The 54,860-nt window shown below is 66.6% G+C and carries 53 protein-coding genes, 1 tRNA gene and 2 pseudogenes (2 of these 56 cut by a window edge); 22 read left to right on the top strand and 34 right to left on the bottom strand.

All coding sequences use genetic code 11. The annotated features are described in order from the left end of the window. Both ACMVY4_RS20165 and ACMVY4_RS20160 read left to right on the top strand, forming a co-directional pair. Positions 1-454, top strand: the 3' portion of a protein-coding gene (locus ACMVY4_RS20165) for a TRAP transporter small permease (RefSeq protein ID WP_416897740.1). The gene continues 185 nt to the left of window position 1, outside the view; only the last 454 of its 639 coding nucleotides appear in the window; the start codon falls outside the window, past its left edge; the stop codon is at positions 452-454. 3 nt (positions 455-457) lie between these two features. Then, positions 458-1,819 carry a TRAP transporter large permease gene (locus ACMVY4_RS20160; protein ID WP_416897739.1) on the top strand — a complete coding sequence of 454 codons (1,362 nt, stop codon included), beginning with the start codon at positions 458-460 and terminating at the stop codon, positions 1,817-1,819. On the opposite strand, the gene ACMVY4_RS20155 is transcribed toward ACMVY4_RS20160, so the two are convergent. After that, the gene (locus ACMVY4_RS20155; protein WP_416897738.1) at positions 1,809-2,351 is read right to left on the bottom strand and encodes a PAS domain-containing protein; all 543 of its coding nucleotides are present in this window, start codon (positions 2,349-2,351) and stop codon (positions 1,809-1,811) included. The two genes, ACMVY4_RS20160 and ACMVY4_RS20155, sit on opposite strands and share 11 nt — an antisense overlap. A 180-nt stretch (positions 2,352-2,531) precedes the next feature. Here ACMVY4_RS20155 and xseA point away from each other — a divergent pair, with 180 nt between their 5' ends. From xseA to ACMVY4_RS20140, 3 genes are all read left to right on the top strand, one after another. Then, the gene (gene xseA, locus ACMVY4_RS20150) at positions 2,532-3,944 is read left to right on the top strand and encodes an exodeoxyribonuclease VII large subunit (protein ID WP_416897737.1); all 1,413 of its coding nucleotides are present in this window, start codon (positions 2,532-2,534) and stop codon (positions 3,942-3,944) included. Then, positions 3,944-4,747, top strand: coding sequence for a M23 family metallopeptidase (locus tag ACMVY4_RS20145; RefSeq protein ID WP_416897736.1), 804 nt, complete (start codon positions 3,944-3,946; stop codon positions 4,745-4,747). Before xseA ends, ACMVY4_RS20145 begins: the two co-directional genes overlap by 1 nt. Before the next feature lie 76 nt (positions 4,748-4,823). After that, positions 4,824-5,735, top strand: a complete 912-nt coding sequence (locus ACMVY4_RS20140; protein WP_416897735.1) for a putative metalloprotease CJM1_0395 family protein — start codon at positions 4,824-4,826, stop codon at positions 5,733-5,735. On the opposite strand, the gene ACMVY4_RS20135 is transcribed toward ACMVY4_RS20140, so the two are convergent. The 4 genes from ACMVY4_RS20135 to ACMVY4_RS20120 form a co-directional block, all read right to left on the bottom strand. Beyond that, the gene (locus ACMVY4_RS20135) at positions 5,732-6,967 is read right to left on the bottom strand and encodes an MFS transporter (RefSeq protein ID WP_416897734.1); all 1,236 of its coding nucleotides are present in this window, start codon (positions 6,965-6,967) and stop codon (positions 5,732-5,734) included. The genes ACMVY4_RS20140 and ACMVY4_RS20135 overlap by 4 nt on opposite strands. Further along, entirely contained in the window at positions 6,934-7,617 is a 684-nt protein-coding gene (locus ACMVY4_RS20130) for a hypothetical protein (protein WP_416897733.1), read from the bottom strand. The genes ACMVY4_RS20135 and ACMVY4_RS20130 overlap by 34 nt, the downstream gene beginning before the upstream one ends. A 74-nt stretch (positions 7,618-7,691) precedes the next feature. Then, positions 7,692-8,153 carry a (2Fe-2S)-binding protein gene (locus ACMVY4_RS20125; protein WP_416897732.1) on the bottom strand — a complete coding sequence of 154 codons (462 nt, stop codon included), beginning with the start codon at positions 8,151-8,153 and terminating at the stop codon, positions 7,692-7,694. Positions 8,154-8,165: 12 nt separating this feature from the next. Further along, positions 8,166-10,367 carry a molybdopterin cofactor-binding domain-containing protein gene (locus tag ACMVY4_RS20120; RefSeq protein WP_416897731.1) on the bottom strand — a complete coding sequence of 734 codons (2,202 nt, stop codon included), beginning with the start codon at positions 10,365-10,367 and terminating at the stop codon, positions 8,166-8,168. Positions 10,368-10,542: 175 nt separating this feature from the next. Here ACMVY4_RS20120 and ACMVY4_RS20115 point away from each other — a divergent pair, with 175 nt between their 5' ends. Beyond that, positions 10,543-11,715, top strand: a complete 1,173-nt coding sequence (locus ACMVY4_RS20115) for an acetyl-CoA C-acetyltransferase (protein ID WP_416897730.1) — start codon at positions 10,543-10,545, stop codon at positions 11,713-11,715. Positions 11,716-11,775: 60 nt separating this feature from the next. Here ACMVY4_RS20115 and ACMVY4_RS20110 read toward each other — a convergent pair whose 3' ends face one another. The 5 genes from ACMVY4_RS20110 to ACMVY4_RS20090 form a co-directional block, all read right to left on the bottom strand. Next, positions 11,776-11,985, bottom strand: a complete 210-nt coding sequence (locus tag ACMVY4_RS20110; protein WP_416897729.1) for a hypothetical protein — start codon at positions 11,983-11,985, stop codon at positions 11,776-11,778. Further along, a complete protein-coding gene (locus tag ACMVY4_RS20105) occupies positions 11,985-13,628 on the bottom strand; it encodes an FAD-dependent monooxygenase (RefSeq protein WP_416897728.1) in 1,644 nt (547 codons plus the stop codon). Before ACMVY4_RS20105 ends, ACMVY4_RS20110 begins: the two co-directional genes overlap by 1 nt. Positions 13,629-13,736: 108 nt before the next feature. Further along, positions 13,737-14,723 (bottom strand): D-Ala-D-Ala carboxypeptidase family metallohydrolase, encoded by a 987-nt coding sequence (locus ACMVY4_RS20100; protein WP_416897727.1) that lies wholly within the window; start codon positions 14,721-14,723, stop codon positions 13,737-13,739. A 6-nt stretch (positions 14,724-14,729) separates the two neighbouring features. Further along, entirely contained in the window at positions 14,730-16,529 is a 1,800-nt protein-coding gene (locus tag ACMVY4_RS20095; RefSeq protein WP_416897726.1) for a L,D-transpeptidase family protein, read from the bottom strand. A gap of 93 nt (positions 16,530-16,622) precedes the next feature. Then, positions 16,623-17,267: a hypothetical protein gene (locus ACMVY4_RS20090; RefSeq protein WP_416897725.1), complete on the bottom strand. Its 645-nt coding sequence runs from the start codon at positions 17,265-17,267 to the stop codon at positions 16,623-16,625. A 156-nt stretch (positions 17,268-17,423) separates the two neighbouring features. Here ACMVY4_RS20090 and ACMVY4_RS20085 point away from each other — a divergent pair. Further along, positions 17,424-17,500 (top strand) — tRNA-Ile (locus ACMVY4_RS20085). 21 nt (positions 17,501-17,521) lie between these two features. Here the strand turns inward: ACMVY4_RS20085 and ACMVY4_RS20080 are convergent. After that, complete coding sequence (locus tag ACMVY4_RS20080; protein ID WP_416897724.1) at positions 17,522-17,749, bottom strand: hypothetical protein; 228 nt, start codon at positions 17,747-17,749, stop codon at positions 17,522-17,524. Between the two features lie 52 nt (positions 17,750-17,801). After that, positions 17,802-18,047: pseudogene (locus ACMVY4_RS20075) on the bottom strand (PhnE/PtxC family ABC transporter permease); the annotation flags it as partial. Between the two features lie 261 nt (positions 18,048-18,308). Between ACMVY4_RS20075 and ACMVY4_RS20070 the strand changes: the two are divergent. Beyond that, complete coding sequence (locus ACMVY4_RS20070) at positions 18,309-18,902, top strand: hypothetical protein (RefSeq protein WP_416897723.1); 594 nt, start codon at positions 18,309-18,311, stop codon at positions 18,900-18,902. On the opposite strand, the gene phnE is transcribed toward ACMVY4_RS20070, so the two are convergent. The 4 genes from phnE to phnF form a co-directional block, all read right to left on the bottom strand. Beyond that, complete coding sequence (gene phnE, locus ACMVY4_RS20065; RefSeq protein WP_416897722.1) at positions 18,872-19,720, bottom strand: phosphonate ABC transporter, permease protein PhnE; 849 nt, start codon at positions 19,718-19,720, stop codon at positions 18,872-18,874. The two genes, ACMVY4_RS20070 and phnE, sit on opposite strands and share 31 nt — an antisense overlap. Before the next feature lie 89 nt (positions 19,721-19,809). Beyond that, positions 19,810-20,712: a phosphonate ABC transporter substrate-binding protein gene (gene phnD / locus ACMVY4_RS20060; protein WP_416900361.1), complete on the bottom strand. Its 903-nt coding sequence runs from the start codon at positions 20,710-20,712 to the stop codon at positions 19,810-19,812. A 52-nt stretch (positions 20,713-20,764) separates the two neighbouring features. Next, the gene (gene phnC, locus ACMVY4_RS20055) at positions 20,765-21,583 is read right to left on the bottom strand and encodes a phosphonate ABC transporter ATP-binding protein (protein WP_416897721.1); all 819 of its coding nucleotides are present in this window, start codon (positions 21,581-21,583) and stop codon (positions 20,765-20,767) included. Positions 21,584-21,671: 88 nt separating this feature from the next. Next, a complete protein-coding gene (phnF, locus tag ACMVY4_RS20050; protein ID WP_416897720.1) occupies positions 21,672-22,403 on the bottom strand; it encodes a phosphonate metabolism transcriptional regulator PhnF in 732 nt (243 codons plus the stop codon). Between the two features lie 136 nt (positions 22,404-22,539). On the opposite strand from phnF, the gene phnG reads away from it, so the two are divergent. The 9 genes from phnG to phnN are packed head-to-tail and all read left to right on the top strand — an operon-like array spanning position 22,540 to position 29,558. After that, positions 22,540-22,995, top strand: coding sequence for a phosphonate C-P lyase system protein PhnG (gene phnG / locus ACMVY4_RS20045; RefSeq protein ID WP_416897719.1), 456 nt, complete (start codon positions 22,540-22,542; stop codon positions 22,993-22,995). 2 nt (positions 22,996-22,997) lie between these two features. Further along, a complete protein-coding gene (gene phnH, locus ACMVY4_RS20040; protein ID WP_416897718.1) occupies positions 22,998-23,603 on the top strand; it encodes a phosphonate C-P lyase system protein PhnH in 606 nt (201 codons plus the stop codon). Between the two features lies 1 nt (position 23,604). Further along, positions 23,605-24,699, top strand: coding sequence for a carbon-phosphorus lyase complex subunit PhnI (locus ACMVY4_RS20035; RefSeq protein ID WP_416897717.1), 1,095 nt, complete (start codon positions 23,605-23,607; stop codon positions 24,697-24,699). A gap of 8 nt (positions 24,700-24,707) precedes the next feature. Continuing rightward, positions 24,708-25,577 (top strand): alpha-D-ribose 1-methylphosphonate 5-phosphate C-P-lyase PhnJ, encoded by an 870-nt coding sequence (locus ACMVY4_RS20030; RefSeq protein ID WP_416900360.1) that lies wholly within the window; start codon positions 24,708-24,710, stop codon positions 25,575-25,577. Continuing rightward, positions 25,574-26,383: a phosphonate C-P lyase system protein PhnK gene (gene phnK, locus ACMVY4_RS20025; RefSeq protein ID WP_416897716.1), complete on the top strand. Its 810-nt coding sequence runs from the start codon at positions 25,574-25,576 to the stop codon at positions 26,381-26,383. Before ACMVY4_RS20030 ends, phnK begins: the two co-directional genes overlap by 4 nt. A 3-nt stretch (positions 26,384-26,386) precedes the next feature. Next, on the top strand, positions 26,387-27,094 hold the full coding sequence (gene phnL / locus ACMVY4_RS20020) for a phosphonate C-P lyase system protein PhnL (protein ID WP_416897715.1): 708 nt from the start codon (positions 26,387-26,389) through the stop codon (positions 27,092-27,094). A gap of 58 nt (positions 27,095-27,152) precedes the next feature. Further along, complete coding sequence (locus ACMVY4_RS20015) at positions 27,153-27,860, top strand: DUF1045 domain-containing protein (protein WP_416897714.1); 708 nt, start codon at positions 27,153-27,155, stop codon at positions 27,858-27,860. Position 27,861: 1 nt separating this feature from the next. After that, entirely contained in the window at positions 27,862-29,004 is a 1,143-nt protein-coding gene (locus ACMVY4_RS20010; RefSeq protein WP_416897713.1) for an alpha-D-ribose 1-methylphosphonate 5-triphosphate diphosphatase, read from the top strand. 2 nt (positions 29,005-29,006) lie between these two features. Continuing rightward, complete coding sequence (gene phnN / locus ACMVY4_RS20005; protein ID WP_416897712.1) at positions 29,007-29,558, top strand: phosphonate metabolism protein/1,5-bisphosphokinase (PRPP-forming) PhnN; 552 nt, start codon at positions 29,007-29,009, stop codon at positions 29,556-29,558. Here phnN and ACMVY4_RS20000 read toward each other — a convergent pair. The 6 genes from ACMVY4_RS20000 to ACMVY4_RS19975 all read right to left on the bottom strand — a co-directional run bounded on the left by ACMVY4_RS20000 (position 29,555) and on the right by ACMVY4_RS19975 (position 36,836). Further along, positions 29,555-30,808 (bottom strand): dienelactone hydrolase family protein, encoded by a 1,254-nt coding sequence (locus ACMVY4_RS20000; protein WP_416897711.1) that lies wholly within the window; start codon positions 30,806-30,808, stop codon positions 29,555-29,557. The genes phnN and ACMVY4_RS20000 overlap by 4 nt on opposite strands. A gap of 28 nt (positions 30,809-30,836) precedes the next feature. Further along, positions 30,837-32,405, bottom strand: a complete 1,569-nt coding sequence (locus ACMVY4_RS19995) for an SDR family NAD(P)-dependent oxidoreductase (protein WP_416897710.1) — start codon at positions 32,403-32,405, stop codon at positions 30,837-30,839. Beyond that, the gene (locus ACMVY4_RS19990; RefSeq protein WP_416897709.1) at positions 32,402-33,259 is read right to left on the bottom strand and encodes an ABC transporter ATP-binding protein; all 858 of its coding nucleotides are present in this window, start codon (positions 33,257-33,259) and stop codon (positions 32,402-32,404) included. Before ACMVY4_RS19990 ends, ACMVY4_RS19995 begins: the two co-directional genes overlap by 4 nt. Further along, positions 33,256-34,119: an ABC transporter permease gene (locus tag ACMVY4_RS19985; protein WP_416897708.1), complete on the bottom strand. Its 864-nt coding sequence runs from the start codon at positions 34,117-34,119 to the stop codon at positions 33,256-33,258. Before ACMVY4_RS19985 ends, ACMVY4_RS19990 begins: the two co-directional genes overlap by 4 nt. Next, entirely contained in the window at positions 34,109-35,119 is a 1,011-nt protein-coding gene (locus ACMVY4_RS19980) for an ABC transporter permease (protein ID WP_416897707.1), read from the bottom strand. The genes ACMVY4_RS19985 and ACMVY4_RS19980 overlap by 11 nt, the downstream gene beginning before the upstream one ends. Positions 35,120-35,282: 163 nt before the next feature. Then, positions 35,283-36,836, bottom strand: coding sequence for an ABC transporter substrate-binding protein (locus ACMVY4_RS19975; RefSeq protein ID WP_416897706.1), 1,554 nt, complete (start codon positions 36,834-36,836; stop codon positions 35,283-35,285). A 118-nt stretch (positions 36,837-36,954) separates the two neighbouring features. Between ACMVY4_RS19975 and kynU the strand changes: the two genes are divergently transcribed. Continuing rightward, the gene (gene kynU / locus ACMVY4_RS19970) at positions 36,955-38,157 is read left to right on the top strand and encodes a kynureninase (RefSeq protein ID WP_416897705.1); all 1,203 of its coding nucleotides are present in this window, start codon (positions 36,955-36,957) and stop codon (positions 38,155-38,157) included. On the opposite strand, the gene ACMVY4_RS19965 is transcribed toward kynU, so the two are convergent. Genes ACMVY4_RS19965 through ACMVY4_RS19945 form a run of 5 tightly spaced genes read right to left on the bottom strand, consistent with a single transcriptional unit; the run spans position 38,150 to position 42,203 of the window. Further along, the gene (locus tag ACMVY4_RS19965) at positions 38,150-39,133 is read right to left on the bottom strand and encodes a P1 family peptidase (protein ID WP_416897704.1); all 984 of its coding nucleotides are present in this window, start codon (positions 39,131-39,133) and stop codon (positions 38,150-38,152) included. The genes kynU and ACMVY4_RS19965 overlap by 8 nt on opposite strands. Further along, a complete protein-coding gene (locus ACMVY4_RS19960) occupies positions 39,133-39,942 on the bottom strand; it encodes an ABC transporter permease (protein WP_416897703.1) in 810 nt (269 codons plus the stop codon). Before ACMVY4_RS19960 ends, ACMVY4_RS19965 begins: the two co-directional genes overlap by 1 nt. Next, entirely contained in the window at positions 39,939-40,700 is a 762-nt protein-coding gene (locus tag ACMVY4_RS19955; RefSeq protein WP_416897702.1) for an ATP-binding cassette domain-containing protein, read from the bottom strand. The genes ACMVY4_RS19960 and ACMVY4_RS19955 overlap by 4 nt, the downstream gene beginning before the upstream one ends. A 52-nt stretch (positions 40,701-40,752) precedes the next feature. Next, positions 40,753-41,439, bottom strand: coding sequence for a hypothetical protein (locus tag ACMVY4_RS19950; protein ID WP_416897701.1), 687 nt, complete (start codon positions 41,437-41,439; stop codon positions 40,753-40,755). Then, positions 41,436-42,203: an NAD kinase gene (locus ACMVY4_RS19945; protein ID WP_416897700.1), complete on the bottom strand. Its 768-nt coding sequence runs from the start codon at positions 42,201-42,203 to the stop codon at positions 41,436-41,438. The genes ACMVY4_RS19950 and ACMVY4_RS19945 overlap by 4 nt, the downstream gene beginning before the upstream one ends. 142 nt (positions 42,204-42,345) lie before the next feature. Here ACMVY4_RS19945 and ACMVY4_RS19940 point away from each other — a divergent pair, with 142 nt between their 5' ends. Next, on the top strand, positions 42,346-42,813 hold the full coding sequence (locus ACMVY4_RS19940) for a molybdopterin-guanine dinucleotide biosynthesis protein A (RefSeq protein WP_416897699.1): 468 nt from the start codon (positions 42,346-42,348) through the stop codon (positions 42,811-42,813). 45 nt (positions 42,814-42,858) lie between these two features. Beyond that, positions 42,859-45,147, top strand: a complete 2,289-nt coding sequence (locus ACMVY4_RS19935) for a CHASE2 domain-containing protein (RefSeq protein WP_416897698.1) — start codon at positions 42,859-42,861, stop codon at positions 45,145-45,147. A gap of 3 nt (positions 45,148-45,150) precedes the next feature. On the opposite strand, the gene ACMVY4_RS19930 is transcribed toward ACMVY4_RS19935, so the two are convergent. Genes ACMVY4_RS19930 through ACMVY4_RS19905 form a run of 6 tightly spaced genes read right to left on the bottom strand, consistent with a single transcriptional unit; the run spans position 45,151 to position 51,930 of the window. Beyond that, positions 45,151-45,987 (bottom strand): squalene/phytoene synthase family protein, encoded by an 837-nt coding sequence (locus ACMVY4_RS19930; RefSeq protein ID WP_416897697.1) that lies wholly within the window; start codon positions 45,985-45,987, stop codon positions 45,151-45,153. Then, positions 45,984-47,906 carry an alkyl/aryl-sulfatase gene (locus tag ACMVY4_RS19925; protein ID WP_416897696.1) on the bottom strand — a complete coding sequence of 641 codons (1,923 nt, stop codon included), beginning with the start codon at positions 47,904-47,906 and terminating at the stop codon, positions 45,984-45,986. The genes ACMVY4_RS19930 and ACMVY4_RS19925 overlap by 4 nt, the downstream gene beginning before the upstream one ends. Before the next feature lie 24 nt (positions 47,907-47,930). Further along, the gene (locus tag ACMVY4_RS19920) at positions 47,931-48,293 is read right to left on the bottom strand and encodes a nuclear transport factor 2 family protein (protein WP_416897695.1); all 363 of its coding nucleotides are present in this window, start codon (positions 48,291-48,293) and stop codon (positions 47,931-47,933) included. After that, a complete protein-coding gene (locus ACMVY4_RS19915; RefSeq protein ID WP_416897694.1) occupies positions 48,290-49,222 on the bottom strand; it encodes a DUF6537 domain-containing protein in 933 nt (310 codons plus the stop codon). The genes ACMVY4_RS19920 and ACMVY4_RS19915 overlap by 4 nt, the downstream gene beginning before the upstream one ends. Next, entirely contained in the window at positions 49,146-49,778 is a 633-nt protein-coding gene (locus tag ACMVY4_RS19910) for a 2-oxoacid:acceptor oxidoreductase family protein (protein WP_416897693.1), read from the bottom strand. Before ACMVY4_RS19910 ends, ACMVY4_RS19915 begins: the two co-directional genes overlap by 77 nt. A 1-nt stretch (position 49,779) precedes the next feature. Continuing rightward, positions 49,780-51,930, bottom strand: coding sequence for a thiamine pyrophosphate-dependent enzyme (locus tag ACMVY4_RS19905; protein WP_416897692.1), 2,151 nt, complete (start codon positions 51,928-51,930; stop codon positions 49,780-49,782). An 83-nt stretch (positions 51,931-52,013) separates the two neighbouring features. Here ACMVY4_RS19905 and ACMVY4_RS19900 point away from each other — a divergent pair. Next, positions 52,014-53,154: pseudogene (locus tag ACMVY4_RS19900) on the top strand (NADH:flavin oxidoreductase/NADH oxidase). 9 nt (positions 53,155-53,163) lie between these two features. On the opposite strand, the gene ACMVY4_RS19895 reads toward ACMVY4_RS19900, so the two are convergent. Continuing rightward, on the bottom strand, positions 53,164-54,003 hold the full coding sequence (locus ACMVY4_RS19895) for a universal stress protein (protein ID WP_416897691.1): 840 nt from the start codon (positions 54,001-54,003) through the stop codon (positions 53,164-53,166). Between the two features lie 274 nt (positions 54,004-54,277). On the opposite strand from ACMVY4_RS19895, the gene ACMVY4_RS19890 reads away from it, so the two are divergent. Further along, positions 54,278-54,860, top strand: the 5' portion of a protein-coding gene (locus ACMVY4_RS19890) for a Re/Si-specific NAD(P)(+) transhydrogenase subunit alpha (RefSeq protein WP_416900359.1). It continues 974 nt past the right edge of the window; the window shows 583 of its 1,557 coding nt (coding positions 1-583); it begins with the start codon at positions 54,278-54,280; its stop codon lies beyond the right edge, outside the window.

The raw sequence follows: 54,860 nt of genomic DNA, 5'->3' as shown, positions 1-54,860 counted from the left end.
CCTCGGCGCCAGCTATTGCGTCAAGACGACCGCCCATCTGGGCGTCGACGCCATCATCAACATGGTGTCGCCCGCCGCGCAGAGAGTGCTGGCGCTTCTTTCCGTCGCCTGCTGCCTTGTGTTCTCCGGCCTGCTGCTGGTCGGCGCCTGGGAGTACTGGGCCCCGTTCGCCGGCAAGCAGGTCTGGTACGAGGTCAACGACATCCCGATGCCGGGCTTCCTCAAGTTCCTCGAGGACACGCTGAACGAGGGCGAGCCCTATGAGAAACTGCCGCGGTTCATCCCCTATTTCGCCCTGCCGCTCGGCATGGCGCTGCTGACCTTCCGGTTTCTGCAGGCCGGCTGGCGGATACTCCGGGGCACTCAGAAAACCCTGATCGCCGCACACGAGGCCGAGATCGACGACGACGGCGAGTCGCCGGTCGACAAGATGGCCGCCAGGGACAGGAACTGATCGATGGAAGTCGTCCTTCTCTTCGCCCTTGTCATCGGCTTCCTGCTGATCGGCGTGCCGATCGCGGTGGGCCTGGGGCTATCGTCGATCATCTTCCTGCTGCTCTTTTCCGACAGCTCGCTCGGTTCGATCGCCCAGACGCTCTTCAACGCCTTCGCGGGCCACTACACCCTGCTGGCGATTCCCTTCTTCATCCTCGCCTCGGCTTTCATGTCCACCGGCGGCGTGGCCAACCGCATCATCCGCTTCGCCATCGCCTGCGTCGGCCATTTCCGGGGCGGTCTCGCCATCGCCGGCGTCTTCGCCTGCATGCTGTTTGCGGCGTTGTCGGGCTCTTCGCCGGCCACCGTGGTGGCCATCGGCACCATCGTCATCGCCGGCATGATCAAGGTCGGCTACAGCCGCGAATTCGCCGCTGGCGTCATCTGCAACGCCGGCACGCTCGGCATCCTGATTCCGCCCTCCATCGTGATGGTCGTCTACGCGTCCGCGGTGGATGTCTCGGTGGGCCGCATGTTCCTGGCCGGCGTCATTCCCGGGCTGATCGCCGGCATCATGCTGATGATCGGCATCTACATCGCCGCACGCTTCAAGGGGCTGCCGGCGCAGCCGTGGGCCGGCGTCATGGAGATCCTCAGGGCCGGCGCCGACGCGGGCTGGGGCCTGTTCCTGATCGTCATCATCCTGGGCGGCATTTATGGCGGCGTCTTCACGCCGACCGAGGCCGCGGCGGTCGCCGCCGTCTACGCCTTCTTCATCGCCAATTTCGTCTACAAGGACATGGGGCCGCTGAAGGGCGGCAAGAGCTTCTGGCGCAACCCGCTGAGCCTGCTGAGCGTGTTCGTCCACCCGGATACCAAGGCGGTGCTGCTGGAAGCCGGCAAGCTGACGATCATGCTGCTGTTCATCATCGCCAACGCGCTGATCCTGAAGCATGTCCTGACCGACGAGCAGATCCCGCAATCGATCGCCGAGGCGATGCTGGCCGCCGGCTTCGGGCCGGTCATGTTCCTGATCGTGGTCAACATCATACTGCTGATCGGCGGCCAGTTCATGGAGCCGTCCGGCCTGATCGTGATCGTCGCGCCGCTTGTCTTCCCGATCGCCATCGAACTGGGGATCGACCCGATCCATCTCGGCATCATCATGGTCGTGAACATGGAAATCGGCATGATCACGCCGCCCGTGGGTCTGAACCTGTTCGTCACGTCGGGCGTTGCCGGCATGCCGATGATGGATGTCGTGCGGGCGGCGCTGCCATGGCTCGGCATCCTGTTCATCTTCCTGATCATCGTGACCTATGTGCCGTGGATCTCGACCTTCCTGCCGACGGCCTTCATGGGACCTGAGATCATCACGAGATAGCGGCGGCGGCAGGCGTCTCCAGCCAGTCCTCGCACCAGGCCGGGCCGCCATTGGCCGGGATGAAGGTGCGGATCTGATGCGCCGGTGCCGTCGCCAGCGACCGGCCGCGTTCAAGCGCCCAGGAATGCAGTGTCGCGCCCAGGATGCGGCTGACCCGGCTGCCGTCATTGGACAAGAACGGCAGCAGCAGGCGTTCGCCCGAGGCCGGCCGTTCACTCTCCGCGAACAGGCGTCCCGTCATGTGCACCACGGCCGGGTCCGCGCAGACGGCGAAATACCCGACCACACGTTCGATGGCAGAAGGTACCGTCAGTTCCTCCAGCGTCCTGCCGACGATGTTCTCACCGTAGGCGACGCGGACATGGTCGCCGATCAGGCGGTATCGGAAACGGCGGCGGGGATCGTTGTCGACCACGTCGCACATCCAGATCGCCGGAAGCAGCCGGGCGAAGCGGGACGGATCGATGTCGGCGATACGCGGTGCGATCGCCTGTCCCCTGGCCTCGCGCCAGTATCCGGCAAGCTCGCGCATGCGCGGGTCCTGCAAGTCTTCGAATGGGGACGCAACTCGTGCCAGCACTGGAATACCCCGATGCAACATGGCCAATCTATCGTTTCTGTTTCGCATCCGAATATGAATCGGCTGTTAATTGACAGGTCAAATTTTTTTGCGCCGCATGACCGAGGGCGGCGAGTGCGCTAGCCTGCCGCCATGCCAAGCGATCGCCCTGATTCCCGTTCGAACGTAGCCGAATACACCGTCAGCGAACTGTCGCAGAAGCTGAAGCGGACGCTCGAAGACGCCTTCGGCCATGTGACCCTTCGGGGCGAGATTTCGGGCTTCAAGCGCGCGGCCTCCGGTCACCTCTATTTTGGTCTGAAGGACGACAAGTCGGTGATCGACGGCATTGTCTGGAAGGGGCAGGCGGCGCGCCTGACCTTCCGCCCGGAGGACGGGCTGGAGGTGCTCTGTACCGGCCGCGTCACCAGCTATCCGGCGCGCTCCAAGTACCAGATTGTCATCGACCGGATGGAACCGGCCGGGGAGGGCGCGCTGATGGCGCTGCTGGAGCAGCGCCGCAAGCAGCTTGCGGCCGAGGGGCTGTTCGCGCCGGAGCGGAAACGCCCGTTGCCTTTCCTGCCTGCCCGGATCGGCGTCGTCACCAGCCCGACCGGCGCTGTCATCCGCGACATCCTGCACCGGCTCGCGGACCGCTTTCCGAGGCATGTCCTGCTCTGGCCGGTGAAGGTCCAGGGCGACGGCGCCGCCGAGGAAGTGGCCGCCGCCATCCGCGGTTTCAACGCGATGACCGAGGGGCTGGCGGATCTGCTGATCGTCGCCCGCGGCGGCGGTTCGATCGAGGACCTCTGGGCCTTCAACGAGGAGATCGTCGTGCGCGCGGCCGCCGAGAGCGCCATCCCGCTGATTTCAGCTGTCGGACACGAGACAGACACCACGCTGATCGATCATGCTTCGGACAGGCGCGCGCCGACGCCGACCGCGGCGGCGGAGATCGCCGTGCCCGTGCGGAGCGAGATCGCGATGCAGGTGACGGACCTGCACCGGCGGAGCCTGTCGGCGCTGCGGCGGATGCGGGTGGAGCGGCGCAACGCGGTCGCCGGACTGGCCCGCGGGCTGGTCGATCCGCGGCGCCTGCTGCAGACCCATGGACAGCGGCTCGACGACCTCGGCGACGCGTTGGCGCGCGCCCTGAAGCTGAACGCCGGGCGGGGCCGCCAGCGGCTGACCCATGTCTCCGGCGGCCTGAGACCGACGATCCTGCGTCAGCCGATCCGCGATGGCCGCGACCGCACCGGACGCGCCGGTCAGACCCTGGGCCGGGAGATCCGGCGGACGCTCGACGACCGGCGCAAGGCGCTGGAGGGCGCTGCGCGGCTGCTTGAGGGGTTCTCCTATCGCGCGACGCTGAAACGGGGCTATGCGGTCGTCCGCGACGATGCAGGAGGCCTCGTGACCCGCGTGGCTTCGGTGAAGCCCGGCGCCGCGCTCGAGATCGAGTTCGACGACGGGCGCCAGCCGGTCGTCGCCGGCGGTGACGCGCCGCAGCCGCGCCGTCGCAGCAGACCGTCCGCACCGAAGCCGAAGCAGGGAGACCTTTTCTGATGCGGATTGGAGCCGGCATTCTCCTGGCGGCGCTGCTCCTGTTCGGCCTTCCCGCCGCAGCCTTCGAACTCGCCGGCAATGCCGTGCAGGGCGGCATGATGATCGGCCGCACCGCGCCCGGGACACCTGTGACGGTCGACGGCAAGCCGGTCCGTGTGTCGCCGGACGGGATGTTCGTCTTCGGCTTCGGCCGCGATCACGGCGAGAGCGTGATACTGACCGTGGGCAACAGGGTCGAGACAATCGACGTTGCCCGCCGCGACTACGAGATCCAGCGGATCGATGGACTGCCGCCGAAGATGGTGACGCCACCCGAAGATGTGCTCGCCCGCATCCGCCGGGAGAACGCCGAGATCGCGCGGGTCCGTGCGCTGGATACGGACGCGAGCCATTTTGGCCAGGACTGGATCTGGCCGTCCGTCGGCACCGTCACGGGCGTCTTCGGCAGTCAGCGCGTGCTGAACGGGGAACCGCGCCGGCCGCATTTCGGCATCGACATCGCCGCGCCGGCCGGCTCGGATGTCGTCGCGCCCACGGATGGCGTCGTCCGGATGGCCGAAGCCGATCTCTACTTCACGGGCGGGACGGTGATGCTGGATCACGGTCACGGCGTGACCAGCGTCTATTCGCATCTTTCGAAGGTGTCGGTCGAGGTCGGCCGGTCCGTCCGGCAGGGCGAGAAAATCGGCGAGGTCGGCTCGACCGGCCGCTCGACGGGCGCGCATCTGGACTGGCGGGTGAACTGGTTCACGGAACGGCTGGATCCGGGGCTGCTCGCCGGTCCGATGCCGGAGACGCGTTAACCGGATTTCCTGACGGTTCGTTAATCTTTCCGGCGCTCAATGGCACTATGAGCCGGAGTCTGCCAGAGATGCGCCCGTGATCGCGCCGCTGCAACCGATCGCCCCGCCGTCGCCCGTGAAGGCGCCGGTCCGGCCCGCAAGCGCGGAACCGGCTGCCTTCGAGCGGACCGACCGGAACGGTGCGGCTCCGGTTACCGTGCAGGGACAACGCGGCGCCTCGGTCTCGGGCAACAATCTCATTGCCGCCCAGGAAGAGGCCAGCAAGCCGCGCAAGCCGGCTGAGGAAGCGGCGGCGAAGCCTGCGGCCTCCGATCTGGAGCTATCCGAGGAAGACAAGAAGCAGGTGCGCGAGCTTCGCGCCCGTGATCTGGAGGTCCGCGCCCACGAGCAGGCACATCAGCGCGCCGGCGGCCGGTATGCCAGCGCGCCTTCCTACGAGTTCGAGCGCGGCCCGGACGGCAACAGCTATGCCGTTGGCGGCCATGTCTCCATCAGCACCTCGCCCATACCGGGCGATCCGCAGGCGACCATCGACAAGATGGACCAGGTCAAGCGCGCTGCACTGGCGCCATCGGAACCGTCGTCGCAGGATCGCAGTGTCGCCGCCGACGCGCAGGCGAAGCGGGCGGACGCGCAGGCTGAACTGAACGCGCAGAAACGCGAGGAACAGGAAGCGCGCTTCGGCGAGACCGGCGAGGATGGCCGTGTCGATGCCCCGAGCGAAAGTGACCGGGCTACTGCCGGTCCGGGCGAGACGACGTCGAAATCAGGCGCGGACGAGTTCGGCAACGGACAGGATGAGAGCGGCAACGCATTCGGTGCCGTCGAGCCCGGACAGCCTGCGCGCTTTGCCGACATGCTCGACCGTGCGGTTTCGGCGGTCTCGACCGTCGTGGCCGGCGGCATCGGCCGTCTGGAGATGCAGCCGGGTCAGGCCGCGGATGCTGTTCTGCCCACCCGCCGCACCGGTGTCGATATCCGCGTCTAGGCGGTCTGCGGTTTTCGGGGACGCCGGCTGAGCAGCAGCCAGAGCGCAAGAGACATGTTCAGCAGGTTGAAGATGACGCCGTTCATGAAGGCGGCGGCGTAGGACCCGGTGATGTCGTAGATCTCGCCCGACACCCAGCCGCCGATCGCCATCCCGACGATCGTTGCCATCAGAACCAGGCTCACCCGCCATCCGGCTTCCGACGCCTTGAAGTAGTCGCGCACGATCAGCGCATAGGACGGCACGATGCCGCCCTGGCTCAGCCCGAACATGGCCGAGACGACGTAGAGCGACGTCAGCCCGTCGAACGGCAGGTAGAACAGCAGCGCGATGCATTGCAGCGTCGAGCCGAGCAGCAGCGTTCCGACGCCGCCGATCCTGTCGGCGATGATGCCCGAGATCAGCCGGCTGATGACGCCGAAACCGAGCATCAGAGAGAGCATGGTGGCGCCCGCTTCCGAAGCGAAGCCAAGATCGGCGCAATAGGCGACGATGTGGACCTGCGGCATCGACATGGCGATGCAGCAACTCAGCCCGGCCAGCACCAGCAGGATCTGCAGGGTCCGGGGCGAAAGGCCGGCGGTCATGGATCCGAATGTGGCGGTCCCGGTTGCGGCAAGCGGGTCTTCCAGTGTCGCGCGGCGCTTCAGCAGCATTGCCAGGGGCAGCATGGTGACGACGCAGAAGATGCCGACGGTCATGTGAGCATCGCGCCAGCCATAGGTCTCGATCAGCCAGGTCAGCACGGGCGGCCAGACCGTCCCGGCCAGGTAGTTGCCGCTTGCGACGATGGCCACGGCGATGCCGCGGCGGCGGCGGAACCAGTGCGTCACGTCCGCGACCAGCGGTCCGAACGTGGCCGATGAGCCGAGCATTCCGATCAGCAGCGCCTGCGCGGCGATGAACTGCCAGAGCGACTGCGCCTGCGACGCCAGCACGTAGCCGGCGCAGAGGAAGACGCCGGCCAGCATCAGCGGCACGCGGATGCCGAAGCGGTCTGAAAGGCGGCCCATCGCGATGCCGCCGACCGCGAACCCGACCATCGTTGCTGTGTAGGGCAGGGAGGCGCCGCCGCGGTCCACGCCGAACGCGGTCTCGACGACCGGCAGGGCGATGATGACAGACCAGAGGCCGATGCCGCCGATTGTCGCGAGCAGCAGCGAGATCGCCAGCCGGCCCCAGGCGTAGGAGCTGTCCGTCAGGTCTTCGGTATGTTCCCCGTAGCTGGCCATGGGCCGTCAGCCTCCCCCTGCGCGAAGCGCAACGCGGCGCAGATAGCGCGGAAACGGCGGAAGGCGATAGCGCTATTTGCGCAGCCGTTCCCCGCACATGTTCCGTTCAGCAGCGGGAAACGCCGGGCGGACAGCCCTGAAAAAGCTAGACCCGTTCGCCCTCGATCTGGAAATGGAAGATGTTGCTGGCCGGACGGCATGGCGCATTCGCGCGGTGGCTGTTCGGCCGGAAACCGGCGGAACACGGCGTCGGCGCGGCGCCGTTCGGTCTGGAAACCGGACTCGAGCGAGCCGTCGAACTCAAGCTCGTACCAGAACGTCGTCTCAGGCAGTTTCGGATTGTCGGCGAGATAGGCGTCGTTCCATGCGAATCCCAGCGAGATGAAGCGGAAGCCGTCATCGGTCGGGGCCCCGATCTGCCGGTTGACCCAGTCGCCGCAGGATGTGCCGCTCGGCCGTTGCTGGCAGAGCCTCTCGCGGAACTCGATCGCCGATTTCAACTGGGAGGGGCTGAAGCCCACGACGCAGGCGAAGACGCCGGCGCCGGCGCGGGCGGTGCCTGTCGACGCCGCTATCGCCAGACAGACGAGGGCGAGGGACAACAGGATGAACCTGAGTGGCCTTGCAGGGAGAGCCGTTGCCAGCTTCATGGAGAACCTCTTGCTGCGCGCGATTGCGCGAAGAGGTTAGCGGTGGCCGCCTCGGCGGGTAAACAGGCCTGCGATCACGCTTTCCCGGCGCCGATCTCGGCGGCGCGGTGGATGCCCTTGCGCACGCGGTCATAGGTGCCGCAGCGGCAGATGTTGGTCATCGCCGCGTCGATGTCGCTGTCGGTCGGATCCGGTGTCTCCGCGAGCAGCGAGGCGGCGGCCATGATCTGGCCGGACTGGCAGTAGCCGCATTGCGGCACGTCGATTTCCCGCCATGCCTGTTGGACGGGATGCGATGCGTCCTCGGACAGCCCCTCGATCGTGGTGATCTCCGCATCGCCGACGGCCTCCACCGGCAGGATGCAGGTTCGGGTGGCCACGCCGTCCAGATGAACCGTGCAGGCGCCGCAGAGGCCCTGGCCGCAGCCGAAACGGGTGCCGCGCAGACCGACAGTGTCGCGCAGCGCCCACAGCAACGGGGTCTCGGGTTCGATGTCGAGGTCGTGGGTGCGGCCGTTGATCTTGAGTGAAATCATGGTCGTCGCTCCTCAGGCGTTCGTGGCCAGGCTGAAGCCCTGATTGACGATCGGCAGTTCGCGGATCCGCTTGCCCGTCGCGGCGAAGATGGCGTTGGTGAGCGCCGCGGCGAGCGGCGGCGTGCCCGGTTCGCCCAGTCCGGAAGGTGCTTCGCCACTCGGCACGAAATGCACTTCCACCGGCGGCGCTTCGGACATGTGCAGCACGCGGTAGTCGTGGAAGTTGCTCTGTTCGGTCCGGCCGCCGGCGATGGTGATCTCGCCGAACATGGCGCCCTCCAGACCCCACAGGACGGCGCCAGTCACCTGGGATTCGGCGATGGCCGGATTGATGACCATGCCGCAGTCGACGGCGCAGACGATACGGTGGATGCGGATCGCGCTGCCGTTCTCGACAGATATCTCGGCGACCTCGGCGACCCAGGTGCCGAAGGACTTGTGCACGGCCAGCCCCTGGAAGCGGCCGGGCGGCGGATTGCCCCAGCCCGCCTTCTCCGCGACCAGATCCATCACGCCCAGATACCGTGGTTCCTCTGTCAGCAGCTTGCGCCGGTAGGCCATCGGGTCCTGGCCGGCCGCGTTGGCGCATTCGTCCATCATCGCTTCCTTGCAATAGCCGGAAAGCGAATGCTGCACCGAGCGGTGGGAGCCGTTCGGTACGCCGAACGGCATGATCTCGGTGTCCACGTCCAGATCGTCGACGGCGTAGGGAAACGGGTTGCTCTCGACCATGGACCGGCTGAGGCCCGCGCCCATGTTGACGTCGCCGACGATGCTCTCGACCGGGATCCATTTCAGGTACGGCGCATTGCTGTCGATCGTTCGTTCGAAATGCGATGGCTCGGCCAGCTTCACGTGCCAGCCGACCGGGAGGCCGTCGGGGCCGAGACCGACCCTGAAGCGCACCCTCGACATGGGCCGGTAGAAGTCATGCTGCATGTCCTCTTCGCGGGTCCACAGCATCTTCACCGGCTTGCCGGCGGCCTGGGCGATGATCACCGCCTGATAGACATAGTCGTTCTCCAGACGTCGCCCGAAGCCGCCGCCCAGATGGGTGGTGTGGATCTCGATCTGATCGTCGTCGAGGCCGGTGACCTCGCGGGCGGCGACGGCGGCGGCGTGCTGGTTCTGGGTCGGCACCCAGACCCTGCAGAAATCGGCGGTGACATGCGCGGTGCAGTTCATCGGCTCCAGCGGCTGATGCGCCAGCAGGGCGGTCTGGTATTCCACATCCAGCGTTTCGACGGCGCCGTCGAAACGCGCCTGGTCCATCTCCGCAAGCGATGCCTTCATGGCGGCCGTGTAGCCTTCGCTGCTCTGGTTCGCGTTGGGTCCATCGTTCCAGCGGACGTCCAGCGCCTCGAGCCCGGTCTTCGCCCGCCAGAAGCTGTCGGCCACGACGGCGACACCGCCCGGAATCTTCACCACCTGCTTCACGCCCCGCGACGCCAGCGCCGCCTTCTCGTCCATGCCGGCCACATCTCCGCCGAAGACCGGCGACTGGGCGATGGTGGCGTAGAGCATGTCAGGCAGGACGGTATCGATGCCGTAGACGGGCTGGCCCGTGATCTTGGCCTCGGTGTCCAGCCGTTTGACGGGCTGTCCGATCAGGCGGAAGTCCGAAGCGGCCTTCAGCGGCGGATCGGACGGTGGATCGAGGCGGGCTGCCGCGGCGGCCATGTCGCCGAAGGAGGCGCTCTTGCCGCCGCTGTGGGTGAGCCGGGAGTTCTCGACCCTGATCTCGTCCGCCGGCACCTGCCATTCGTTTGCTGCGGCCTGCACCAGCATGGCCCGCGCGGTCGCGCCGAGCTTCCGAAGCTTCTCCCAGTAGGTCGCGACCGAGGCGCTGCCGCCCGTGACCTGGACGAAATAGGCCGGATTCTCGAAGGCCGAATGGCGGGGCGCGAAGACCGTCCGAATCGACGACCAGTCGGCGTCCATTTCCTCGGCGATGATCATGGTCAGCGCGGTCTGGACGCCCTGGCCCATTTCCGATGCCGGGACGAAGAACAGGACCCCGCCATCGGGATCGACATGCAGCCAGGCGTTGCGGAAGACGTCGTCGCCGGCTTCCGCGGGCAGTGTGGCGATCGTATCCAGTTCGGCGCTGCAGCCGATGAGCAGACCGGCCGAGGCGGCGGCGCTCAGTTTCAGGAAGTGGCGGCGGCTGAGGGCGGCTCTGGCCGGTGCGGCTGACACGGCGGCGCTGGACATGGTCGGGCTCCTGCGTGGTGGTGATGCGTCAAATGTACAAAATTAGTCACTTTGTCAAATCACGAATGCGCCTTTCGTCGGGTAACCCATGCGTCAACCGGACTGGTGATTTCATCTCCGTTCGGGTTTAAGACGGTCCCAGAGACAGACCTTCTTGCGACATGGGAGAGAAGACATGGCCGAAGCCTATATCGTTGACGCCGTACGTACCGCCGGCGGCCGCCGCGGCGGCAAGCTGGCCGGATGGCACCCCGCCGACATGGGCGGCGCCGTTCTGGACGCGCTGGTGGACCGTTCCGGCATCGATCCGGAAGCCATCGAGGACGTGATCATGGGCTGCGTCGGCATGGCCGGCGAGCAGAGCTTTCACATCGGCCGCAACTGCGTGCTGGCCTCGAAGCTGCCCGAGAGCGTGCCGGCCGTCTCCATCGACCGCCAGTGCGGTTCGTCGCAGCAGTCGCTGCACTTCGCGGCCCAGGCCGTCATGTCCGGCACCATGGATGTGGTCATCGCCGCCGGCGTCGAGAGCATGACCCGCGTGCCGATGGGCTCGCCGACCCGTCTGGCCGCCGAAGCCGGCCTCGGTTCGCCGAAGTCGCCGAAGATGGAAGAGCGCTATCCGGGCATCAACTTCAGCCAGTTCATGGGCGCGGAGATGATGGCGGAGAAGTATCAGTTCACCCGCGATCAGCTGGACGAGTTCGCGCTGGAAAGCCACAAGCGCGCCGCAAAGGCGACGCAGGCCGGCGTCTTCAGCAACGAGATCGTCCCGCTCGAGATCGAGGGTGAGAACGGCCGCGAGATGCACACTTCCGACGAGGGCATCCGCTATGACGCGACGATGGAAAGCATCGGCTCGGTCAAGCTGCTGAAGGAAGGCGGCCGGATCACTGCCGCGAACGCCAGCCAGATCTGCGACGGCGCCTCGGGCGCGCTCATCGTCTCGGAAGAGGCCCTGAAGCGCTACAACCTGACGCCGCTGGCCCGCATCCACAACCTGACCATCACCGGTGGCGATCCGGTCATCATGCTGGAAGAGCCGATCGGCGCGACCGAGCGGGCGCTGAAGAAGACCGGCATGAAGATCGACGACATCGACTTCTACGAGGTCAACGAGGCCTTCGCCCCCGTGCCGATGGCATGGATGAAGGTCACCGGTGCGGACCACGCCCGCCTGAACGTCAATGGCGGCGCGATCGCGCTGGGCCACCCGCTGGGCGCCTCGGGCACCAAGCTGATGGCGACCCTGCTGAACGTGCTGAAGAACAACAACGGCCGCTACGGCCTGCAGACCATGTGCGAGGGCGGCGGACTGGCGAACGTCACCATCGTCGAGCGTCTGAACTGACTGCCGCCACATCGGCGGAGGGGAAGGGGGCGCGGTTTCCGGACCGCGCCCTTTCTCGTTTCAGGGGTCCCGGCGGTCCAGATCCTTCAGCGCGAGGTCGACGAGTTCGGCCGCGCGTTCCGGATCGTCCAGTTCCCTGAGCGCCACGAAGGCCAGCTTGGCGAGGAGCATCGCTTCCATTTCCGCCGGCTCGCCGAGGGTCCGGGCGCGGTCGATGGCGTCGGCCAGCCGGTCGTAGAGCGCCTCGGTTCCGGCATGATCCAGCGCCATCACGCATCTCCCCAGATGCGGCCGGCGGCGCGGGCGATCTCTTCGGCATCCGGCGCGGTCCGCGCCCGCGCGGCGACGTGCCAGTCCGGCCGCAACAGGTAGAGCGTGCCGGGCACCGCGCCGTATCGGGCGGCGGCATCCGGTTCGCGACCCGGGTCCAGTGCGATCACGCGGAGCGGACGCGCGGATGTCGCCGCGCCGTCCAGCGCCGCCAGCACCCTCGTGTCCCCGGCCTGACCGGTGAAATAGAGGGCCGTGGCCTCGCCGGCCAGCCTGTCGGTCAGGTAGGCGCCGCCGGATAGCCGGACCGATGCCGCCACCGCCCCGGCGCGCGGTCCGGCCGCGAAGGCGGCATCCTCGTCCGGCCATGAATTGTGCGGGCTGCCGGCATAGTCATGCGGCGCGCTCTGGCGCGGATTGGCGAGATCGCCGGCCCAGGCCTGGCTGAGCGAGAGCGACAGGCTGGCGTCCCGCATCAGCCGGTAGCCCCGGCTTGGCGGTGTCATGTAGTTGGTCGACTTTCGCGCCTCGCGGAAGATCTCCAGCGTGGCCGCGCGGCGTTCGGGCGTGTAGCTCTCCAGGATCGCCGGGCCGGCGGCGCCGCGGACAAGGGCGCCCAGTTTCCAGGCGAGATTGTCGGCGTCAGCCAGCCCCGAATTCAGTCCGCGCACTCCGAAGATCGGCACCAGATGCGCCGCGTCGCCCACGAAGGCGACGCGTCCGTGATCGTAGCTGTCCAGACAGAGGCAGTGCGCCTTGTAGAGGGAATACCAGTCCAGTTCCCACGGCGCGGTCTCGCCCGCCATCTCCAGCACGTCGCTGATGCGCTGGCGGATACGGTCGGGCTGCAGTTCCGCCTCCTCGTCATCCTCGTCGCGCAGTTGATAGTCCACGCGCCACATGTTCTTCGGCTGTTTGTGCATCAGTATGGTCGAGCCGCGGTTCACCGGGCTGTCGAACCAGGCCCGGCGCTCGGTCGGCGAGTTCGTCCGCATCCGGATGTCGGCGATCAGATAGGCCGAGGAATAGGACATGCCGGCCAGCTTCAGGCCCATCAGGCTGCGCACCGTGGACCGTGCGCCGTCTGCCGCGACGAGCCAGCCGGCGTCGAGGCAATAGTCGCCCTCCGGCGTCGCGATATCGAGTTCGACCCCGTCATCGCCGGCACGCAGCCCCTTCAGTTCCGAACGCCAGCGGATTTCCACCAGGCCGGTTTCGGCGGCCTTTTCCAGCATCAGGCGCTCGATGAAGTTCTGCTGCAGGTTGTTCATCGGGTGATAGCGCTCATGGGCGGAATGCGGCATCTCGAGTTGATAGATGACCTCGCCGCGGTAGAAGCTCTGCCCCGATGTCCAGGGCAGGGCCATCGCCTCGAAGGCCTCGCCGACGCCCAGGTTCTGCAGGATCTCCATCGAGCGGCGTGAGATGCACAGCGCCCGGCTTCCGGCGCTCTCGGTGTCGCCGGCCTCGATGACGACGCTCCTGATGCCCTGCCGGGCCAGACCCAGCGCAACGGCAAGCCCGACCGGTCCAGCGCCGACAATCGCGACGGCATGCGACACCGTCGTCCCGGCCAGTTCAGGCGGCGGAACGAAAGGGTAGGGCCGGTAATCGAAATAGAGTGAGCGTGTCTTCTCCAGCATCCGGAAAGGCTAGATCAGAACCCTCGGCTTCGGAACTCCGGACCGGACAGAAAAAGACGGGGCGCGTTGCGCACCCCGCCAACAGTCCCGGCCGGAGCCGGAGACCGGTCAGCGGCCCCAGCGAGCGCGTTGACCGCGGCCGTCGATATGGACGAAAGGTCCGTGCACGGCGTTGGCGCCATAGGCGCCGATGCCGCCCTGGGGGATGTCGGCCTTCGCAATGAAGGTTTTCGACGCGAAGTCGTAGAGCCAGTTCGCGTCCGCGCGCGTGACCCTTTCGTCGCCCGACAGGTCGTCCATGACCCCGTCGCGGGGGCTATGGTCCACGTACACATCGGCGGCGTCGCCAAACATGTGGCGGGAACGCTTCGCGCCGCGAATGGCGGTGTTGTAGAACGGCGTGCGGTAGCCGCTCATCACGAAGAGCGTGTCGGCCTCCGTCGTGCCGGTGCCGTTCAGCTCGCGCATCACGGACTCCAGCCGCGTCAGCAGCGACGGCGTGACAAGGACGTATTTCGGCCAGTGATCCGGCTGCTGCTTGCACATGAATTGACCGATACGGAAATGCGGCGAGACCGGCAGTTCCATGTCTTCCGGGCCGTCGATTCGGATGAAGCCCTGCGGCGCGTCGGCTGCGTAGTTGCCGATGCGGTAGCCGTTCAGCCAGCCGTCCTTCATGTCTTCGGCAGGTTCCAGGGTGAAGACGCTCAGGCGGTTCACCATCTCGCCGTTCGGCTTCAGGATCATGATGTCGGTGGTGCCCGGGTTCTCGGGGGCCTGCCATTCATTGACGGCGCCGCGGCGGCTGCGGAACTTGCCGTCGATGCGCATCGCGTAGCCTGACGGCAGGGTGATCAGCAGTTTCTCGCCAGGCATCACGGTCGCGAACCAGATCCGCATGGGCAGCTTCTCGCCACCGATCCGGACTTCCTTCACGGCTTTCTCGGCGCTGACCGAGTAGTCGGGGCGGACCAGCTGCGCCACCTGGTTCTGGGCGATCGCCGCAAGTCCGGCGATCTCGATCTTGGCGGAGGCTGCGAGCGCAGCGAGGGCTGCGCCCGCGACCAGCGTCACGGTCAGTAGTGTCCAGCGCATGCCGCCTCAGCCCTTCTTCTTGGCGGCGTCGGCGCGGGTCAGGGTGCGGTCTCGCGGCGTGTACAGGGGGGCCTGCTGTTTCACCGAGGCGATGTACGGCTGGCGGTCGTAGACGTCGCGCCAGAAATTGACGCCGCCGTCGCCGTCAGCCGTGACCGTGAAATAGGTGATGTGGACCGGGATCCGTTCGCCGACGCCCATCCACTTGTGGTCCTTGCGGCTCAGCTTCTCGTCGACCTGTTCCGGCCGCAGCACGGGGTCGCGGCTGGCGATCCACTTCGCCATGTCCTCGGGGCGTTCCAGGCGGACGCAGCCGGAGCTGAAGGTCCGCTTCGCTTCCTCGAACAGGTGCACGGACGGCGTGCCGTGCATGTAGACCGAATACTGGTTGGGGAAGATGATCTTCAGTTGACCCAGGGCGTTGTTGTCGCCGGGTTCCTGCACCAGCTTGTAGCGCTTCGCCGACGACGGATCGTTCCAGTTGACGCTGTAGGCGCTCACCTCGGCCCCGGACGCACGTTCGAAGACGCGGAAATTGTTCTGGCGGGCGTAGCTCGCGTCCTCGCGCAGCTTCGGCATCTTGTCCCGGCGCAGGATGCTGACCGGTACGTTCCACTTCGGCGAGGTGACGACATACTCGACCTCGTCGCTGAAGATCGGCGTCTGCCGGTCGGGCCGGCCGACAATGGTCTTCATCGAGATCTCGCGGTGGCCGGCATTCCAGCCTTCGGCGGTGAAGGAGGGGATGTTGACCCAGACATGGCGTTCGCCGAAGTCACCCTGCTTGCGCAGCCGGTACATGGTGTCGACGATGCGGTCGATCTTGGATTCCACGCTTTCGTTCAGCGCCTCCAGGGTGTTGGGACCCAGAACCCCGTCATCTTCCAGCCCGTGTCTGCGCTGGAAGGCCTTCAGCGCCGTGACGGTCCCGGCATCGAAGCGGTCCGGCTGATCCATCAGCATCGGACGGCCATCGCCGAAGCCCTCGACGGCCAGACGTTCGCGAAGCGCCGGGATGCGGGCGTCGCGCTCGCCTTCGCGCACGATGCCGCCCGCCGGAATGGCGAGCCAGCCGCCACGGTCGGCGATGCCGCGGTATTGCTCGAGCGCGGATTTCAGCTTGCTGAACTGCGGATGTTCCGGTTCCAGACTGTCCAGCGCGGCCTCGATACTGCCGTTGCCCGCGTTCACGATGGCCCTGGTCAGCTTGGCCTGGTTCGGCCCGAAGCGGCGAGGTTCCGCGGCTTCGCCTTCGTCAGACAGGCCGTTGCTCACTTCGCCTGCAAGGCGCAGGAAGATGGTGCTGAGACCGATGTCGGCCTCGGCGGCGACCGCAGGATCGGCGCTGTTCCGGCGCTCGATCAGGTCGTCGATCTGCTGCAGCCCGCCGTCCTCGATGACGATCCCGCGCGAGAAGGAATCCGCGGCGGTGTCGTAGAGGTCATGGGCGGATTCGGCGGTCCAGATCGGCTCGAAGAGGTACTGGGCATAGGCGGCACGAAGCGCCGTCACGACGCCTTTGTCGGTCTGCCCGCCGAGCCGTTCCTCGATCTCGCCGCCGAGCACCTGAGCCTCGATCTCGCGGCGCAGCGGTTCGCTGGCGGGCCGCCCGGCGCGCGCCTTCGTCGCGTCCGAGCCGATTGCCAGCGGCCCCTGGTGCGGCGTTCCCATGTGCTGGGCCTCGACGGACATCGGCAGCAGGACGCCGGCAGCCGCCATCGCGGCGACGGCTGCCCTGGTGCCGGTGAGCCTGCGGCCGGGCGCCGGGCGTGTCGTGATGTTCTGATAGAGGATGTTCGCGCTCATTGGTCTCGCTCTTAATTATTGTGTTCTGGAGCGTGCCCCGGGGGAGGCGGATCCCCCGGGGTTACTGGTCCGGGCTGGTCGCCCGAGGCTGGATCAGCGAGCGGCGCTGATCATGCCGAGACCCGTCGCGACGTCGCCATTGCCGGCAACGATGGTCGAATGGGTCAGCAGTTCGCCGTTCGGGCGCTGGCCGGCGGTGGAAACCGGTTCGGCATTGCCGAGGCCGGCGTTCATCTGCCAGGCGGTCCGGATGTAGAGCGCGGTCAGCTCGATGTCGGCTTCAGCGGCCTCGACTTTGTCGAACTCGCGGCGGACCTCGACCAGCTGATCGACGTAGCCCAGCGTGACCGGCGCCAGATCCAGGCCTCGGGTCGAGTTGTCGATGATGACCTTGCGGAGCTTCTCGGCCGAGTCATCGGTCCAGACCGGCGCATAGCCGTTCGTCTCGTAGACCTCGCGCAGTGCCGCGATCAGATCCGAGCGGACGACGCCGCGCAGGTCGGCGCCGACATAGCGGTCGAGAACCTGGCGCTGAACGTCGGCGCGGGTCGGCTCGACGCCGAAACGCTCGGGGTCGATGGCGACGGCGGCCGGCGCCGCGGCTCCGGTGTCCTGCGCCTTGGCGGTCATGGGTATGAGGATTCCGGCAGCGGCGAGCGCTATGAGGGCTGCCTTGAGACGGGGGGCCGCCAGCATGTTCTGGGTGACGGCGGTATGCTTGGTATCGAAGGTGTTCATTGTACTACTCACTTTGTTTGTTATCGAACACGCCTTCGATGTGTGCATCCCCTTCGCCCCTGCCGACTGGCCGTATTGTCGCGCCGGATTTTCGGGGATAATCCCTTGGGAATCCGCCGGTTTCGCGATATTCAGCGACGTGCCGCGCCGCACGGCGGGCCCGTAGCTCAATTGGTTAGAGCCGGCCGCTCATAACGGTCTGGTTGCAGGTTCGAGTCCTGCCGGGCCCACCACTTTCCGCCTCGGTCGAAGCGTTACCGGTCGTCGCCCCGGATCAGGCGCCGTCTCAGCCAGGTCGAGGCGGCGTCCATCGCGATCACCAGGATCACGGTCAGGATGATTATGTAGAAGGTGTTCTCCCAGTCGCGGGAGGTTCGCATGGTCTCGACCAGCATCAGGCCGATGCCGCCGGCGCCCAGCGCGCCGATCACCGTCGCCGAACGGGTGTTCGATTCCAGATAGTAGAGAGTTCTGGGAGACAAGGATCGGCAGCACCTGCGGGATCACGCCGAAGCGGTAGGTCTGCGTGCGGGACGCGCCTGTGGCGGTCACGCCCTCGACCTGCCGGCGGTCGATATTCTCCAGCGCTTCGGAGAAGAGCTTGCCGAGCGAGCCGGTATCGGTGAAGGCGATGGCCAGAGCGCCGGTCAGCGGGCCGAGACCAAAGGCGCGGATGAAGATCAGCGACCAGATCAGCATGTCGATGCCGCGCACGAAGTCGAACAGGCGTCTGACAACAAAGCGCAACGTGCCCGAGGGCGTGAAGTTCCGTGCCGCCATGAAGGCCAGAGGCAGCGCCACGAAGGCGGCCGTGAAGGTGCCCAGCACCGCCATGAGCAGGGTCTCGAGCAGCGCGATGAAGACTTCGCCATGCTGCCAGTCCGGATTGTGCCAGAAGCTGTCGAAGATGAAGGCCGCGTTGGACTGCGCCGGGTCCAGCCGTTCGCCGCTGAAGGCGAGACCGGCCAGTTCGCCAAGCGAATAGGCGTTCAGCGTTGAATCGAAGGGGAAGAGGAAGTTCTCCCAGCCGCTGAAGTAGTTGTGGACTTCCATCTTCGCGCGGCTGACCTGAACACGGCGCGACAGGTCGGGCCGGGCATCGAACTTGGTCGATGTCGCCCGCAGCCAGTCCGGCGCCGGCTGGTCGTCGGGCAGTTCGGTGACGATGTCCCGGTCGACGACGGAGACCCGGATGTCGCCATATCCGGGCACCACGAACCGCAGGCTCTCGCCCTCGATCAGGACGCGGTAGCCCTCGCCGAGATCGACATCGACGCGGCCGCCGTCCAGCGTGACCCAGTCCGGCGGGTCCTTGTAGGTCGCCGTACGCTCACCCTCGACGGCGATTTCCACTTCGCCGGTCCGCATCGATTTCTCGACATGGGCCTTGTGCGCGACGGCATCGGTCGCCAGCAGCACGGCGCGCTCCGGGCGGGCGCTCGCGATCAGACCGGTCACGTCGAAGGCCAGCCATGCATAGGCGAGATAGGCGAGCACGCTGGTCAGGATGGCGAAGCCGAGGAGATAGCCGCGGCGGACCGAGCGGACGACCGCGTCGACCCTCATCTGCGGCGCGCCGGCGCCGTCGGTGGCGATCGTGCTCATCAGACCTTCTCCGCCTGGGTGATGCGCTGACGCATCCAGGACGATGCCTGGTCGATCAGGAAGATCGACAGCACCAGCAGCAGGAACAGTGCGGCGGTCTCGTCACCGGCGCCCTGACCCCAGCCGATCGTGCGGCGCAGCTCCGAACCGATGCCGCCGGCGCCGACGAAGCCCAGAATGGCCGAGGCGCGGACATTGATCTCGAAGCGCATCATGAAATAACTGAGATAGTTGGGCAGGACCTGGGGCAGCACTGCGAACTTCATGCGCTGGAACCAGGTCGCGCCGCAGGCCTGCAGCCCCTCCACCGCCTTGAGATCGATGTTCTCGTTCACTTCGGAGAACTGTTTGCCCAGTGCGCCGGTGGTGTGGAAGGCGACGGCGATCATGGCCGGAACCGGGCTGGTGCCGAGCACGAAGATCAGGAACAGCGCGATGATCAGCTCGGGGAAGGCGCGCATCACGTCCATCACGCGGCGCGCGACCGGCACCAGGGGCGGCCAGATGCTCAGGTTGCCGGCCCCCAGAAAGGCGAAGATCATGCCGAACAGGCCGCCCAGAATGGTCGCGACGGCGGCGATGTTGAGCGTCTCGATCAGGGCGGGCAGGAACTGCCACATCAGGCCGAAGAAGGCCGGGCCGGCCTCCCATGCCTCGACGACGATTTCGCCGGGATAGTCGAAGAACTTGGACAGTCCCGACAGGAAGCCGCCCGAATTCATGCTGTTCGCCTGGCCGTAGCCGGCAATCATGATGGCGGCGAAGACCGCGAGCGTGGCCATGGAATAGAGCTGGCGGCGCTTCCGCATGGTCAGCAGTTCGGCGCGCAGCAGGTCGGGCGAGGTCATTGGCGCATCCGGTCGGTGGAGGTGTCCGGTTCAACGGCAAGCGGGCGGCCCGGAGAACCGGACCGCCCGCGCCATGGTCTGATCGGTGATCAGTTGGACTTGGCCGCGCGGGCTGCGACGATGCTCTCGTAGTCGGCGTGGCTGATCGGGGCGATCGCCTTGATCTCGCCGGCCATGAAGCCGTAGGCGCATTCGGGATCCATCGAAGGCAGGCTGGCCAGCATGGCGACGACCTTGATCTTCACCTCTTCCGGCAGCGCCTTGCGCAGCACGATCGGGCCTTCGGGGATGACCTTGGAGCGCCAGATCTCCTTCAGCTGGGTCATGTCGACCAGGCCGGCGTCCACCGCCTTGCGGAAGGCGCCGGAGTTGTAGCCGTCTTCCCAGTTGCCCAGACCGTCGGCCCAGCTGACGCCGCCGTCGATGTCGCCGTTCTGCACGGCGATGATCGTCTGCTCATGACCGCCGGTGAAGACGACGTCACCAAAGTGATCGCCCGGCTTCATGGAGTAGCCGGCCTTGGGGATCTCGATCGACGGGATCAGGTAGCCCGAGGTCGAGTTCGGGTCGCCGAAGCCGAACTTCTTGCCCTTCATCTCATCCAGATTGTTGATGCCGCTGTCGATACGGGCGAAGCCGATCGAGTGGTAGCCGAAGGAGCCGTCGGCGTTGATCTTGGTCAGCACCGGCTCCACCGCGTTCGGGTCGGTCAGGAAGACCTTGGCGTAGCCGGAAGCGCCCAGCCAGGCCATGTCGAGGTTGCCGCCCAGCAGGCCCTCGATGACGCCGTTGTAGTCGGCCGGCGCGAACAGCTTCGTCGGGACGCCCAGCAGCTTCTCGGTCTTCTCCTCGAGGCAGGCATTGGAACGCAGGCGGTCGGAGGCGTTCTCGCCGCCCAGGATGCCGATGCGGAACTCGGAGATGCTGTCGGCGGCCATCGCCGTGGTGGAGAGCATGGCCGCGCCGGCGGCGAGGCCCAGTATCCTGGTCATCTTCATGGTCGTTTCCCTTCCGTTGATGTGGTGAGCGGGGTTCTGTCGGGACTTAGGCGACGGCGGGCCGCAGCGGCTCAAGCGGCCTGCGGCTGCCCGAAATCGAGGTCGAGGTGGTGGATTCGTCGATGTCCTGATCGGCGCCGTAGATGTCCCGTACAGCGCGCGCGGTCAGCTCCGAGGGCAGGCCGTCGAACACCAGTTCGCCGTCGCGCATGCCGATGACCCGGTCGCAATAGGTGCGCGCCGTGTCCAGCGTGTGCAGGTTGCAGAGCACCATCATCCCGTCGCGCTCGTGGATTTCGCGCAGCGACTGCATGACGATCTCGGCGGAGAGCGGGTCCAGCGAGGCAATCGGCTCGTCGGCCAGGATCATCTTCGGGTCCTGTGTCAGCGCCCGTGCGATGGCCACGCGCTGCTGCTGGCCGCCGGAGAGCGTTTCCGCGCGCTGCAGGGCCTTGTCGGAGATGCCCAGCCGGTCCAGCGCGGTCAGCGCCAGCTCGACATCGGCCTGCCCGAAGATGCTGAACAGGCTGCGGATCATGCCATGTCCGTTGAGCCTGCCCAGCATGACATTGGTGACCACGTTGAGGCGCGGCACCAGGTTGAACTGCTGGAAGATCATTGCGCAGTCGCGCTGCCAGGCCCGCTTCTCGGCGCCGGTCAGCGCGAGCACGTTCCGGCCTTCGACCCGCACCTCGCCGGACGTGGCGGGCGTCAGCCGGTTGATCATCCTCAGGAGCGTCGATTTTCCCGCACCGGATCGACCGATAACGCCGACCATCTGGGGTTCGCGGACATCGAACGACACGTCGTTGACCGCCACGACCTTGTCGCCAAAGCGCTTGGTCAGACCTTTTACTTCCAGCATTCCCCGCCTCCTGACGGCAGGCAGGGATAGTGTCGGGTGATGACGTTGGAATGACTCTTGGATGAACTCTTTATGACGGTCGGGGCCGTCAGACGCTGGACTCGCCCTCGACCGTGATTTCGATGCGGTCTGCCGCGAAGCGGGTCTCGGAGAGCTGTATCGGCGTTCCGCCGGTATCCGTGTTGACCGCGCGGGCGACCATGACGATTCCACCGTCGGCCAGGTCGAGCGCCACCGCTTCATTGGGCAGGGCGCGGCGTGCGGACAGTGTGGTCCCGCGGCGCACATAGTCGGGGACGCCACAGGCCGAAAGCGCCTGCGTGATCGATCCCGATTGCCTCAGCGCCCCGGGCAGAGCGCGGAACCGTTCCGCCTCGAACCAGTGCGTGGCGAAGCTGAGCGGTGTGTCGTCGGCCAGGGCCCGGGTCTCCAGCATCAGCACTGCTGCGCCGGACCGGAGATCGAGAGCCTCGGCGACCGTCGCATCGGCCTCGACTTCCACGGACCGGAGCAGATCGATCCGTCCGCGCACGTTCTGTGCCTCCAGCGCGGCCGAGAAGCGCGTCCGCCGTCCGATCGGATAGGTGAGCCGCGGCTTGCCGGTGACGAAGCTGCCGCGGCCGTGTTCGCTGCGGATCAGACCTTCCTGCGCGAGTGCGCCCAGGGCGGCGCGGACCGTGTGGCGGTTGACCGCGAATCGGCGTGACAGCTCGGCCTCGGTCGGCAGCTGCCCGCCGCGCTCGCGTTGCCAGATCGGCAGATCGTCGCGGATACGGTCGGCAATCTGGCGCCATAGCGCCACGCCGCGCCTGTCACGCACGCCGGATGTCTCCTGCAACCCGCTCAAATTCAGTCCTCCGTCATACGGACGTCACACCGACAGTATAGCGAGGAGAAGCTGCTTGCATAGTTGTATAGACAAATATACAAATATGCCCGTCGACAGGGAGCGCGAAATGTCCGCCAGCACTGAAACCGTCAGCCGCCGTGAACGGATGGCCGTCCTTGCCCGCGCCGAAGGCGGCGATCTGGCGCGGTGCTGGAAGTCGCTGGGCGTCGACCCGGCCTTCGAGATGATCCGCGGCCCCGAAACAGGTCTGGCAACTGTGCGCGGCCGGATCAGCGGCGACGGGGACCCCTTCAATTTCGGCGATGTCACCGTGACCCGGGCGACGGTCCGCGTGGATTCAGGGCAGGTCGGCCACGCCTACAGGCTCGGCCGCGACACCGCTGCCGCTCGACTTTGCGCGGTGATCGACGCGCTGGCGCAGGATCCGGCGATGGCGCAGCGGATCGACGAAGCTGTCACCGGACCGCTTGGCCGGTCGCTGTCGGAACGGGACCGCCGCCGCCGGGCCGAGACCGAGGCAACGCGCGTCGACTTCTTCACCATGGTGCGGGGGGAGGACTGACCATGCAGACGGAATTGCTGCAGGGCGGGTTCGCCGATCCGGTCCTGGAGGCCCAGTCGGTCTTCCGGGCGTTGATGGCGGCGATGGCGGAGCCGGGAACGGTGCAGACCTTCTCCGCGGAGATGGCGCCGCCGCCCGCGCTGCCGTCGGCGCTGGCCGCGATTGCCTGCACCCTCTGCGACACCGATACGCCGGTCTGGCTGGACGCGCCGCTGGCTACCGACAAGGCCGTCCGTGGCTGGCTCGCCTTCCATACCAACGCGCCGCTTGCAGCGGACCCGGCCCTGGCGCAGTTCGCGCTGGTGGCCGATCCGGCGGGTCTTTCGCCGCTGCCGGATTTCGCCATTGGCGACGACGCCTATCCCGACCGCTCGGCAACGCTGGTGCTGGCCTGCAGCGGATTCAGGGAGGGCAACGCCGTCGATCTGACGGGGCCGGGTATCGAGGACCGGCGGCGGTTCGGACTTCCGGCCATGCCCGCCGGGTTCCGGGACTGGTGGGAGAGGAACGGCGCATTGTTCCCGCGCGGCGTGGACCTTTTCCTGGCGGCCCCCGAAGGCGTGGCGGCGCTGCCGCGCACGACCCGCATCTGCTGGCGGGAGGACTGACATGTATGTGGCCGTAAAGGGCGGCGAGGCCGCCATCGACAACGCGCACCGGCTGCTCGCCGACCGGCGACGCGGCGACCGAAGCGTCCCCGAACTGACGCTGGAGCAGATTTCGGGTCAGCTGGCGCTGGCCGTCGACCGGGTGATGAGCGAGGGCGCGATCCATGACCGGGAACTGGCTGCGCTGGCCATCAAGCAGGCCCGCGGCGACCTGATCGAGGCGATCTTCCTCGCCCGCGCCTACCGCACGACCCTGCCGCGTTTCGGTTACACCCGGCCCGTGGACACCGGTTCGATGCAGGTGGAGCGCCGCATCTCGGCGACCTTCAAGGATCTGCCAGGTGGCCAGCTGCTCGGGCCGACCTTCGACTACACCCACCGCCTGCTGGATCAGGGGCTTGCCGAGGGCGGCGAGCCGCCGGCGCCCGAGGCGCGAGGCGGCGCCGAGGAGCGCATGGTCCGTGTCAGCGACATCCTCGGCCAGGAAGGCCTTGTGGAGGACGCGCCTGCGAGTGGCAAGGAAGCGCCCGACGATATTGCGCGGACCCCGATGACCTACCCTCTCGACCGTGACGCCCGGCTCCAGGCCCTGTCCCGCGGCGATGAGGGTTTCCTGCTGGCGATGGGCTACTCGACCCAGCGCGGCTACGCCCGCAGCCACCCCTTCGCGGGCGAGATCCGCATCGGCGAGGTCGAACTGGAACTGGATGTGCCCGAACTGGACTTCGCCGCGCCGCTTGGCCGCATCCAGGTGACCGAGTGCCAGATGGTCAACCAGTTCAAGGGCTCGGCCAAGGCGCCGCCGCAGTTCACCCGGGGCTACGGTCTCGTCTTCGGGCAGTCGGAGCGCAAGGCGATGGCCATGGCGCTTGTCGACCGCGCGCTCCGGGCTACCGAGCTCGGCGAGGATCTGACGGCGCCCGCGCAGGACGAGGAGTTCGTCATCGCGCATGCCGACAACGTTCAGGCGACCGGCTTCGTGGAGCATCTCAAGCTGCCCCACTACGTCGATTTCCAGTCCGAACTGGAGCTTGTCCGCCGCATGCGGGCCGAGCACCGGGAACGGCCCGGGCTGAATGCGGAGGCCGCGGAATGAGCGCGCAGATGCAGACGGTCTCCGGCTACAACTTCGCCTATCTTGATGAGCAGTCGAAACGGATGATCCGCCGCGCCATCCTGAAGGCCATCGCTATTCCCGGCTATCAGGTGCCCTTCGCCAGCCGCGAGATGCCCATGCCCTATGGCTGGGGCACGGGGGGCGTGCAGGTGACGGCGTCGGTCATCGGACCCGACGACCGGCTGAAGGTGATCGACCAGGGCGCCGACGACACCACCAACGCCATCTCGATCCGCAAGTTCTTCCAGCGGACGACCGGCGTCGAGGTGACCACCTCGACCACCGAGGCGAGCATCATCCAGACCCGCCACCGCATCCCTGAGACGCCGCTGAAGGCAGGGCAGGTGTTGGTTTATCAGGTGCCGATTCCCGAGCCGCTACGTTTCCTGGAGCCGCGCGAGACCGAGACCCGGACCATGCATGCGCTGGAGGAATACGGCGTCATGCACGTGAAGCTCTACGAAGACATCGCCCGGCATGGTCATATCGCGACCACCTATGCCTATCCGGTGAAGGTGCACGGTCGCTACGTGACCGATCCCTCGCCGACGCCGAAATTCGACAATCCGAAGATGAACCGTTCGAAGGCGCTGCAGCTTTTCGGCGCCGGCCGGGAGATGCGGATCTACGCCATCCCGCCACACACCGACGTGGTCAGCCTGGACTTCGAGGACCATCCCTTCACGGTCCAGAAGTTCGACCGTCCCTGCGCCCTCTGCGGCGCGGAGAACGTGTTTCTCGACGAGGTCATTCTCGACGACCGGGGCGGACGCATGTTCGTCTGCTCGGACACCGACAACTGCAATGCCCGCCAGGCCGACGGCCATCGCGGCGCTCAGCCGGAGGCGGCGGAATGAACGCGCATGCCGGGATCGCGAAGACGGATACCACGAGCGGGCCGCTGCTGCAGGTCCATGGACTGAGCCACTGGTACGGCGAGCGGATGGGTTGCATAGACGTCGATCTGGAAATCTGGCCGGGCGAGGTCCTCGCGATCGTGGGCGAGAGCGGCTCGGGCAAGACGACGCTGCTGAACTGCGTCTCGGGGCGGATGCAGCCGACCGGCGGCCGTATCGACTACCGTGGACGCGATGGCCGGATGCAGGATCTCGGCGCGCTGACCGAGGCCGAGCGGCGCTATCTGATGCGGACCGACTGGGGCTTCGTGCACCAGAACCCGGCCGACGGGCTGCGCATGAGCGTGTCCGCCGGCGCCAATGTCGGTGAGCGGCTGATGGCCGTCGGCAACCGGCACTACGGGCGTATCCGCGAGACCGCGCTGGACTGGCTCGGACGCGTCGAGATCGCGGACGACCGCATCGATGACCAGCCGACCACCTTTTCGGGCGGCATGCGCCAGCGGCTCCAGATCGCCCGCAACCTGGTGACCGGTCCGCGCCTGGTCTTCATGGACGAACCGACCGGCGGCCTGGATGTCTCGGTGCAGGCGCGCCTGCTCGACCTGCTGCGCGGTCTGGTGGGCGAACTGGGCCTGTCGGCGATCATCGTGACCCATGACCTGGCTGTGGCGCGACTGTTGTCGCAGCGGATTCTGGTGATGAAGGAAGGGCGCGTGATCGAAAGCGGGCTCACCGACAGGGTGCTCGACGATCCGCAGGCACCCTACACCCAGCTTCTCGTTTCCTCGATCCTGCAGGCCTGAGCGATGGACCGTCTTCTCATACTCACTGGCGTCTCCAAGACCTTCACCCTGCATCTCCGCGGCGGCGTCAGCCTGCCGGTGGTCCGGGGCGTCGAGTTCTCGGTCGCGGGCGGCGAGTGCGTGGCCCTCGGCGGCGCGTCGGGCGCGGGGAAGAGCTCGATCCTGAAGATGATCTACGGCAATTACGGCGTCGGATCCGGGCGCATCGAGATCCGCCATCGCGGCGAGGCCGTGAATCTGGCGCAGGCCGACCCCCGCACGGTGTTGGACGTCCGGCGGGAGACCCTCGGCTATGTCAGTCAGTTCCTTCGGGCCATTCCGCGTGTGTCCGCTCTCGATGTCGCCGCGGAGCCGCTGCTGATGCTCGGCGTCCCGGCTGACGAGGCGCGGGACCGGGCTGCGGCCATGTTCGCGCGGCTGAACCTGCCGGAGCGGCTCTGGGCGCTCCCGCCGGCGACGTTTTCCGGCGGCGAGCAGCAGCGGGTGAACATCGCCCGCGGCTTCCTGCCCGATCATCCTGTCCTGCTGCTGGACGAGCCGACCGCGTCGCTGGACCGTCAGAACCGCGACGTCGTCATCGCCCTGATCGCCGAGAAGAAGGCGGCAGGTGCGGCCCTGCTCGGAATCTTCCACGATGCCGACGTCCGGGACGTGGTTGCGGACCGCGTCGTCGACGTCGCCGCGTTTGCTCCTGATACCGAAGCGGCCTGATGCTTCGCACGATTGTCATTTGCTCCGGCTATCACGATCTCAAGCGGGGAGGTCAGTGATGCGCTACGCCGTCTATTTCACCTTTGCACCGGATGAGGAACTGGGCCGCGTGGCGACCCAGTGGCTCGGACGTGATGTCTTCACCGGAGACCGCGTATCCGCGCCGGTCCTGCGCCACCTCAATTCGGCCGAGATCGCCTTCCATACGGCGGCCGCGCGCCGCTACGGCTTCCACGCGACCCTGAAGGCGCCATTCCGGCTTGCCGACGGCGTCCACGAGGACGATCTGATCAACGAGCTCCACCGGTTCACGGCCGCCGAAACGCCGTTCGCGATCCCCGGTCTCCGGATCGGACGCCTGTCGCGCTTCTTCGCGCTGGTGCCGTCGGCACCCGCCCCGGAACTGGACGCGTTTGCCTGCAACGTCGTGATGAATTTCGACCGGTTCCGCGCACCGCTGACCGAGGCCGAGATGGCGAAGCGGCAGCCGGACCAGCTCAGCGTGGCGCAGCTGCGCAATCTCTACCGCTGGGGATATCCGCATGTGCTGGACTGCTTCCGCTTCCACATGACGCTGACCGGTCCTGTGCAGGATCATGAGGCCCCGGCCGTCCGGGCCGCCCTGCATGAATGGTTCGATGAGGCCCTGGCGAAGCCCGTGGGGATCGCCTCGCTGTCGTTGTTCGTGGAGACCGAACCGGGCGCACCGTTCCAGGTGCGCGAACATGTCCGCATGAGTGCCGAGTCGCAGAGGATGACCGCCTGATATGACCACAGAGACCGTTCTCACCAACGCCCGTATCGTACTTGGTGATGAGATCGTCGATGGCTCGGTCCTGATCCGCGACGGCCGCATCGCCGATATCGGCAGCGCCACGGCCGCGGCATCCGAGGACATGAACGGCGATTATCTGACGCCCGGTCTGGTGGAACTCCACACCGATCATCTGGAAGGTCACTATGCCCCGCGGCCCAAGGTGCGCTGGAACCCCCGCGCGGCCGTCCTGGCCCATGACGCCCAGATCGCGGCCTCCGGCATCACGACGGTGTTCGATGCGCTTCGGGTCGGCGACCACGAGCGCGATGACGACATGGCCGCCGCGGACATGGTGATCCTCGCCGATACCATTCAGGAAGTGGCAGAGAGGGGACTGGCGCGCGCCGACCATCTGATTCATCTCCGCTGCGAGGTTTCGGCGCCCAACTGCATTGAGGCGTTCGAGGGCATGGCTGAACGCCCCATGGTGAAGCTGGCCTCGCTGATGGATCACGCGCCGGGCCAGCGCCAGTTTGCGGACATCAATGCCTACAAGACCTATTATCAGGGCAAGCTCGGCATGACGGACGCCGAGTTCGAGGCCTTCTGTTCGCTGCGGATCTCGCAATCCGAGGCCAATTCTGCTCGGCACCGGGCGGCAATTTCCGCCTTCGCCCGCGAACAGGGTATCGTGCTGGCCAGCCATGACGACGCCACCGATGCGCATGTCGGCGAGGCGGTCTCCGACGGCGTGCGCATAGCGGAGTTTCCGACAACCGAGACCGCGGCCCGCGCCAGTCACGGCAACGGGATGTCCGTTCTGATGGGGGCGCCGAATGTCGTCCGGGGCGGATCGCATTCGGGCAATATCGCGGCCCGGTCGCTGGCCGAGATCGGGGTGCTGGACATTCTCTCCTCGGACTACATCCCCTTCAGCCTGATGCAGTCGGCCTTCATGCTGGCCGATACGGTCGAGCGGATCAGCCTGCCGGAAGCGGTGGCGATGGCGTCGCGGAATCCGGCCAGGGCCGTCGGGCTCGACGACCGCGGCGAGATCGCGGCAGGCAAGCGGGCCGATCTGGTTCGGGTGCAAGTCGATGGCGGCGTGCCGGTGATCCGGACCGTCTGGCGCGAGGGCCGAAGGGTTGTCTGACCTTGTCTGAGACAGGCGGACTGGTCGTCATCGTCGGCCCCAGCGGTTCCGGCAAGGACACGCTGATCGACCGCATGCGCGATGTATTCGACGGCGATCCCGGGGTGCAGTTCGTGCGCCGGACCGTCACGCGTCCGGTCCAGCCCGGCACCGAGGACCATGACAGCCTTTCCGAGCGCGACTTCGAAGCCGCAGAAGCTCGCGGGTCCTTCTGCGTGACCTGGCGCGCCAACGGTCTCGCATATGGCTGGCCGGCGGAGTTGAAGGAACAGATTTCGGACGGCGCGGTAGCTATCGCCAACGGGTCACGGCAGGCCCTGCCGTCGATCCGCGCGGTGTTCCCGAAGGCGAAGGTCGTCGCGCTGACCGTGAACGAGGACGAACTGCGCCGGCGGCTGCACGCGCGGGGCCGCGAAACGGCAGAGCAGATCGAGGCCCGTATCCAGCGTTCCCTCGATTCCAGGGTCCGGGGGCCGAACGTGGTCACAATCGATAATTCCGGCGCCGTAGGCGACGCCGCCAGGGAGCTGGAACGGCTGATCCGTTCGGTCTAGATCGGCTTGCCGTCGCTGGTCGCCCAGGCCTTGCGCATCAACTGGTTTGACGGACGGGTCTCGTCGACCAGCTTCTTCGCCGTATCGGCGCCCGCGACCGGCAGTCCCTTGGGATCCAGCTTGCCGATCTGCACCAGCACCGAGGCCTGATCCCAGTAGATGTGTTCGTGATAGAGTTTGTCGCCCCGGAAGTTGACGATGGCGACCAGCGGCACCTCCACATAGCGGCCGGTGGGTTCGATGCCCGGCAGCATCCAGTCGATCTCGCGGGTGTGGGTGAAGCAGAAGATCATCTCGTCGACCAGGCGGTCCGCACCGATGGTGCGGCTGATCGGGATCAGCTTCGTGTCCTCGGGGTTCGAGTCCACGAAGTGATACTTGTAGAAGCGCTTCAGATGATCGTGGCCGACGCCGCCGGTCATCGTCGGAATGTGGTTCACGTACGGCTCGGCCACCATCGTGTCCATGGTCGCGTCCACGTCGCGGGTGGCGAACTCGTAGTAGCAGTGCATGTCCCAGAGGTGCTCGAGGTCGTAGATCGGACCCAGCACAGAGCGCAGCGCGGCGAGTGTCCGCGAATGCGCCATCATGGTCGACGGCTTGTCGAAATGATCTCGGCCCGGGGTCGCGAAGGCGTGGTCCTGCCCCTCGTAGAGATAGCACTGGACATGCGGCTTGCCCTCGGCTGCGGCCGTGATCTTCTCGCGGGCCTCGGCGGGGCAGAACTGATCCTCGCCGGCGAAGTGCAGCACGACCGGGCTGGTGATCCCGCCAAGTTCGTCGAGGTGGTTCTCGATGCCGACGCCGTAGTAGCCGACAGCGACATCGACATCGGTGCGGGCCGCCGACAGATAGGCCAGCAGGCCGCCAAGGCAGTAGCCGACGCAGCCGACCTTGCCCTTCACATCGGCCATGCCGCGCAGCGCTGTGATGGTGGCCTGGATGTCCTCGACGCCCTTCGCGACGTCGAACTTGCCGTAGAAGTCGAAGGCCTTCTGGAAATCCGCCTCGCCGTATCCGAGTTCGACGCCCGGCTCGATGCGCCAGAACAGGTCGGGCACGATGGCGACATAGCCTTCCTCGGCATAATGCTCGGCCATCGACTTCATGTAGTCGTTGATGCCGAAGATCTCCTGGATCATCACCAGTCCGGGGCCGGAGCCCTGTTCCGGTTTGCAGACATAGGCCCGGAAGCTGCCGCCATCCGCAGCGCTGATCTGGACGAATTCACCGGTGTTCTTCGCAAGCATTCGATTGCCCCTGTAGTCGAAACTGTCGTCAGACGTATTGCATCATGTCCTTCTGGACGGCGATCGGATCGGCCTCCAGACCGGCCTTGATTCCCTGCGCCATGCCGCCGGGGAAGCATTCCCACTCGCCGGCCTCCAGCGCATCCAGCGCCGCGACGGCCACATCCATCGGGTTCTCCTTGGGCGGCGGCATGTTGCGGCTCATGTCGGTGTCGATCGCGCCCGGCATGACGGCCAGCACCTGGATGTTGTCGTTCTGCCACTCGGCGCGGATGCCCTGGGTCGCGCTGTAGGCGGCGGCCTTGGAGGCGGCCAGCGAGCCCATGATCGGCAGGTTGATCAGTGACAGGATGGACAGCATGTTGATCATCGCCCCGCCGCCATTGCCCTTGAGTACCGGGTGGAAGGCGCGCGCCATGTCCAGCAATCCCAGATAATTCGTCCGGATCTCCGTCTCGGCGGAGGCGTTGCTGCCCGAGGCCATCAGGTGGATGTTGTGGTTCACGCCGGCATTGTTGATCAGCAGGTTGACGTCCGCCGCGGCCTTCGCCGCCGCCTCGATCTGGGCCCTGTCGGTGATGTCCAGGCTGACCGGGACGATCGGAACGCCGCCGATCTCCGACGGCAGGCCGGCGGTGTTGCGCGCGGCGGCGTAGATCTTCTTCACGCCGCGCCCGGCCAGCGCCTCCAGAAAGCACGTGCCGACGCCGCGGTTGGTGCCCGTGACGAAGGCCACGCTGTCCTTGATCTTCATGCCCGTTCTCCCAGTCGCCGCACTGCGGTCCAGCCATTCCGGATCGGGCTCCGGCAGGGGGATCGCAGCGATCAGTTCGCGTGTGTAGGCGGACCGCGGCGACGAGAAGAGGCGTTCGGACGGCCCCTCCTCGACGACGCGGCCATGCCGCATGACATAGACACGCTCGCACAGATGCCGGACCACGGAAAGATCGTGGCTGATCAGGGCGACCGTGAGGTTGCGCCGTTCCGAAAGGTCCCGCAGCAGCCGCAGCACCTGGGCCTGGGTCGAGACGTCGAGGCCCGAGACGATCTCGTCGGCGAGGACAAAATCCGGTTCCGCCGCCAGTGCCCGGGCGATGCCGACGCGCTGGCGCTGGCCGCCCGACAGTTCATGCGGATAGCGGTCCAGATGTTCGCGGTCGAGGCCGACTTCGCCGAGTAGTTCGGTCGCGCGTTCGGCGCGGCCGCCGGCCGTCAGCTCGGTCCGGTGGATCGACAGCGGCCGGTCGAGAATGGTGCGGATGGTCTGGCGCGGGTTGAGCGAGGACAGCGGGTCCTGGAAGATCATCTGCAGACGCCGTCGCAACGGCCGCATCTCGTCTTCCGTCCGCCGCGTGATGTCCGCGCCATCGAAGCGGACCGTGCCGCCCGTCGGCTTGTGCAGCCGCACCAGACAGCGGCCCAGCGTGGTCTTGCCAGAGCCGGATTCGCCGACGATGCCGATGGTCTCGCCCCGCGCCGCGGTCAGACTGACGCCATGCAGGATGTCGATCCGGGGACGGGCGCCGACAAGCCAGCGCCGGTTACCGACAGCGAAGGACAGGCGGATGTCGCGTGCCTCGATCAGCGGCGCGCTCACGACGCCTTCTCCTTCGCGAACCGGGCAACTTCGGATTCCAGTTGCTCGAAGGTGGCTTCGGAGATCGGCGTCATGCCCAGCTCCGGCCGGTCGAAGCGCGGACTCGCGTCCATCAAGGCTCTTGTATAGGCGTGAGCCGGTTCGCCGAAGACCTGCGCTGCAGGGGCCTGCTCGACCACCATGCCGGCGTAGAGCACGGTCACGGTATCGCAGATCTGGGCGACGACGCCGAGATCGTGGGTGACGAAGACAATGGCCGCGTCGTGGCGGTACTGCATGTCGCGGATGAGCTTCAGAACCTGCTTCTGCACCGTGACGTCCAGCGCCGTCGTCGGTTCGTCCGCCAGGATCAGCCGGGGCTCGGTCGAGAAGGCGGAGGCGATCAGCACCCGCTGACGCATCCCGCCCGAAAGCTGATGCGGGTAGCTGTCCAGTACGCGCTCGGGATCGTGGATGCGGACATCGCGGAGCAGGCCGATCATCCGCTGCCGCCGGTCGGCACGGGGCGTCCGGCCGGCCCGGTCCATGGCGTCGCCCAGCTGTGCGCCTATCTTCCGCGACGGGTTCAGTGCCGACAGCGGGTCCTGCGGAATGAAGGCGATCTCGCCGGACCTGCCGACATGGCTGGCGCGGTGATCGTGCCCGGCGACCCTGATCGCGCCGCCTGTCACCTGCAGCGCCTTCGGCAGGATGCCCAGGATGGCCTTCGCCAGTGTCGACTTGCCCGCGCCGCTCTCCCCGACGAGGCCGTGGATCGAACCGGGCTCCACGGTCATCGAGACCTGCCGCAGCACCGGCGCACCGGTCGCCTTCACGGCGACGGAGAGATCGCGGATGTCGAGCGCCGCCGTCATCGCCGGAGCACCGGATCGACCTGACGGCGAAGCGCATCGCCGAAGCGGTTGAAGGCCAGCACTGTCAGGCAGAGCGCGCCGAGCGGAAAGACCAGCACCCACCAGGCGTAATGGATCACCTGCCGGCCCTCGGCGATCATGCCGCCCCAGGTGGGTGTGTCGGAAGCCACCGACAGCCCGACGAAGGAGAGGATCGCCTCGACGATGACGGCGATGCCCATCTCCAGGCTGAGCAGGACGAGAATGGTCGGCCAGACATTGGGCAGGATCTCGCGCCAGAGCGTCTGCCAGCGGGTCAACCCGACGATGCGGGCGGCGTCGACATAGTCCTCGGCGCGCTGTGCCAGCGTCTCGGTGCGGATCACGCGGCAGAACCGGGTCCAGTCGATGACCGCGATCGCGATCACCACAGAATGCAGGCCGGTGCCCAGAACCGCGACCAGCAGGATCGAGAGCAGCACCGGCGGGAACGACATCCAGACATCGACGGCGCGGCTGATCAGCGTGTCGACCCAGCCTCGGAAGAAGCCGGCCATCAGTCCGAGCACCGAGCCGAGCAGCGCGGCGGCGCTGGCGGCGAGAAAGGCGACGATCAGCGCCGTCCGGGCGCCGTGGATCAGCCGCGAAAGCACGTCGCGGCCGAGGCTGTCGGTGCCGAGCCAGTAGCCGGGTTCGGCGTCCGCAGACCAGGCCGGCGGCAGTTTCTCCAGCAGCAGGTCCTGTTCCAGCGGGTCCACCGGCGCGACGAGCGGTGCGAACAGAGCCAGCAGGATCAGGAACAGGATGAACCCGCCCGACAGCACCAGCGCGACGGCGCCGCCGGTCTCGACGCGCTTCATCGTCTCCGCGTCAGCCGGCATCGCGGAGCCTCGGATTGATCGCAACCGCCAGAACGTCGACGGTCAGGTTGATCAGGATGAACATGACGCCGAAGGTCAGGACCAGCCCCTGTATCAGCGGCAGATCGCGGTTGATGACGGCGTCGATGGCCATGTTGCCAAGGCCGGGATAGGCGAAGATGCGCTCCACGATCACGGTGCCGCCGAGCAGGAAGGTGAACTGCACGCCGGTCAGCGCCAGCGTCGGCAGCACGGCATTGCGCAGTGCCTCGCGCCAGATCACCGCGAACTCGCCGAACCCCTTCAGGCGGGCGAGAATGACATATTCCTGCGCCATCGCCTCGAGCAGGGCCGACTTCAGCACCCGCGCGATGACGGCGGCAAGGGGCAGCGCCAGCGCGAATGTCGGCATCGCCATGTGCGAGAGCACGTCCGCCGTGACGTCGAAGCGGAACCGCAGAAGGCTCTCGATCAGCAGGAAGTCGGTCACGAAGCCCGGATCGAGGACGGGATCGATCCGGCCTGAAACCGGCAGCACCGGCCAGATCACGCCCAGCAGGAAGACGAAGGCGAGAGCCCAGATGAACTCCGGGATCGCGAGCGACAGCCCGTTGGCGGTGTCGATGGCGTCGCCGGTCCAGTTCTCCCGCAGCCGGGTCGAAAGGACCGCGATGGCGGTGCCGATGACGACCGCGACGATCAGCGCGAGAAAGGCGAGTTCCAGCGTCGCCGGCAGGCGTCCCGCGACCAGCGTGACCACATCCTGGCGCAGGCTGATCGAGGTCCCGAAGTCGCCGGTCAGCATGTCGCCGGCCCAGATCAGGAACTGATCGACGAGCGACCGGTCGAAACCGTAGCGCGCCTCCAGCGCCGCGATATCGGCTGCGGTCGCACCCGGCGCGATCATCATGGCGATGGGGTTGCCCGGCACGGCGCGCAGCAGGACGAAGACGATCACCGCCACGCCGGCCAGCGTGACCACCGACAGCGCCAGCCTGATCCCCAGCATGCGCCAGATCATGGGCGTACACTCATGGTCTCTGTCCGTGAACGAACAACAACCCCGTCATGCCGGACCTGATCCGGCATCCGGTCAACCTTTCAGTCTCGCGGCGAAGCCGCTCCGGACCCCGGCTCAAGGCCGGGGTGACGGGGAGGTGCATGTCACCGGATCGGACCTTCGGCTACTCCTTCGTGATCCAGGCCGGCTGCAGCGCGCCGGAGACGTTCGGGACGACCTTGATGCCGTCGCGGACGACGATCGGCTGCACATACTGAAGCAGCGGGATCACGTAGCCCTGTTCGGCGATGTAGCGGTCGACGGCCTTCCAGCCGGCGATGCGCTTGGCCTCGTCCTGCTCACCCCAGAGCGGGCCGATCATGCCGTCCAGATCGTCGGTGTCCCAGACCGAGTGCGGCGAGGGGCCGAACATGGCGAAGCCCGTCGAGGTGGTCGGGTCGCCGATGGCGTTGCCCCAGTTGTAGAAGGCCGCCGGCGCCAGGGTGTCCTGGGCGCGGAGTTCGTAGTGCTTGGCGATCTCGTAGACCTCGATCTCCGCCTCGATGCCCACCTTGCGCCACATGCCGACGATGGCCTGGATCATCTCGTAGTCCTTCGGCTTGAAGCCTCGGGTGGTCTGGATCGAGAAGGTCACCGGGTTCTCCGGGCTGTAGCCGCTCTCCGCCAGCAGCGCCGCTGCCTTGTCCGGGTCGTAGGGCACGTCGATGGAGGCGTCGAAGGCCGAATATTCCGGCGCTTGAAGCGTGTCGATGGGCACGCCGTAGCCCTTCAGCAGCCGCTTCACGATGGCGTCCTTGTTGATCGCCATGTGGGCGGCCAGCCGGACGTTCTTGTCCTCCATCGGACCGACATCGTTCAGGAAGATCATGCCGATGTCGGAGACCGGCGTGGTCACGCCGTGCAGGCCGTCCTTGGCCGCCAACCGCTCGTAGTCCTCGTAGGGGATCTCCAGCGTGATGTCGGACGCGCCGCTTTCGACCTCGGCCACGCGGCTGGTCGCATCGGGCACGAACTTGAAGACGACGGTGTCGAACTCGGGCTTGCCGCCCCAGTAATCCGGATTGGCCTTCAGCCGCACGAAGCCGCCGCGCTCGAACTTGTCGACCATGTAGGGGCCGGTGCCGATCGGGTTGGCCTCGAAGCCTTCCGCACCGACCTTCTCCATGTAGGCCTTGGGCATGACATAGCCGGTCAGGAAGGCCATCCACTTGAACAGCGTCGGTTCGTAGGACAGCACGTCCGCGGTGATGCGGTTGCCCTCGATCTGGAAGTTGCCGATCTTCGACCAGATGAACTGGATCGGGTTGCCGGTCTCCTGCTTGCCGGCGCGTTCCAGCGAGAAGACGATGTCTTCCGGCGTGAAGTCCGATCCGTCGTGCCATTTGACGCCCTCGCGGACGTCCATCCAGACCTTGGACTTGTCGTCGTTCCAGCCCCAGGCGGTCAGCAGGCCCGGCTGGAAGGACAGATCCGGGCCCTGTGCCACGAACTGGTCGAAGACGCTGCGGTAGATGGCCTGAATGGTCGGGTTCACCGCCGAGAGACCCACGGTCGGGTCCCAGGACGGCAGCGCCACATTGTAGGCAATGGTCAGCGTGTCGCTGTGCGAGGCGGCGAAGGCGCGCTCTGCGGGCAGCGCCGTCGCCAGCCCGACGGCCAGCGCTGCCGCGGCGGCGATGCGGCCCAGACCGCGCCGTGTGATCGAAGTCGTCTGCATGGGTAGGCTCCCTCGGAATTCCCTGTTCCTGCCGTTCTTCAAACTCTAGTCGTAGGCTTCGCGTGATGGCAATCACGGCTTGGTGCCCGGCGCGGGCCGTTCGGCGGAGGCAGGGGAAATGGGCGGAATCGACAGGGCTTTGCCATGGAAGGACTGCTTCGTCCTGCCCGAGGGTGTGATCTATCTGGACGGGAACTCGCTCGGTCCACTGCCTGTGGCGGCTGTCCGGCGGGTCGCGCAGGCGGTCGAAGCGGAATGGGGCGGAAGACTGATCCGCGGCTGGAACGACGCCGGCTGGATGGCGCAGCCTGCCAAGCTCGGAGACAGGATCGGACGGTTGATCGGTGCGCCGGCCGGATCGGTTGTTCTGGGCGACACACTCTCGATCAAGGTCTATCAGGCGCTGGCCGCGGCGTTGTCGATGCGTCCGGAACGCCGCGTGGTGCTCTCGGATACGGGCAATTTCCCGACCGATCTCTACATGGCGGAGGGGCTGATCCGGCAGACGGGACAGGAGCACGAACTTCGTCTGGCCGAACCCGAAGCCGTCGAAGCGGCCATCGACGACCGGGTCGCCGCGGTGCTGCTGACCGAAGTCGACTACCGGACCGGCCGGAAGCATGACATGCGCGGGATCACCGAGGCCGCGCACCGGTCCGGTGCCGTGATGATCTGGGATCTGGCGCACAGCGCCGGCGCCGTCGAGGTGGACCTGGCCGCGTCGAACGCCGAGTTCGCCGCCGGCTGCACCTACAAGTACCTGAACGCCGGGCCTGGCGCGCCAGCCTTCATCTATGTCCGGCCCGACCTCGCCGAGCAGGCTGAGCCGGTGCTGCAGGGATGGTTGGGACATGCCGAGCCGTTCGCTTTCGAGACCGGCTACCGGCCGGGACCGGGGATCGAACGGATGCGGGTGGGGACTCCGCCGGTGTTGCAGATGGCGGCGCTGGAGGCCGCCCTCGACATCTGGGACATGGTGGACATGGCGAGCCTTCGCCGGCGGTCGATCGAACTCTCCGAGCTGTTCATCGCGGAGGTCGAGAGCGCCTGCCCGCACCTGCGGCTGGTCAGCCCCCGCGAGCCCTCGGAACGTGGCTCGCAGGTCAGTTTCGCCTTCGATCAGGGTTACGCGGCGATGCAGGCGCTGATCGCCCGCGGTGTGATCGGCGATTTCCGCGCACCCGACATCATGCGCTTCGGCATCACGCCGCTCTATCTCGACGAGGGCGATGTCTGCCGCGCCGCGGCGATCATAGCAGAGGTGATGGCGAGCCGGGCCTACGAGGCGCCGGAGTTCCAGGTTCGCGCGAAGGTCACCTGACCGACGAGCGGTAGCTCCGCATCCCGCCGACATCCTCGGCCAGCCAGACTGCTCTGGCGATGGCGCGGGCGAGGCAGTCGGCCGCCGCCGCGCCGATCTGGCTAAGGCCGGCTGGGTCCGGCGCAGGCCGCTTCGCTGTGGACAGCGCGAACACCGTATCGCCGTCGAAGGGCGTGTGGACCGGCCGGATGGCGCGGGCGAAGCCGTCATGCGCCATGGTGGCGACGCGCTTCGCCTGGCCCTTCGACAGCGTGGCATCGGTCGCGACGCAGGCGATGGTCGTGTTGGCTCCGGGCAGGGTATTGGCGAGCGCGACATCGCCCTGGCCGCGTGCTGCTGGTGGCGGATTGCCGCCGAACTCGTCGCCTTCCTCCAGCGCCCAGGCCCAGAAGGTCCGCCCGTCCGGCATGACGACGGAGCCCGTTGGATTGGCGGCTACGATGGCGCCGACGGTCACGGCGTTGTCGAGGACGATGGAAGCGCTGCCGAGCCCGCCCTTGAGCGGTCCGGCCGTGGCGCCGAGGCCGGCACCGGCATTGCCGAGAGCGAATTCGACTGCGGCATTGTCCACGGCTTTCTTGCCGAGGTCGCGGTAGGGCGGGTCCTCGCCCCAGGCCTTGTCGCCGCCGTTCATCAGGTCGAACAGGATCGCCGAGGGCACGATCGGCACATGGAAGCCGCCGATGGGAAAGCCGCGGCGGGCTGCCTCGAGACGACTCATGACGCCGCCGGCGGCGTCCAACCCGAAGGCCGATCCGCCCGACAGGCAGATGCCGTGGATCTGCTCGACCAGATTGGCCGGGTCCATCACGTCGATTTCCCGGGTCCCAGGACCGCCGCCGCGCACGTCGGCCGCGGCCACTGCCGGCTCGTCGGGCAGGATCACGGTGACGCCGGTGATGGCGGCCATGTCCTCCGCGTTGCCGATCATCAGGCCGGGAACGTCGGTGATCAGGTTCTTCGCTCCGGTCGCCATCAGCCTCGTCCCGGCGGTCCGCCGCCGCCCCTGAGACCCCGCGAGGGCGAATAGACCCAGAGCGCCGCCAGTGCGAAGGCCGCGAATGCCAGCAGCGAGAAGCCGAGGGCCGCCGGATCGAACTTCAGATAGAGCGAGTAGCGGATGAACTCGACGGCGTGGGTGAACGGGTTCACCTGACAGACCCAGTACAGGATCTCGCTGGATTCCTTCATCTTCCAGAGCGGGTAGAGTGCCGAGGAGAGAAAGAACATCGGGAAGATCACGAAGTTCATGATCCCGGCGAAGTTCTCGAGCTGCTTGATCGTGGCCGCCAGCAGAAGCCCGAGACTGCCGAGCATCAGGCCGCCGAGGATCAGCGCCGGCAGGATGGTGACGAATCCGGCGACCGGCAGGTCGATGCCGAATGCCAGCGCGATCACCAGGAAGGCGTAGACCTGCAGGATCGACACGAACGTGCTCGCCAGCAGGCGGCAGAACAGCAGGTACCAGCGGGGCAGGGGCGTCGTCATCAGCATCCGCATCGAGCCCATCTCGCGGTCGTAGACCATCGAGAGCGAACTCTGCATGCCGTTGAAGAGCTGGATCATGCCGCAGAGGCCGGGGACGATGTAGATCTCGTAGACGATATAGGTCTCGTAGGGCTCGATGATCGACAGGCCCAGCGCTGCCCGGAAGCCGGCGGCGAACACGACCAGCCAGACCAGCGGCCGGACCAGTGCTGCGAAAAAGCGTTCTCGCTGCTGGAAGAAGCGCAGCGTCTCCCGGTAGAGGATGCCCTGAAGGCAGAGGAGCCAGGGGTTGCTCATGCCGCCGCGCCCCGGCTGACGCCCTTCATCGGGGCCTGCGGCTTGCGGCCGGTGAGGCGGTCGAACAGGGTCGAGATGTCGTCGACATCGTGCTCTTCCAGCAGGGCGAGCGCCTCGCCGACGGCCTTCACCTCGCCCTGATTCAGCACGGTCACCCAGTCGCCCGCCCGGATCTCGTCGATCAGATGGGTCGCCCAGAGTACCGTCGTGCCCTTCTCGGCGGCCAGCGCATGTACGTCGTCCACGATCTGCCGCCGTGTCGGAATGTCGAGGCCGACGGTCGGCTCGTCCAGCAGCAGCACCTTCGGTTCGTGCAGCAGCGCACGGGCAATTTCCAGCCGCCGTCGGTGGCCGCCGTTGAGCGCGCGGACCTTGTCGCTGCGACGGCCCGCCAGATCCAGCCGCTCCAACTGCCGGTCGATCCGACGGGTGGCATCGGAGGCGCCGATCCCGCGCAGGCGGCAGAAATAGCGGAGGTTCTGAATCACGGTCAGGTCGAGGTCGAGGGTCTGCGACTGAAAGACGATGCCCAGATCCTCCAGCGCCTCCAGACTGCCGCCAGCGACCTCATGCCCGGCAATGGACAGGCTGCCCTTCTGCACCGGCAGAAGCTGCGTCAGCAGACCGTAGAGCGTCGTCTTGCCGGCGCCGTTCGGGCCCAGCAGCACGCCGAAGCGGCCAGCCGGAACCTCGAAGCCGACATCGTTCAGCGCCTGCTTCTTGCCATAGCTGTGACTGACGCCCGCGATCTTCAGCATCGGATTGCCGCGTTCCTCCCCCGTTGCGGCGAGACTAGCGGCAATGGAGCGTTCAGATAAGTCGTTCGATGCGCGGATGGCCGATCGGCTGCCCATGCGCCGCCAGGACCGAGTTCACGGCCTGGCGGTATTCGACATCGGTCAGGTGGCGGGCGACGAAGTCTTCCAGCGGTCCGTCGAATTTCGCCGCGCGCATGGCGTGGCGCTGGGCGTCGTGCTGGGAGACATCCTTCAGCGGCATCAGCCGGTCTTCCGGTGCGAAACTGCCGTGAATGGCCAGATAGGCGAAGGCTGTTTCCGGCCGGCCATGCGGCCCGAGATCGAGGTCGAAGCCGGATAGCCGGCACCAGGCGTAGCCGGTGCCCACCGATTCCGTCCCGTGCATGATCTCGATCTGCGGCTCCGTGAGCCATGTGACGTGCACCTGCGCCGTCGCCCCCTCGATCACGGCCAGCGTCGCAGGCACCGAACCATAGCCTGTGAGCCGTGCGGCGAAGACGGGGACGAGATCGCGGATCGTGCCCCAGGTGACGGGGATTTCGGCGTCTTCGCCGTATTTCTCGGCCAGGCGTTGCGGCGAACCGTTGGAACCCGACGCGACGACCGGCGTCCGGCCCGACGGATCGAACCGGCCGAGCGGTTCGGCGCGGCCGGCCCTGAACAGGTAGCTCTCGCCCGGCGGATCGAAGGGATAGCGCAGGCCGTGGGCGATGCGGGCGGCGAGATCGCCGCCGGTCACGGGACGAACTGCTCGTTCAGGATGCGCTCTTCCAGGCTGTGCTCGCTGTCGAACAGCAGCCGCATGGTCACGTCCTTTGCTTCCGCGACCGTCACGCGCTTCACGTGCCGAACCTCGAAGGTGTCGGCGACGGCGCTGACGGGCCGCTTGTAGAGTTCGCGCACGTCAAAGGTGACCTCGGCTTCCTTGGGCAGCAGTGCCCCGCGCCAGCGGCGCGGCCGGAAGGCGCTGATCGGCGTCAGGGCCAGCACGCCTGCGGTCAGCGGCAGGATCGGGCCGTGGGCGGAGAGGTTGTAGGCGGTGCTGCCCGCCGGCGTCGACAGCAGCAGGCCGTCGCAGATCAGCTCCTCCATGCGGACGCGTCCGTCGATGGAGATGCGGATCTTCGACGCCTGGCGGGTCTGACGCAGCAGCGAGACCTCGTTGATCGCCAGTGCCTCCTGCTTGCCGCCGGATTCGGGCTCGGCGATCATGCGCAACGGATGGATCTCAGCCAGCGTGGCGTCGTTGATCCGCTGCAGCAGGTCTTCTTCCTGGAACTGGTTCATCAGGAAGCCGATGGTGCCCTTGTTCATGCCGTAGATCGGCATGCCGCGCTCCAGATACTCATGCAGCATGGAGAGCATGAAACCGTCGCCGCCCAGCGCGACGATGACGTCCGCATTGTCCAGATCGTGGTCGCCATAGCGCCCGATCAGGACCTCGGCCGCATTCTCGGCAGCAGGCGTGTCCGCCCATTTGAACGAGATTCGTTCGAACGCCATTGCCGCACGGTCCCCCTCTAGGCCAGCCGTCCCCTTCGCGGTGAGGCCGGAGTATAGCGGCAAGTCCTTGCAAGGCCAGCATTCTCCGGGCGCCGCACGGCGAACCCTTGCGCATGGCTGACGGTGCGGCAATCATCGGCCCATGAAACGATTTCTGGCCGTTCTGATCATCTCTCTGGCCGCCGGCGGCGCGGCCGCGAACGACCGTCACGAGGGCTATTACTACCCCGGACCGGTCACCGAAGAGGTCTATGGCAGCCGGGCCACGGTGATGCCCGAGGCCGAGAGGGCGCTGCGCTACCGCTTCATCACGGGCTACACGCAGGAACAGATGGCGCGTCCCTATCCGCCGCCGCATGCGATGTATGCGAAGGGAGCGGACGGCGAGAAGCTGCTGCTGATCGGCACGGGGGCGGACAGTTTCCGGAATCTTTACCAGGCGCGGGCCGTACTGGCGCAGATGACGGCGATCGCGCGCGGCACCCCGCTGTTCCGGGACATGCAGGTGGAGGAAGTCTTCACCTTCCTGGATCTCGCGAAGATGATGGGTTTTTCGCAGATCACCGTCTCCGATGGCGTGACATTTGCACACAGGATCGTCATCGACTGATAGAATGACCGGCGCAGAAAAACAGCGCCGGAGGAGGGGCTGACGATGGGCAAGTTTGGCAAGCGACTCTGGAAATTCGCGTCGCTCAGATGGCTGGCGTTCATCGTGCTGATCGGCATGGTCTGGATCCGGGCCATGGATTTCGATCAGGTGACGTTCCTGCGTCAGAACGTGCTGTTCGACCAGTTCCAGACATTCGACAACTACGAACCGCCGGCGCGTCACACTGCGATTCTCGACATCGACGAGGCCAGCCTGGCCAAGGTCGGCCAGTGGCCGTGGTCGCGCTACAAGATCGCGGTGATGATCCAGATCCTCCAGCAGCTCGGCGCGAAAGTCGTCGGCTTCGACATGGTCTTCGCCGAAAACGATCGTCTTTCGCCGACCATCTACAGCCAGCAGAACGAGCAGCTTCCGCCCGAAATCGCCCAGGCGCTGGCGAAGCTGCCTTCGACCGACGCGCAGCTGGCTTCCGTCCTGAAACAGAGCCCTGTCGTGCTGGGCGGCACGACGACCTATTTGCAGATCGATCAGAAGCCCGAGAACCGGCCGCAGGGCGTCCGCATCCTGGAAGAAAACGGCCCCGGCAAGACGTGGCTCTCCCTCTACCCGTCGCTGGTCCACAACAACGCCGAGATCGAGAAGGCAGCGCCGGGCTTCGGCGTCTTCAATACCGATGTGAGTTCGGACGGCGTCGTCCGGCGTGTTCCGGCGCTGACCCGCGTCGGCCCGCCGAACGAGGAAAAGAACCAGCAGGTCTATGCCAGCCTGGGCATCGAGATGCTGCGGCTGGTGCATCAATCGCCCGGCATCATCATCCGCAAGGAGACCCAGGTATCCGGCATCTCGTCGATCCGCATGCGATCCAAGATCCGCGAAGACAAGAAAGTCGTGATCCCGACCGACGAGCACGGGATCATGTGGGTGCGTTTCCAGGAGCACAATCCAGCGATCTACATCTCTGCCGCCGACATCGTCGCGATCGATCCGACGAACCAGGCCAAGATCCAGGAACTCTACGAGAAGGTGAACGGCAAGTACGTGCTGGTCGGCACCTCCGCCGAAGGCCTGAAGGATATCCGCGCCACCCCGTTGGAAGCGGCAGTGCCTGGGGTGGAAGTGCACTCCAACATCATCGATATGGTCGAGAACGGCGATTACCTGATCCGGCCGTCCGTGGCCAACGCCGTCGAGATGGCCATCATCCTGCTCGCCGGCCTTATCCTGATCGCATTCGTGCCGAACCTCTCGGCCCTGACCACCGTCGCCTTCTTCGTGCCGCTCTGCGCTGTCCTGCTGGGCGGATCCTGGTACCTGTTCAGCTATGAATCGCTGCTGGTCGACGGGCTGACGCCGGCCTTCGCGCTGTTCATCCTGTTCGTGCTGCTGGTCTACCAGAAGTTCGCCCGTGAGCAGGCCCAGAAGAAGCAGGTTCGCGGCGCCTTCAGCCAGTACCTCTCGCCGGCGCTGGTCGAGCAGCTGGCGGAGGACCCGTCCAAGCTGACCCTGGGCGGCGAGACGCGGAACATGACCTTCCTGTTCTGCGACATCCGCGGCTTCACCCCGATCTCGGAAAGCTTCAAGGGCGATCCGCAGGGCCTGACCCGGCTGATCAACAAGTTCCTGACGCCGATGACCGACATCATCATGGGCAACCACGGCACCATCGACAAATACATGGGCGACTGCATCATGGCCTTCTGGAACGCCCCGCTGGACGATCCGGACCATGCGCGACACGCCTGTGAATCCTGTCTCCGGATGCAGTCCGATCTGGTGTTCCTCAACGAGCGTCTGGAGGTCGAGGCCAAGGAAGACGGCAGGCCCTTCATCCCGATCAAGATCGGTATCGGCGTGAACACCGGCGAATGCGTCGTCGGCAACATGGGTTCGGAGCAGCGCTTCGACTATTCGGTGCTGGGCGACGCCGTGAACCTCGGCGCCCGTATCGAAGGCCAGTCCAAGTCCTATGGCGTGATGAACGTCATCGGCGAACTGACGATGGAAGAGGTCAAGGACTTCGCCATCCTCGAACTCGATCTCATCGCGGTGAAGGGCAAGGACGAGGCCGTCCGCATCTTCACCATGCTGGGCGGGCCGGAGATGGCAAGCGATCCGGGCTACAAGGCTCTCTATGACGAGACCGACAACATGATCCGCGCCTATCGGGAGCGCCGTTTCCAGGAAAGCCAGCAGCATCTCGACAAGTGCCGCGAACTGGGGCCGGACCTCAATGTGCTGTGGGACGACGTCTATCAGCCGCGACTGACCGAGTATCTGGAGAACCCCCCGCCGGAGGACTGGGACGGGGTCTACCGCGCGACCTCGAAGTAGGCGTCAGCCCAGAAGGTTCGCGCGGAACAGCGTCACGATCCGGGCGGCGTTGCCCGGATCGATGCGCGGGTCGGAAAGGTCGAATCCGGCGGCCTTCAACCGCTTCAGGTAGAGGCGTGCCAGCGCCAGCGGCAGCAGGGCGGGCCGCCCCACCTTCGGAACGCGCCGGATACTGCCCGCCTCGGAAATATCGCTTTCGGCGATGTCGGCGATTTCCTTCAGGACTGCCTTCAGCTTCGCCGGATCGCGGCGGCCGAGCGACTGACGTGCATCGGCAATACCGTGTTGCGCCATCAGCTGCCCGGGCAGCAACACGCGCCCCTCGGCTCCCAGAAACGGTACCGCCCTGAGTATGCCGGCGAGCGCGTAGGCGCGGCCCGCGGGGACAGCCTTTTCGTGCACCGGGCCTTCGCCGACGCCCAGCGCCATGAGGGCGAGCCGCATCAGGTTGGACGATGTGGCCTCCGCATAGCCGACCAGCTGATCCACGGTCTCGAAAGGCGCATCCTCCATGTCGGCCTCGCGCGCGTCGATCAGGGCGTTGGCCAGATCGAAGGCCGCAGAACCTGCGTCGGGCATCCATCCGGAAAGGGACTCGGCGACCGGATGCCGTCGGGCCGCGCCGCCGCGGATTTCCACCAGCGCATCGCGCCACCATTGCAGACGGATCTGGCCGAGCATCGGTTCGGACACGCGTTCGCGCGTCGAAGCGACTTCAAGATTGAAGGCATAGAGCCCGATCAGCCGATCGCGCGTCGCACCGGACGCGAACAGCGCGCTGTAGAGCCGGTCGGGATCCTGCGCCCTGAGGTCGTCGATCAGTTCCCCGCCGGCGGTCAAAGGTGCTCCGGTCCGGGCGTGACGATGTCGAACTGCATCTCGAAAGTGTCCAGCATGCCGAACAGGCCGGTCGCGATTCCGGCGTCGCCGTCGACAGTCAGCCCGCCACTGTCGAGGGCGTCCGTGATCGCGATCTTGCCGACGATCAGACCGACCAGAACCTCTCGTGTCGTTGTAATCGTCGCATCGGCGTCATTGGCCCGCTTGCCCATGATGTGAGTCAGGGTTTCGTTGCACAGCGTCTGACAGACGCTCTCATCCCGGTCTTCCAGCCACCAGTTGATCCGCCATTTCAGGCGCAGCGCCTTGTCCGGGTCCAGCCGCACGGCGACGAAGTCGAACAGCGTTGTGGTTGCGACGGCGCCGAGGAGGTCGGGGCTGAGAACGGGCCGCGGCGGCAGCTTGACGACGCCGTGCCGGAGTTCCTGCGCGGCATAGAGATAGGCGTTCCGCCATGTCGCCGATTCCGCCTGATAGCCGAGCTGCTCGAATGCGTCCGCAGCCAGATGGCGGGCGTCCTGATTGTCCGGATCGGCGAAGAGCACATGGTAGAGCACCTGCGCCACCCAGCGATATTCGCCGGCCTCGAAATCGGCGCGCGCCTTCGCCAGCACCTCGTCCGCGCCGCCCATGTAGCCGACATATTTCCGCGCCGCCTTCACCGGCGGCAGCGGGTTCAGATTGGCGGGGTTGCCGTCGTACCAGCTGAGATAGCGCTGGAAGACGGCCTTCGAGTTGTGGCTGACGGTGCCGTAATAGCCGCGCATCCGCCAGTCTTCGCGGAGCGAGGGCGGCAGGTCGAGGCTCTCGGCGATCTCGGCAGGCCGCCAGCCCTGGTTCATGCGCCGCACCGTCTGGTCGTGGATGTGCTTGTAGAGATCGCGCTGGCGCTCGAGGAAATCCTTCACCGCTTCCCGGCCCCAGGTGGGCCAGTGGTGCTGACAGACCAGCACTTCGGTGCCGGCGCCGAAGCGTTCGACAGCGTCGGCCAGGTAGTGCGACCATATACGGGGATCACGGACTTCCGATCCGCGCAGCGGGCAGAAATTGTGCAGCAGCGGCGTGGCGTTCTCGGCCATGTTCAGCACGCCCAGTTCGGGGAAGAACATGTGCATCTCGGCCGGAGCCTCGGTGCCAGGCGCCAGATGAAAATCCACGGCAACGCCGTCCAGCACGTGCCGCTCGACCGGCTCGGTGACGATGTCGGTGGGGGCGATCAGGCTGACGGTGCCGCGCGCGGTGACCTTGCCGAGGCCGGCATCGACCTGGCCGCGCGGGCCGGGCTTCAGCAGGCCGCCGAACTGGAACTGGGCGCGGCGCGACATCGGGTTGCCGGCCAGCACGTTCTCGCCGCCGACCGCCTCAAGAAAGCCGTCCGGCGCGAAGACCCGGGCCTGTCCGCTGTCGACCTCGTCCTGGCTCAGCACGCCCTTGGCGCCGCCATAATGGTCGACATGACTGTGGGTGTAGAGCAGCGCCTTCACCGGCCGGTCGCCCCGATGCTTGCGGTAGAGAGCGAGCCCGGCGGCAGCGACTTCCGCGGTCGTCATGCAGTCGATCAGGATGACGCCCGTATCGCCTTCGACGATGGTCATGTTGGCCAGATCGAGGCCGCGGACCTGCCAGACCCGGTCCGTCACCTCGAACAGGCCGTTCGCCATGTTCAGCCGCGCCATCCGCAGCAGGCTCGGATTGATCGTCTCGATCTCGTCCTCGCCGCCGAGGAAGTCGTAGACGTTCAGGTCCCAGACCTTCGTGCCGCGCTCGGTGGCGACGATCCCCCCGTCCAGACTTTCGACCAGACCGCGCGCCGCATTCTCGAAGTCACGCCGATTCTCGAAATCCAGCTTCGCGGCCAAGGCGGCATTGGCCTTCTGCGTGGCTTCGCTGGCCGGCTTCTGTGCTTTCGCGTCTGTCATATCCGTCCTCCCCCTGGACGACTGTCAGCCCGGCAACGGGCCGAAGAAACCGATGACGGCTTTCAGCCGGCCGGCTGCGTCGAACTCGACGAAATCGATGCTTTCCGGACCTGTGGAGCCGTCCCGCATGGCGCGTTGCCAGCCGAAGCGACCCAGCCCGTGATGCTGGTCCAGCTTTCCGATCCGTCGCAGCCCGAAGCCCTCGAACTTGCTGTGCACGCCGGCGATATGGTCCAGCAGGGCCGCCGCGCCCTCGACCCGCACGGTCGGATCGCAGTAGACGCCGCCCTCCGACCAGATCTCGCCGAGAAGGCGCTTCCGTTCGACCGGGTCCGTCGTGTTCCAGATGGCGCAATAGGTGTCGATGACCGTTTCGGCATCCATCATGCGGCCTCCTTTTTCCCGATCAGCCGTTCGAGGCTGTCGCCTTCGGGATCGCTGATCGCGGCGTCCAGAAGCGGCCGGAACACTGCAGCCGGCTCGGGCGCTGCGAGACAGTCGTCCAGCCGGCTCATCAGCTTCGCATGTTTCGCGACCCCGCGCGCATGGGTGTCCGAATAGCCGCGCACGATCTTTGCCGAACGCGCCACCATCAGGGCGACACCGCGGTCGATCTCCACGCTGCGGAGGATCGCCTTCAGCCAGGCTTCGATCCGCGCCTGTTCGTCTGCGTAGCGCATGGTCCGTGGCCGCCAGCCCTTCAGCTTCGACATCAGCCAGAGGGGAACGAAGCCGCCGACCGAGGTCGTGTTCACATGAAGACCGACATTCATCCGGTGACGCAGGCCCATGCGGTCGGCCAGGCCCAGAACAGGACGGCCTATCCAGCGGGGCATCAGCGAGGTCCATTCGTCGATGCCGGGCTTCATGAACTCGGTGACGGTGACGATCTGGCCGTCCGCTGCGCGGACCTCCTCGCGCACCCGGGCGATCCGCTCGGGCCGTGTCTTCAGGTCGGCGACTCGGATCAGATCCTCGAACGCCATCCAGAGCGCCAGCCGCCGGGCCGTCTCCACCGTGACATCGAAGCCGTTCGTCGGGCCGCCATGGCGCGCATCCGCCTCGGCCACCTTCGCCAGCCGGTCGAGATATAGTCGCGCATAGCCGGGGCCCTGATAGTCGGTCAGCCGGACCACGCCCTGCCGCGCCAGATCCTTCGCCTTTTCCGGCAGTTCCTTCTCGATCCGTTCGGCCAGCGCGCCGCTCTCGAGAGAGACGGGGGAGGGCTCGGGCGCTTCCTCATCGCCTTCCATCTGCGCCAGGGCGAAGCCGGCCTCGAACCCTTTCAGGTTCGAACTCCACGGCAATGCCGCCATCGACGATGGCCTGTCGCAGCGTGTCGGCCGGGACGGGCAGGGCGCCGCTGCCGGCCATCGCGCCGAGCAGGACGGCGTTGATGATCGAGCCGGCGTCTTCTGCCTTCGCCTTCAGGTCGCGCAGGATCGCCTGCTTCGCCATCTCGGCCGCCGCAGCCTCGATGCGGTCGGCGTCGTAGCGGCCGTCGGTTGTCGCGGTCTTTTCGGCCATGGCGTAGAAGCGGTGGGTAGAGGCGATCAGCGTCGTCCGGTCCGGCGTGATGTAGCCGTTCTCGACCGCGCGGCCGGCTTCCAGCAGCTCCGACGCCACCATCAGGTCGATGTTGCCCGGGCTGGCGGTCAGCGCGAAGACCGGCCGCCGCCCGTCGCCACTCTTCGGCATCATCTCGATGTAGTAGGTCGTCGCGCCGGTGCGCTGCGCCACGCCCGGTATCGAGGTCGCCTGCACCCAGAGGTCCTCGGCGCGGGCCGCGTTCACCACCCAGTCGGCCAGCACGCCGCCACCTTCACCGCCAAGCGCCGCGATCAGAACCGTCGTGGGACGCACATCGTTCACGTCAGGCCGCCGCCCGCCGTGACAGCAGTCCGATCACACGGTCGGCGACAGACCGCCGGAACCGGTCCCAGCGGCTGGGATTGCTGATGATCCCGGCACGGTAAAAGGAGGGGCAGAGCACGGCGGCGTGGCTCACCTCGCCGCAGAGGCCGCAGCCGACGCAGTCATTGTTCACATGCGCGACCGGATCGTCCTTCAGCGGGTCCGTCGCGTCCTTCACCGACAGCGACGGGCAGCCGGAGAGCCGGATGCAGCTGTGGTCGCCGGTGCAGACGTCCTCGTCCACGCCGAAGCGTTCGCGGACCGTGCGTTTGCCGTCCGCGATCCGCTTGCGCATCTCGGGCTTCACGCGGCGCTGGCGGGCAAGCTGGCATTCGCCGTCGGCGATGATGACCTTCAGACCCTTCTGCTTTTCCATCATCGCCTTGCGCAGCACCGAGATCACCTTGGGCACCGAATAGGTGCGGACATGGCGGATCCATTTCACACCGACGCCGCGCAGGGCGCGTTCGATATCCTGACCGTCCGGCTGGTAGGCCCCGGTGCGCACACCGCCGCCCTTGACCGAGGAGGGGATCGCCTGATGGCCGGTCGCGGCGCTGTAGCCGTTGTTCATGATGACGAGCACGCCGTCATCGCCCTGGAAGACGGCGTTTGCGACGCCCGAGGTCAGGCCGTTATGCCAGAAGCCCCCATCCCCCATCATCGAGACAACCCGCTTGTCGAAATTGGGTCCGACGCCACTGGAACTGGCCAGTCCCAGCCCGTAGCCCAGTACCGTGTTGCCGATATTGAAGGGCGGCAGGGTCGAGAAGGTGTGGCAGCCGATGTCGGCGGAGACGTGGAACTTGCCGACATCGCGCTCGGCCAGCTTCATGGCCGAGAAGACCGGCCGTTCCGGACAGCCGGTGCAAAAGCTGGGCGGGCGGGTCGGCACCGGTTCGCCCAGCAGCCGCTGACCCTTCTGCTTCGCCGCGTCGATGGCGGCCCGGCGCTCGAGCACGTCCTTCAGGTCGACGCCGCGGGGCACCGCCCCCTCGATGAAGCCGGCGACCCCGGCCAGCACGACGGCACCGGTATACTCTCCGGCCAGCGGCAGCAGGCCCTTGCCCATCACACGGGTCTGTACGTCGGCCTTGCGCAGGATCGCGTTGATGGCGTCTTCCAGATAGGCGGGCTGCCCCTCCTCCACGACGAGGACCGTCCGCTTGGAGGCGCAGAAACCCGATACCTCGTCCGGGACCAGCGGGTAGGTCACGTTCAGGCAGTAGATCGGGATTGGCGTCTCGCCATAGGCGTCCGCCAGGCCAAGCTGCTGCAGGGCGCGAATGACGGCGTTGTACATGCCGCCCTGGCAGATGATGCCGACATCGTCGGCCTCGCCCCGGAAGATCTCGTTCAACCTGTTCTGGCGAATGAAGTCGACCGCCGCGGGCCAGCGGTGCTCGATCTTCTCCTTTTCCTGGGCGTAGGTGGACGGCGGAAGGCAGACCTTGCCGTAGTCGAAGACCGGCTCGGTGATCCGGTTGACGCCGGAAAACTCGCCCTTTCGGTTGGTCTTTGCCGGGAAGCTGCCCTGCACATGGCAGGCGCGGATGCGCAGTTCGAGCATGACCGGCGTGCTGGACGCCTCGGACAGCTCGAAGCCCTTCTCCACCATGCGCACGATTGTCGGGTGGTCGGGGCGGGGGTCCAGCAGCCAGATCTGCGACTTCATTGCGAAGGCGTGGCTGCGTTCCTGGATGATCGAGGCGCCCTCGCCGTAGTCTTCGCCGATGACGATCAGCGCGCCACCGATGACGCCGGCCGAGGCGAGATTGGACAGCGCGTCCGATGCGACATTGGTGCCGACGGTCGACTTCCAGGTCGCTGCGCCACGGATCGGATAGTTGATCGAAGCGCCCAGCATCGCCGCGGCCCCGGCCTCCGAGGCGCAGTTCTCAACATGCACGCCGAGCTCTTCCATGATCGGGCGGGCATCGTTCAGCACGTCGATCAGATGGCTCACCGGCGCGCCCTGATAACCGCCGACATAGGAGACGCCGGACTGCAGCAGCGCCTTCGTCACGGCCAGGATGCCTTCGCCCTCGAAGGTGTCGCCGTCGCCCAGCCGGAGCTGCTGCACCTCCTTCGCGAAACTGCGTTCGGCCATGCCGATCTCCCCAAACCGATCTCTTCGCTCTATTTAGGCTGGCCATGAAGTCAGGGTCAAAGGCGGAAGCCGGGGGGAAAGCGATGGCCGAACTGTTCACGGAATTCCAGCTCAGGGATCTGACGCTGCCCAACCGCATCGTCGTTGCACCAATGTGCCAGTACATCGCCGATGATGGCTGCGCCAATGACTGGCACCTCGTGCACATGGGCAACCTCGCCATGAGCGGGGCCGGGTTGTTCATCATCGAGGCGACGCATGTCAGCCGGGAAGGCCGTATCACGCATGGCTGCCTCGGAATCTATTCGGACGCGAACGAGAAGGCGCTGGCCCGGGCGGTTGCCTTCGCGAAGGAACACGGCACTGCCCGGATGGGCATCCAGATCGGGCACGCCGGCCAGCAAGGCCTCGACGCACATTCCGCTGAAGGGCGGCCGTCCGCTGGGCCGCGACGAGAACCCCTGGCAGACGCTGGCGCCGTCGGCTGTGGCCTATGCCGACGACTGGCACACACCGCGCGCCTTCGAGGCGGAAGACTTCGGCCGGGTGAAGGACCAGTTCGTCGATTCCGTGCGCCGGGCCGACCGGATCGGCTTCGATCTCGTCGAACTGCATGGCGCACATGGTTATTTGCTGCACCAGTTCCTCTCCCCGCTCAGCAACCGGCGCGAGGACGGCTATGGCGGCGATCTGGCGGGGCGGATGCGCTATCCGCTGGAAGTGTTCGAGGCGGTCCGTGACGTCTGGCCGGCGCACAAGCCGATGGGTATCCGCCTTTCAGCCACGGACTGGGTCGAGGGCGGCTGGACCCCGGAAGAGACCGCGATACTCGTCAAGGAACTGAAGGCCCGTGGCTGCGATTTCGTCGACGTCACGACTTCCGGTCTCGATCCACGTCAAAAGATCCCCGTCGGCCCCGGCTATCAGGTGCCCTTCGCGGACAGTCTGAAGCAGGAGACGGGCGTGCCGGTGATGGCCGTCGGCATGATCAACCAGCCCGACCAGGCTGAAGAGATCGTTGCAAGCGGCAAGGCGGACTTCGTCATGCTGGCCCGCGGCTTCATGTACAACCCGCGCTGGGCTTGGCATGCCGCCGAGGCACTGGGCGTCGAGATCCCCTATCCGGCGCAATATGTCCGCGCCGCGCCATCGAAATGGCCGCAGGCATTTCCGGACCGGCGCGAGGCCGCACCCAAGGCCGTGGGCGACGCGCGCCAGATCTGACCGGCCGGTCTAATGGGAGAACAGGATCGGCACCGTCATCTCGTGCATCAGATGGCGGGTGACGCCGCCGAAGATCAGTTCGCGGTAACGCGGCGTCGAGTAGGCGCCGACGACAAGCATGTCGATCCCGAGATCGCTGGCGCGGGAGAGGATCACGTTTTCCCGCGTCATGCTCGCCGGATCCTCCTCGTCGATCGAGGCGACCACGCCGTTGGCGCTCAGGTGCTGGATGATGCCCGCTCCGGGCTTGGCGCTCTTGCTGATGATGCTGGGCACCGGATTGACCATGATGACGGTGACCTTCTCGGCCATCTGCAACAGCGGCATGGCGTCGTTGACGGCCCGGGCGGCCTCGCGGCTGCCGTCCCAGCCGACCATGATATGCCGCCCGGCCGGCGCGGTCGGGATCTCCGGCACCACCAGGACGGGACGGCCGCTGTTCAGGACAAGGTGGTCCGGCAATTCCTGGCCGCCGAAGCGCATCCGGCTCGCCGGGCTCTGGGCGATGACTGCGAGACTATGCCGGCGGGCGAACTGCGTCACCACTTCCGCGACGGCGTGGCTCGGGCTTTCCTGAACGCGCGTGTCGCCCTTCAGGCCATGTTTCTCCAGCGCCAGCTGGAATTCCGACAGTGCGCCGTCCGCCGATTCGAGCACGACAAATTCCAGATTGGCGACCACACCCTGGGAAATCGCGCCGTCTGCGACCATCGCCCAGTTCGGTTCCGACACCGCCGGTGTGATGACGCCGGTCATGCGGGCACCATGCGTCTTCGCCAGTCCGCAGGCCTGCGCCAGCACGTTCGCGTTGCCGGATGCGCATTCGAGATAAACGAGGATGTTCTTCATGATCGGCCAACTCCCTGCGCTTGCCGGGGGCCGAGCCGGAGCGTCCCGGCCGCCCTGCCGGTTTACCGCGGGAATCTTGAACGTTTCGGCCGCGCTCAGCCAGACAAAGTTTTCGGGCGGGATGCTGCGCGACCGCAGGCGCCGAACAGACGCTTGATCCGGGCGCGACGATTTCAAGCACCCGCACGGCGCGTTTCGTTGCTGCATTGCAACGTAGTGTGGGTATATTCCCGCGCTTTGAGATCCATTCACGGGGCCTGAGTCTATAATGAGCATGAAAATCGGTGTTCCCAAGGAAGTCCACGACGGTGAGCGGCGTGTCGCGCTGACTCCGTCCGTGGCGCAGCAGATCCAGAAGTTCGGCTACAGCCTCGCCATCGAAAGCGGCGCTGGCGAGCATTCGGACTTTTCCGACGACGCTTACCGCGAGGCGGGCGTCGAGGTCCTCGACAGCGCGAGCGCGGTCTGGGAGAGATCGGACATTGTCATGAAGGTCCGGGCGCCGGAGGCGCATCCTTCGGGCGTCCACGAGACCGAGATGATGCGCGAGGGCCAGACCCTGATGAGCTTCGTCTGGCCGGCGCAGAATCCGGAACTTATGGATCAGATGGCGGCCCGCAAGGGGACGGTCATCTCCATGGACGCCGTACCGCGCATCAGCCGTGCGCAGAAGCTGGATGCGCTCTCCTCGATGGCGAACATCGCCGGCTATCGTGCCGTGATCGAGGCGGCGAACCATTTCGGCCGCTTCTTCACCGGCCAGATCACCGCGGCGGGCAAGGTGCCTCCGGCGAAGGTCATGGTCATCGGCGCCGGTGTCGCCGGTCTGGCCGCCATCGGCGCGGCCCGCGGGCTGG

Source organism: Minwuia sp. (genome assembly GCF_048007105.1).
Taxonomy (GTDB): domain Bacteria; phylum Pseudomonadota; class Alphaproteobacteria; order Minwuiales; family Minwuiaceae; genus Minwuia.
Note: the sequence above shows the minus strand (reverse complement) of the source record. Positions and strands in the feature narration are given on the sequence as shown.

Excerpts from the sequence above, each read along its gene's own strand:
- ACMVY4_RS19965 (WP_416897704.1), bottom strand. The coding sequence starts at position 39,133 with ATGGCGACCGGAGCGAAGAACCTGATCACCGACGTTCCCGGCCTGATG.
- ACMVY4_RS19945 (WP_416897700.1), bottom strand. The coding sequence starts at position 42,203 with ATGGCGTTCGAACGAATCTCGTTCAAATGGGCGGACACGCCTGCTGCC.
- ACMVY4_RS20000 (WP_416897711.1), bottom strand. The coding sequence starts at position 30,808 with ATGCTTGCGAAGAACACCGGTGAATTCGTCCAGATCAGCGCTGCGGAT.
- phnH (WP_416897718.1), top strand. The coding sequence starts at position 22,998 with ATGCAGACGGAATTGCTGCAGGGCGGGTTCGCCGATCCGGTCCTGGAG.
- ACMVY4_RS19940 (WP_416897699.1), top strand. The coding sequence starts at position 42,346 with ATGAAACGATTTCTGGCCGTTCTGATCATCTCTCTGGCCGCCGGCGGC.
- phnL (WP_416897715.1), top strand. The coding sequence starts at position 26,387 with ATGGACCGTCTTCTCATACTCACTGGCGTCTCCAAGACCTTCACCCTG.
- ACMVY4_RS20100 (WP_416897727.1), bottom strand. The coding sequence starts at position 14,723 with ATGCGCTGGACACTACTGACCGTGACGCTGGTCGCGGGCGCAGCCCTC.
- ACMVY4_RS20090 (WP_416897725.1), bottom strand. The coding sequence starts at position 17,267 with ATGAACACCTTCGATACCAAGCATACCGCCGTCACCCAGAACATGCTG.
- ACMVY4_RS20015 (WP_416897714.1), top strand. The coding sequence starts at position 27,153 with ATGCGCTACGCCGTCTATTTCACCTTTGCACCGGATGAGGAACTGGGC.
- ACMVY4_RS19975 (WP_416897706.1), bottom strand. The coding sequence starts at position 36,836 with ATGCAGACGACTTCGATCACACGGCGCGGTCTGGGCCGCATCGCCGCC.
- ACMVY4_RS19960 (WP_416897703.1), bottom strand. The coding sequence starts at position 39,942 with ATGAGCAACCCCTGGCTCCTCTGCCTTCAGGGCATCCTCTACCGGGAG.
- ACMVY4_RS20030 (WP_416900360.1), top strand. The coding sequence starts at position 24,708 with ATGCAGACGGTCTCCGGCTACAACTTCGCCTATCTTGATGAGCAGTCG.
- ACMVY4_RS19920 (WP_416897695.1), bottom strand. The coding sequence starts at position 48,293 with ATGATGGATGCCGAAACGGTCATCGACACCTATTGCGCCATCTGGAAC.
- ACMVY4_RS19915 (WP_416897694.1), bottom strand. The coding sequence starts at position 49,222 with ATGGCGGCATTGCCGTGGAGTTCGAACCTGAAAGGGTTCGAGGCCGGC.
- ACMVY4_RS20135 (WP_416897734.1), bottom strand. The coding sequence starts at position 6,967 with ATGGCCAGCTACGGGGAACATACCGAAGACCTGACGGACAGCTCCTAC.
- ACMVY4_RS19990 (WP_416897709.1), bottom strand. The coding sequence starts at position 33,259 with ATGACGGCGGCGCTCGACATCCGCGATCTCTCCGTCGCCGTGAAGGCG.
- ACMVY4_RS20095 (WP_416897726.1), bottom strand. The coding sequence starts at position 16,529 with ATGAGCGCGAACATCCTCTATCAGAACATCACGACACGCCCGGCGCCC.
- phnD (WP_416900361.1), bottom strand. The coding sequence starts at position 20,712 with ATGACCAGGATACTGGGCCTCGCCGCCGGCGCGGCCATGCTCTCCACC.
- ACMVY4_RS20155 (WP_416897738.1), bottom strand. The coding sequence starts at position 2,351 with ATGCGCGAGCTTGCCGGATACTGGCGCGAGGCCAGGGGACAGGCGATC.
- ACMVY4_RS19905 (WP_416897692.1), bottom strand. The coding sequence starts at position 51,930 with ATGGCCGAACGCAGTTTCGCGAAGGAGGTGCAGCAGCTCCGGCTGGGC.
- phnG (WP_416897719.1), top strand. The coding sequence starts at position 22,540 with ATGTCCGCCAGCACTGAAACCGTCAGCCGCCGTGAACGGATGGCCGTC.
- ACMVY4_RS20145 (WP_416897736.1), top strand. The coding sequence starts at position 3,944 with ATGCGGATTGGAGCCGGCATTCTCCTGGCGGCGCTGCTCCTGTTCGGC.
- ACMVY4_RS19955 (WP_416897702.1), bottom strand. The coding sequence starts at position 40,700 with ATGCTGAAGATCGCGGGCGTCAGTCACAGCTATGGCAAGAAGCAGGCG.
- ACMVY4_RS20110 (WP_416897729.1), bottom strand. The coding sequence starts at position 11,985 with ATGGCGCTGGATCATGCCGGAACCGAGGCGCTCTACGACCGGCTGGCC.
- ACMVY4_RS19895 (WP_416897691.1), bottom strand. The coding sequence starts at position 54,003 with ATGAAGAACATCCTCGTTTATCTCGAATGCGCATCCGGCAACGCGAAC.
- ACMVY4_RS19935 (WP_416897698.1), top strand. The coding sequence starts at position 42,859 with ATGGGCAAGTTTGGCAAGCGACTCTGGAAATTCGCGTCGCTCAGATGG.
- xseA (WP_416897737.1), top strand. The coding sequence starts at position 2,532 with ATGCCAAGCGATCGCCCTGATTCCCGTTCGAACGTAGCCGAATACACC.
- phnE (WP_416897722.1), bottom strand. The coding sequence starts at position 19,720 with ATGACCTCGCCCGACCTGCTGCGCGCCGAACTGCTGACCATGCGGAAG.
- ACMVY4_RS20035 (WP_416897717.1), top strand. The coding sequence starts at position 23,605 with ATGTATGTGGCCGTAAAGGGCGGCGAGGCCGCCATCGACAACGCGCAC.
- ACMVY4_RS19985 (WP_416897708.1), bottom strand. The coding sequence starts at position 34,119 with ATGCCGGCTGACGCGGAGACGATGAAGCGCGTCGAGACCGGCGGCGCC.
- ACMVY4_RS20120 (WP_416897731.1), bottom strand. The coding sequence starts at position 10,367 with ATGTCCAGCGCCGCCGTGTCAGCCGCACCGGCCAGAGCCGCCCTCAGC.
- ACMVY4_RS20130 (WP_416897733.1), bottom strand. The coding sequence starts at position 7,617 with ATGAAGCTGGCAACGGCTCTCCCTGCAAGGCCACTCAGGTTCATCCTG.
- phnC (WP_416897721.1), bottom strand. The coding sequence starts at position 21,583 with ATGCTGGAAGTAAAAGGTCTGACCAAGCGCTTTGGCGACAAGGTCGTG.
- ACMVY4_RS20105 (WP_416897728.1), bottom strand. The coding sequence starts at position 13,628 with ATGCTGGAGAAGACACGCTCACTCTATTTCGATTACCGGCCCTACCCT.
- phnK (WP_416897716.1), top strand. The coding sequence starts at position 25,574 with ATGAACGCGCATGCCGGGATCGCGAAGACGGATACCACGAGCGGGCCG.
- ACMVY4_RS19980 (WP_416897707.1), bottom strand. The coding sequence starts at position 35,119 with ATGATCTGGCGCATGCTGGGGATCAGGCTGGCGCTGTCGGTGGTCACG.
- ACMVY4_RS20160 (WP_416897739.1), top strand. The coding sequence starts at position 458 with ATGGAAGTCGTCCTTCTCTTCGCCCTTGTCATCGGCTTCCTGCTGATC.
- ACMVY4_RS20010 (WP_416897713.1), top strand. The coding sequence starts at position 27,862 with ATGACCACAGAGACCGTTCTCACCAACGCCCGTATCGTACTTGGTGAT.
- kynU (WP_416897705.1), top strand. The coding sequence starts at position 36,955 with ATGGGCGGAATCGACAGGGCTTTGCCATGGAAGGACTGCTTCGTCCTG.
- ACMVY4_RS20115 (WP_416897730.1), top strand. The coding sequence starts at position 10,543 with ATGGCCGAAGCCTATATCGTTGACGCCGTACGTACCGCCGGCGGCCGC.
- ACMVY4_RS19925 (WP_416897696.1), bottom strand. The coding sequence starts at position 47,906 with ATGACAGACGCGAAAGCACAGAAGCCGGCCAGCGAAGCCACGCAGAAG.
- ACMVY4_RS20125 (WP_416897732.1), bottom strand. The coding sequence starts at position 8,153 with ATGATTTCACTCAAGATCAACGGCCGCACCCACGACCTCGACATCGAA.